This window comes from Streptomyces sp. NPDC001549 (assembly GCF_042894025.1).
Taxonomy (GTDB): Bacteria; Actinomycetota; Actinomycetes; order Streptomycetales; family Streptomycetaceae; genus Streptomyces; species Streptomyces kutzneri.
In genome coordinates, this window is sequence record NZ_JBIAVJ010000006.1 from 241,756 (window position 1) to 299,426 (window position 57,671).

At 72.1% G+C, this 57,671-nt stretch carries 46 protein-coding genes, 1 pseudogene and 1 riboswitch (1 of these 48 running past the window's edge); of the genes and pseudogenes, 13 read left to right on the forward strand and 34 right to left on the reverse strand.

Going from position 1 to position 57,671, the window contains the following annotated elements; translation table 11 throughout:
- Positions 1-254: 254 nt before the first annotated feature.
- Positions 255-1,373 carry a serine hydrolase domain-containing protein gene (locus ACFY04_RS13320; protein WP_389116357.1) on the reverse strand — a complete coding sequence of 373 codons (1,119 nt, stop codon included), beginning with the start codon at positions 1,371-1,373 and terminating at the stop codon, positions 255-257.
- A 171-nt stretch (positions 1,374-1,544) separates the two neighbouring features.
- Between ACFY04_RS13320 and ACFY04_RS13325 the strand changes: the two genes are divergently transcribed.
- Together ACFY04_RS13325 and ACFY04_RS13330 are read left to right on the forward strand one after the other, a co-directional pair.
- Entirely contained in the window at positions 1,545-2,204 is a 660-nt protein-coding gene (locus tag ACFY04_RS13325) for a TetR/AcrR family transcriptional regulator (RefSeq protein WP_389116359.1), read from the forward strand.
- Between the two features lie 387 nt (positions 2,205-2,591).
- Positions 2,592-3,329 (forward strand): NPP1 family protein, encoded by a 738-nt coding sequence (locus ACFY04_RS13330; RefSeq protein WP_389116541.1) that lies wholly within the window; start codon positions 2,592-2,594, stop codon positions 3,327-3,329.
- A gap of 106 nt (positions 3,330-3,435) precedes the next feature.
- Here ACFY04_RS13330 and ACFY04_RS13335 read toward each other — a convergent pair whose 3' ends face one another.
- The 5 genes from ACFY04_RS13335 to ACFY04_RS13355 form a co-directional block, all read right to left on the reverse strand.
- Entirely contained in the window at positions 3,436-4,614 is a 1,179-nt protein-coding gene (locus ACFY04_RS13335; RefSeq protein ID WP_389116360.1) for a substrate-binding domain-containing protein, read from the reverse strand.
- Positions 4,615-4,647: 33 nt separating this feature from the next.
- Positions 4,648-5,706 (reverse strand): ABC transporter permease, encoded by a 1,059-nt coding sequence (locus ACFY04_RS13340; protein ID WP_389116543.1) that lies wholly within the window; start codon positions 5,704-5,706, stop codon positions 4,648-4,650.
- 2 nt (positions 5,707-5,708) lie between these two features.
- Positions 5,709-7,259 (reverse strand): sugar ABC transporter ATP-binding protein, encoded by a 1,551-nt coding sequence (locus ACFY04_RS13345; protein WP_389116362.1) that lies wholly within the window; start codon positions 7,257-7,259, stop codon positions 5,709-5,711.
- Between the two features lie 131 nt (positions 7,260-7,390).
- Positions 7,391-10,258, reverse strand: a complete 2,868-nt coding sequence (locus ACFY04_RS13350) for a SpoIIE family protein phosphatase (protein WP_389116363.1) — start codon at positions 10,256-10,258, stop codon at positions 7,391-7,393.
- 107 nt (positions 10,259-10,365) lie between these two features.
- A complete protein-coding gene (locus ACFY04_RS13355; protein WP_389116364.1) occupies positions 10,366-11,337 on the reverse strand; it encodes a cyclase family protein in 972 nt (323 codons plus the stop codon).
- Positions 11,338-11,428: 91 nt separating this feature from the next.
- Between ACFY04_RS13355 and ACFY04_RS13360 the strand changes: the two genes are divergently transcribed.
- Together ACFY04_RS13360 and ACFY04_RS13365 are read left to right on the forward strand one after the other, a co-directional pair.
- The gene (locus tag ACFY04_RS13360) at positions 11,429-12,388 is read left to right on the forward strand and encodes an NAD-dependent epimerase/dehydratase family protein (RefSeq protein WP_389116366.1); all 960 of its coding nucleotides are present in this window, start codon (positions 11,429-11,431) and stop codon (positions 12,386-12,388) included.
- Positions 12,389-12,407: 19 nt separating this feature from the next.
- On the forward strand, positions 12,408-15,824 hold the full coding sequence (locus ACFY04_RS13365) for an aminotransferase class I/II-fold pyridoxal phosphate-dependent enzyme (RefSeq protein WP_389116367.1): 3,417 nt from the start codon (positions 12,408-12,410) through the stop codon (positions 15,822-15,824).
- A gap of 10 nt (positions 15,825-15,834) precedes the next feature.
- On the opposite strand, the gene ACFY04_RS13370 is transcribed toward ACFY04_RS13365, so the two are convergent.
- The 14 genes from ACFY04_RS13370 to ACFY04_RS13435 all read right to left on the reverse strand — a co-directional run bounded on the left by ACFY04_RS13370 (position 15,835) and on the right by ACFY04_RS13435 (position 32,047).
- Positions 15,835-16,413, reverse strand: coding sequence for a toxin (locus tag ACFY04_RS13370; protein WP_389116369.1), 579 nt, complete (start codon positions 16,411-16,413; stop codon positions 15,835-15,837).
- The gene (locus tag ACFY04_RS13375; RefSeq protein ID WP_389116370.1) at positions 16,410-16,868 is read right to left on the reverse strand and encodes a helix-turn-helix domain-containing protein; all 459 of its coding nucleotides are present in this window, start codon (positions 16,866-16,868) and stop codon (positions 16,410-16,412) included. Before ACFY04_RS13375 ends, ACFY04_RS13370 begins: the two co-directional genes overlap by 4 nt.
- A 299-nt stretch (positions 16,869-17,167) precedes the next feature.
- Positions 17,168-18,319 (reverse strand): MAB_1171c family putative transporter, encoded by a 1,152-nt coding sequence (locus ACFY04_RS13380; protein WP_389116371.1) that lies wholly within the window; start codon positions 18,317-18,319, stop codon positions 17,168-17,170.
- Positions 18,320-18,357: 38 nt separating this feature from the next.
- Entirely contained in the window at positions 18,358-19,089 is a 732-nt protein-coding gene (locus ACFY04_RS13385; protein ID WP_389116372.1) for a TetR-like C-terminal domain-containing protein, read from the reverse strand.
- Positions 19,090-19,216: 127 nt separating this feature from the next.
- Complete coding sequence (locus ACFY04_RS13390; protein WP_389116373.1) at positions 19,217-19,936, reverse strand: LmeA family phospholipid-binding protein; 720 nt, start codon at positions 19,934-19,936, stop codon at positions 19,217-19,219.
- Complete coding sequence (locus ACFY04_RS13395) at positions 19,933-22,206, reverse strand: MMPL family transporter (protein ID WP_389116374.1); 2,274 nt, start codon at positions 22,204-22,206, stop codon at positions 19,933-19,935. The genes ACFY04_RS13390 and ACFY04_RS13395 overlap by 4 nt, the downstream gene beginning before the upstream one ends.
- Before the next feature lie 81 nt (positions 22,207-22,287).
- On the reverse strand, positions 22,288-23,676 hold the full coding sequence (locus ACFY04_RS13400; protein WP_389116376.1) for a histidine kinase dimerization/phospho-acceptor domain-containing protein: 1,389 nt from the start codon (positions 23,674-23,676) through the stop codon (positions 22,288-22,290).
- Complete coding sequence (locus ACFY04_RS13405) at positions 23,673-24,359, reverse strand: response regulator transcription factor (RefSeq protein WP_389116378.1); 687 nt, start codon at positions 24,357-24,359, stop codon at positions 23,673-23,675. The genes ACFY04_RS13400 and ACFY04_RS13405 overlap by 4 nt, the downstream gene beginning before the upstream one ends.
- 398 nt (positions 24,360-24,757) lie before the next feature.
- Complete coding sequence (locus tag ACFY04_RS13410) at positions 24,758-25,531, reverse strand: enoyl-CoA hydratase (protein WP_389116380.1); 774 nt, start codon at positions 25,529-25,531, stop codon at positions 24,758-24,760.
- Positions 25,528-26,430, reverse strand: coding sequence for a 3-hydroxyisobutyrate dehydrogenase (gene mmsB / locus ACFY04_RS13415; protein ID WP_389116381.1), 903 nt, complete (start codon positions 26,428-26,430; stop codon positions 25,528-25,530). The genes ACFY04_RS13410 and mmsB overlap by 4 nt, the downstream gene beginning before the upstream one ends.
- Positions 26,427-27,518 carry an enoyl-CoA hydratase/isomerase family protein gene (locus ACFY04_RS13420; protein WP_389116383.1) on the reverse strand — a complete coding sequence of 364 codons (1,092 nt, stop codon included), beginning with the start codon at positions 27,516-27,518 and terminating at the stop codon, positions 26,427-26,429. Before ACFY04_RS13420 ends, mmsB begins: the two co-directional genes overlap by 4 nt.
- Positions 27,515-28,660 (reverse strand): acyl-CoA dehydrogenase family protein, encoded by a 1,146-nt coding sequence (locus tag ACFY04_RS13425; RefSeq protein WP_389116385.1) that lies wholly within the window; start codon positions 28,658-28,660, stop codon positions 27,515-27,517. The genes ACFY04_RS13420 and ACFY04_RS13425 overlap by 4 nt, the downstream gene beginning before the upstream one ends.
- Before the next feature lie 4 nt (positions 28,661-28,664).
- Entirely contained in the window at positions 28,665-30,164 is a 1,500-nt protein-coding gene (locus tag ACFY04_RS13430) for a CoA-acylating methylmalonate-semialdehyde dehydrogenase (protein ID WP_389116386.1), read from the reverse strand.
- Positions 30,165-30,374: 210 nt separating this feature from the next.
- Positions 30,375-30,560: riboswitch (cobalamin riboswitch) on the reverse strand.
- Between the two features lie 71 nt (positions 30,561-30,631).
- Positions 30,632-32,047: a short-chain fatty acyl-CoA regulator family protein gene (locus ACFY04_RS13435; RefSeq protein ID WP_389116389.1), complete on the reverse strand. Its 1,416-nt coding sequence runs from the start codon at positions 32,045-32,047 to the stop codon at positions 30,632-30,634.
- A gap of 420 nt (positions 32,048-32,467) precedes the next feature.
- On the opposite strand from ACFY04_RS13435, the gene aceA reads away from it, so the two are divergent.
- The 3 genes from aceA to ACFY04_RS13450 all read left to right on the forward strand — a co-directional run bounded on the left by aceA (position 32,468) and on the right by ACFY04_RS13450 (position 36,317).
- On the forward strand, positions 32,468-33,754 hold the full coding sequence (gene aceA / locus ACFY04_RS13440; RefSeq protein WP_389116391.1) for an isocitrate lyase: 1,287 nt from the start codon (positions 32,468-32,470) through the stop codon (positions 33,752-33,754).
- 95 nt (positions 33,755-33,849) lie between these two features.
- Positions 33,850-35,439 carry a malate synthase A gene (aceB, locus tag ACFY04_RS13445; protein ID WP_389116393.1) on the forward strand — a complete coding sequence of 530 codons (1,590 nt, stop codon included), beginning with the start codon at positions 33,850-33,852 and terminating at the stop codon, positions 35,437-35,439.
- A complete protein-coding gene (locus tag ACFY04_RS13450; protein ID WP_389116395.1) occupies positions 35,439-36,317 on the forward strand; it encodes a 3-hydroxybutyryl-CoA dehydrogenase in 879 nt (292 codons plus the stop codon). The genes aceB and ACFY04_RS13450 overlap by 1 nt, the downstream gene beginning before the upstream one ends.
- A 140-nt stretch (positions 36,318-36,457) precedes the next feature.
- Here the strand turns inward: ACFY04_RS13450 and ACFY04_RS13455 are convergent, their stop codons facing one another.
- Positions 36,458-37,390 (reverse strand): aminoglycoside phosphotransferase family protein, encoded by a 933-nt coding sequence (locus ACFY04_RS13455; RefSeq protein ID WP_389116396.1) that lies wholly within the window; start codon positions 37,388-37,390, stop codon positions 36,458-36,460.
- Positions 37,391-37,480: 90 nt separating this feature from the next.
- Between ACFY04_RS13455 and ACFY04_RS13460 the strand changes: the two genes are divergently transcribed.
- On the forward strand, positions 37,481-38,965 hold the full coding sequence (locus tag ACFY04_RS13460) for a S1 RNA-binding domain-containing protein (protein WP_389116398.1): 1,485 nt from the start codon (positions 37,481-37,483) through the stop codon (positions 38,963-38,965).
- A 22-nt stretch (positions 38,966-38,987) separates the two neighbouring features.
- Here ACFY04_RS13460 and ACFY04_RS13465 read toward each other — a convergent pair whose 3' ends face one another.
- Complete coding sequence (locus ACFY04_RS13465; protein WP_389116399.1) at positions 38,988-39,707, reverse strand: ZIP family metal transporter; 720 nt, start codon at positions 39,705-39,707, stop codon at positions 38,988-38,990.
- 181 nt (positions 39,708-39,888) lie between these two features.
- Here ACFY04_RS13465 and ACFY04_RS13470 point away from each other — a divergent pair, with 181 nt between their 5' ends.
- The 3 genes from ACFY04_RS13470 (at position 39,889) to ACFY04_RS13480 (ending at position 43,563) form a co-directional block, all read left to right on the forward strand.
- Positions 39,889-42,564: a LuxR C-terminal-related transcriptional regulator gene (locus ACFY04_RS13470; RefSeq protein ID WP_389116401.1), complete on the forward strand. Its 2,676-nt coding sequence runs from the start codon at positions 39,889-39,891 to the stop codon at positions 42,562-42,564.
- A gap of 159 nt (positions 42,565-42,723) precedes the next feature.
- A complete protein-coding gene (locus ACFY04_RS13475; protein ID WP_189744317.1) occupies positions 42,724-42,921 on the forward strand; it encodes a hypothetical protein in 198 nt (65 codons plus the stop codon).
- A gap of 183 nt (positions 42,922-43,104) precedes the next feature.
- Positions 43,105-43,563 carry a hypothetical protein gene (locus ACFY04_RS13480; protein ID WP_389116402.1) on the forward strand — a complete coding sequence of 153 codons (459 nt, stop codon included), beginning with the start codon at positions 43,105-43,107 and terminating at the stop codon, positions 43,561-43,563.
- Positions 43,564-44,024: 461 nt separating this feature from the next.
- On the opposite strand, the gene ACFY04_RS13485 is transcribed toward ACFY04_RS13480, so the two are convergent.
- The 3 genes from ACFY04_RS13485 to ACFY04_RS13495 form a co-directional block, all read right to left on the reverse strand.
- Complete coding sequence (locus ACFY04_RS13485; protein WP_389116404.1) at positions 44,025-44,750, reverse strand: class F sortase; 726 nt, start codon at positions 44,748-44,750, stop codon at positions 44,025-44,027.
- Positions 44,747-45,571 (reverse strand): hypothetical protein, encoded by an 825-nt coding sequence (locus tag ACFY04_RS13490; protein WP_389116406.1) that lies wholly within the window; start codon positions 45,569-45,571, stop codon positions 44,747-44,749. Before ACFY04_RS13490 ends, ACFY04_RS13485 begins: the two co-directional genes overlap by 4 nt.
- 733 nt (positions 45,572-46,304) lie before the next feature.
- Entirely contained in the window at positions 46,305-46,901 is a 597-nt protein-coding gene (locus ACFY04_RS13495; protein ID WP_389116408.1) for an HD domain-containing protein, read from the reverse strand.
- 69 nt (positions 46,902-46,970) lie between these two features.
- Between ACFY04_RS13495 and ACFY04_RS13500 the strand changes: the two genes are divergently transcribed.
- Both ACFY04_RS13500 and ACFY04_RS13505 read left to right on the forward strand, forming a co-directional pair.
- Entirely contained in the window at positions 46,971-47,531 is a 561-nt protein-coding gene (locus tag ACFY04_RS13500) for a hypothetical protein (RefSeq protein ID WP_389116409.1), read from the forward strand.
- A gap of 261 nt (positions 47,532-47,792) precedes the next feature.
- Positions 47,793-48,056: pseudogene (locus tag ACFY04_RS13505) on the forward strand (NAD(P)-dependent oxidoreductase); the annotation flags it as partial.
- A 19-nt stretch (positions 48,057-48,075) separates the two neighbouring features.
- Here the strand turns inward: ACFY04_RS13505 and ACFY04_RS13510 are convergent.
- The 9 genes from ACFY04_RS13510 to ACFY04_RS13550 all read right to left on the reverse strand — a co-directional run.
- Positions 48,076-49,467 carry an FAD-binding oxidoreductase gene (locus ACFY04_RS13510; protein ID WP_389116411.1) on the reverse strand — a complete coding sequence of 464 codons (1,392 nt, stop codon included), beginning with the start codon at positions 49,465-49,467 and terminating at the stop codon, positions 48,076-48,078.
- The gene (locus tag ACFY04_RS13515; RefSeq protein WP_389116413.1) at positions 49,464-49,787 is read right to left on the reverse strand and encodes a hypothetical protein; all 324 of its coding nucleotides are present in this window, start codon (positions 49,785-49,787) and stop codon (positions 49,464-49,466) included. Before ACFY04_RS13515 ends, ACFY04_RS13510 begins: the two co-directional genes overlap by 4 nt.
- Positions 49,784-50,200, reverse strand: coding sequence for a cupin domain-containing protein (locus tag ACFY04_RS13520; protein ID WP_389116415.1), 417 nt, complete (start codon positions 50,198-50,200; stop codon positions 49,784-49,786). The genes ACFY04_RS13515 and ACFY04_RS13520 overlap by 4 nt, the downstream gene beginning before the upstream one ends.
- Positions 50,201-50,341: 141 nt before the next feature.
- Entirely contained in the window at positions 50,342-51,109 is a 768-nt protein-coding gene (locus tag ACFY04_RS13525; RefSeq protein ID WP_389116416.1) for a response regulator, read from the reverse strand.
- 196 nt (positions 51,110-51,305) lie between these two features.
- On the reverse strand, positions 51,306-53,027 hold the full coding sequence (tsrT, locus tag ACFY04_RS13530; protein ID WP_389116418.1) for a tryptophan 2-C-methyltransferase: 1,722 nt from the start codon (positions 53,025-53,027) through the stop codon (positions 51,306-51,308).
- A gap of 40 nt (positions 53,028-53,067) precedes the next feature.
- Positions 53,068-54,282, reverse strand: a complete 1,215-nt coding sequence (locus tag ACFY04_RS13535; RefSeq protein ID WP_389116419.1) for an acyl-CoA dehydrogenase family protein — start codon at positions 54,280-54,282, stop codon at positions 53,068-53,070.
- Between the two features lie 21 nt (positions 54,283-54,303).
- Positions 54,304-55,518 (reverse strand): acyl-CoA dehydrogenase family protein, encoded by a 1,215-nt coding sequence (locus ACFY04_RS13540; RefSeq protein ID WP_389116421.1) that lies wholly within the window; start codon positions 55,516-55,518, stop codon positions 54,304-54,306.
- Between the two features lie 64 nt (positions 55,519-55,582).
- Positions 55,583-56,881, reverse strand: a complete 1,299-nt coding sequence (locus ACFY04_RS13545; protein WP_389116423.1) for an ATP-grasp domain-containing protein — start codon at positions 56,879-56,881, stop codon at positions 55,583-55,585.
- Positions 56,878-57,671, reverse strand: the 3' portion of a protein-coding gene (locus ACFY04_RS13550; RefSeq protein WP_389116424.1) for a lysine N(6)-hydroxylase/L-ornithine N(5)-oxygenase family protein. The gene runs 490 nt beyond the window's last position; 794 of the gene's 1,284 nt are visible here — the last part of the coding sequence; its start codon lies beyond the right edge, outside the window; its stop codon occupies positions 56,878-56,880. The genes ACFY04_RS13545 and ACFY04_RS13550 overlap by 4 nt, the downstream gene beginning before the upstream one ends.

The following is a 57,671-nucleotide window of genomic DNA, read 5'->3' on the forward strand; positions in this document are numbered from 1 at the left end:
GGCGGCGGCGGGCGCGGGGGGGCGGGCCCCCCCCCCCGCGCGCGGGGCGGCCCCCCCGGGGGGGGGGGGCGCCCCCCGCCCCCCCCCCCCCCCCCCCCCCCCCCCCCCCCCCCCCGCCCGGGTCGGGAGGTGACTCGCAGGCATGGACGAATCGCGCAGGGCCTGGTTCATGATCGGCGCCGTCATCGCCGTCATCCTCCTGGACCTCCTGGCCATCATCCTGATGAACACCCTCGGCTGATGCCCGGACCCGGTCAGCCGTACATCGCCAGGCGGTACAGCGTCGCGAGCGCGCCGTCGATGGGATGGGGCTGCGGCCTGCCGGCGGAGTCGAGCCTGTTCCACCTCTGCAGGTTCACCGCGACCGCCATCTGCCGCTTGCCGTCGGCACGGGTCATGGCCAGCGCTCCACCACCCCAGACCGTGCCGCCATGGCCCCAGAAGATGCCCTGGCCGGGACCTTCCATCGGGTGCAGGCCGAGGCCGTAGTCGATCGTCCTTCCCTCCTGGGAGACGACCGGGACCGTGCGTTGCATCTGCGCCAGCGACGACGGGCTGACGATCTCCCCGGCCAGCAGCATGCCGTAGAAACGGTTGAGGTCCGCGACGGTCGATATCAGCGAAGCCGACGGCCCCACCCATGACATGTCGTAGACGCTGTAGTCGCGCGGCGGGTCGATCATGCCGAACCACGCCTCGTAGAGCTGCGAGTGCGGCCCGCCGACGTACGGTCCGGCGGGGAGTTCGGTGTCCCGGAGCCCGGCGCGCTCGATGATGTTCCGGGTGATGTACCGCTCGGCCGTAGTGCCGGTCACCTGTTCCAGGAGTTCGACGAGGAGCAGGTAGTTGGTGTTGGAGTACACCCCCGGCCAGCCGCCCGGGGTGCCGACGGCAGGTGCGGTGACCCCCATCCCGATCAGTTCGGTGGGGTGGAACCGCGTGAACCGGTGGTCGTCCAGGCTCTGGGGTCCGGTGTCCGCGAGGGCGGGGAACGCCTTCAGGGAGGGGTAGGCGTACGGGAGGTATTCGGCGAGGCCGCTGGTGTGGTTGATCAGCATGCGGACGGTGATCGCGTCACCGCGTTCTCCGGGAACCAGCCGCGGAAGGTACCGGCCGATCGGTGTGTCGAGACCGATCCGGCCGCTCTCGACCTGTTGCAGGACCGCGGCGGCGGTGAAGGTCTTGGTGATGCTGCCGACGCGGTGGCGCATGTCGGCGGTGACGGGGAGACCGGTGTCGACATCGGCGACCCCGGTGGCGCCGCGCCAGACCTGGTCGCCGTCACGCACTTCGGCGAACAGGCCCGGCATTCCGGCGCGGTGGACGTCTTCGAGGGCTGCGTTCAGCGCCGCGGAATCCAGTGGGTTCTTCACGTCATGCGTCCTTTCGCATTCCCCGGGGTGGGCTCCGCATCGGTCGCCTGACCCGGACAACAGGGCACGAGTGGCATGCCGGCCTGCCCGGCATCCTCATGTCCTCATTATGCACGCGGTGCGTGCAACACCGAGTGCATAGGTAGGATGAGATCCGGCGAAAGGAGCAAGATGGCAGGCCGAAGGCGTTGGTCGACCGAAGAGATCCTGGATGCGGCGGCGGAGCTGCTGCGCACGAGCGACGCGGATTCGTTCAGCGTGCGCAAGCTGGCCGCGGCCCTCGGGACCGATTCCTCCAGCCTCTACCGGCACTTCCGCAGCAAGACCGAACTACTGCGTGCGGTCGCCGACCGGATTCTCCTGGCCGCGATGGACGGCTACCGCCCCGAGGGCGACTGGAAGCAGCGCATCACGTCGCTGGCCCTGCGTGCGAGAGAGGCCTTCGGGCAGCAGCCCCAGCTCGCCGCGGTCTGGGGGCGCTACGCATCAAGCGGCACCGGTTCCCGGCTGGTCATGGAAGAGGTGCTGCAGGCCCTGCGCGCGTCGGGGCTGCCCGACGAGGAGATCCCGCTGCGCTACCACCGCCTCGCGGTCCTCCTCGCCGCGCTGATCGCCTCCGAGGCCGGAGTCAGCACCGTCACCCCCGAAGAGCACGAACAGGGCATGGAGCTGTTTCGCGTCGCGGTACTCGGCGCCGACCCCGAACGCTTCCCGGCCCTGGCCCACTTCGCCCGCGACGTCCGCCCCCTCGGGGTGGAGCGCCGCGCCGCGTTCGAAGAGATCCTCGCCGCCCAACTCGCCCACATCGAGGCCGCGATCCGCCCGAGCTAGCTGCTGCCCGTAGTCGACCGCCCGGCAGAACCTCGTCCTCCGGTCTCCGGGACGGGCTGTATCACGACCATCCGGTGGAGTGTTCCGCGCCCGCGCCCGCATCACATTCCGCTGGGATTCCCTCATCGGCCTCCTGGCCGGCCCGACGGGTGGCCTGCCCTGTGACTCATCTCTGATATTCCGTCAATTTCCTTGTGTACAAGGCTTTCCTGGCCCTTCGGTACGCAAGGAACGGAGTCTGCCCGGCCTCTTGCCGTGTCGCCCCGGTTCGCGAATGATGCTCGCGGCGTGTCGGTCGGCGGTGTTCCGCCGTGACGCGTCCGCCCCCCTCGCACCCGGCCGGCCAGGAGGCCCGTTTTGCGGACGAACCGTCACATCCGGAGATCGATGGTGGTCGTCGGTGCCGCTCTCGCGGTGGTCGTCGCCGTTCCCCAGGTGGCCTTCGCGGCGCCGCCCCCGGCGCTCCCCGGCAGAGCCGAAGCGATCGAGCTGACCTACCAGCCCGCCTACGACTACGACACCGACGGCTGCTACCCGACGCCCGCCATCAGCGCGAGCGGGGTTCTGAACGGCGGTCTCAGACCCACCGGCGCCCTCAACGGCAGCTGCCGGGACGCCTCGGACCTCGACAACACCAACGGCTACTCCCGCTGGGCCTGCAACAACGGCTGGTGCGCCGTCATGTACGCGCTCTACTTCGAGAAGGACCAGGCCCTGCCCGGCATCGAGCTCGGCGGGCACCGCCACGACTGGGAGCACGTGGTCGTGTGGATCCAGGGCAACGAGGCCAAGTACGTCGCGACCTCCGCGCACGGGGACTTCAACATCCACTCGCGCGACCAGATCCGCTGGGACGGCAACCACCCCAAGATCGTTTACCACAAGGACGGCATCGGCACGCACTGCTTCCGCGCCGCGAACACCAACGACGAACCGCCCGAGAACCACCGTCGCGCCTGGCAGTTCCCCACCCTCGTCGGGTGGTCGGGCTACCCGGCGACCGTGCGGGACAAGCTCACCCAGGCCGATTTCGGCAGCGCGCACTTCGGCCTGAAGGACGGCTCCTTCGCCTCCCACCTGGCGGAGGCCAAGCCGGCGGGCATCCCGTTCGACCCGTACCAGTAACACCCGGCACCCGGCACCCGGCACCCGGCACCCGGCACCCGGCACCCGGCACGCCAAGGCCACCGGCCCCGCACCGAGCGGGGCCGGTGCCCGCCGCGCCGTGTCGTCAGCCCGCCCAGATCCTGCGGTACTCCTCGCGGTAGCCGGACGGATCCCAGGACGTGGCGCCGTCGCTGTTGTCGGCCGTGGCGATGTGCACGGGGGCGACGTAGCCGCTGGCCGGCCGGTCGGCGAAGGCGCGGTTGAACTCGTCGATGATCTGCCAGCCCTGCTGGTTCAGCGGCTCGGGCACGGTGGCGGCCTGGAACTGCTTGCTGTTGATCCGCTGGAACGCGGAGGGGTCGCCGTCGCCCGCACCGATGTTGAAGGGCGGCCCGGAGCCGGGCTTGCCGGCCGCGCGCAGGGCCGGGGCCGCGTCCGCGAAGTAGAGGTCGTTGATGGCGGCGGAGTACGTCCAGTCGTCCTGGAAGCGGGAGAGCAGCGAGGAGACCGCCTGCGGGGTGCGGCTCGCGGCGTCGGGGATGGGGATGTTCTCGTAGCTCAGGAGCCGGACGCCGGAACAGGTGGCGAGCTCCTTGCGGATCAGCTCGGCCTTGTTCTTCGCGAACGGGATCGAGTCGTCGGTGAAGAGGACGACCCCGGCATCACCCGCGGACCGGGCGATGATCCAGTCCGCGCTGATCCTCGCCACGTCCTCCACCTTGGTGGTGACGTTGGTGAACAGCTTCGGTCTCTCGCTCGGGCCGGGGGAGCCCACCGCGTGCCAGCCGATCACCGGGATGTGCGCCGCTTCGGCCCGCGCCATCTGCTGCGAGGTCAGCTGCGGATCGAAGCCGCCGATGACGATGCCCGAGGGCCGAAGGGTGATGGCCTGGCTGAGCGCCGCCTGGATGCCGGCCGGGGTGCCGTCCCCGTCGATCACCCGGACCTGCCAGCCGATGGCCTTCGCGGCCTCCTCGACGCCCTTCGCGACGCCCGCGACACCGGGGTTGGTCATGGTCTGGGCGACGTAGACGACCGACTTGCCGGGGACCGCCGCGGGGCCGGTGGTGGGGCCGTGCCAGGCGGTGTCGGCGTTCTCGGCGTTCTCGGCCCGCGCGACGGCCGCCGCGGCGCTCGCGAGGGCGTTGGGGCAGCCCGCCTTCGGCGGCGCGGCGCCGGTGGAGGGGCCGCCGCTCCCGCAGCCGGCGACGAGGGCGGCGGCCGCTGCCAGCAGGGCCGCGGTGGCCGAGCGGGTGGTCCTGCGGTGCGGGTGCGGGTGTGAGTGCGAGTCCTTCGGGTACACGGTGCTCCTGACGCGGTGCGCGTACGAACTTTTCTAGGGGGTGCGCAGCCGGCGGCGGGCGGAGTAGCCGGCCAGGCCGACGGCGATGAGCAGGGTGGCCCCGTTGAACAGCGGCGTGGCCCAGAAGTCGGCGCCGAGCTGGCCGATGCCGGCGAGGCCGATGGCGAGGACGGCGACCGCCACGACGGTGCCGAGTGCGTTGACGCGGCCGGGTTTGATCGTCGTGGACCCGAGCAGGGCGCCGACGAAGGCGGGCAGCAGGTAGTCCAGCCCGACGCTCGGGTTGCCGGTCTGCTGCTGGGCGGCGAGCAGGACCCCGGCGAGGCCGGTGACCAGCCCCGATCCGGCGAAGGCGTAGACGGAGTACCGGTGGCTGGGGATGCCGATGATGTCGGCGGTGCGCCGGCTGGAGCCGATGACGTACATGTACCGGCCGAGCGGCAGCCGTTCCAGGACCACCCAGAGCGCGGCCGCGAGGGCCAGGACGTAGTAGGCGGGCAGCGGCAGGCCGAGGAACCGGGAGTCGTAGAGGCCGGTGAAGGCGGCCGGCAGGCCGTCCGGGCCGGGGACGATCCGGGAGCCGTCGGTGATCCAGCCGGTGACGGCGTACATCATGCTGCCGGTGCCGAGCGTGGCGATGAACGAGTCGATCCGCACGTACTCGACGATGACGCCGTTGAGGACGCCGACCAGTGCCCCGCCGAGGACCACGGTGAGGCAGGCGAGCGGCCAGGGCCAGCCCGTGTTGACGATGAGCTGCAGCACCATCACATGGGCCAGGCCGAGGCCGTAGCCCATGGACAGGTCGAACTTGCCGGTGGCGATGGGGATGGTCGCGCCGAGGGCCAGGATGGCTGGGATCGACTGGTTGGACAGGATCGAGGAGACGTTGTCCCGGGTGGGGAAGGTGTCCGGCAGGACGAGGGAGAAGACCAGGAAGAGCAGGACGGCGAGGGCCAGCAGGCCGTAGGCGCCGATGTGGTGACCCCGCAGGTGGCCCAGCGGGGACCGCGGCGGAGGCGAGGACGGGGACGGGGACGGGGACGGGGACGGGGACGAGGACGGAGGCGAGGGCGAAGGGGAAGGGGGCATGGTCATCGGTCCGTCGTGGGTCCGGTGATCGCGGGCATGGCCGAGGCGGCTCGGGTGAGTTCGGCGACCGTGAGGGCCGCACCGCTCAGCTCGGTGCTCACGCTCCCGCGGACGAACACCAGAGCGCGATGGCACACGTCCGCGACCTCTTCGAAATCGGTGGAGATGAGCAGGACCGCCAGGCCCGAGGCCAGTGCGTCGTCGAGCAGCCGGTGGATGGTCGCCTTGGCCCCGACGTCCACACCGGCGGTCGGCTCCTCCAGGACGAGCAGGCGCAGGTGCCCCCGGAGCCACCGGCCGACCATGACCTTCTGCTGGTTGCCGCCGGACAGGGTGGCGATCGGCACCTCGCTGTCGCGGGGGTGCACCGAGAACCGGTCGATGAGGGCGGTGGCCTCGGCGCGCTCGCGGCGGGGGCTGATCCAGTGCGCCGCGGGGGTGCCGGCCGCGCGCGGGTTCGCCAGGAAGTTCTCCCGCACGGTCAGGTCGGCGGCGCAGCCTTCCTCCTGACGGTTGGCCGCCACGAAGCCGACGCCGGAGTCGAGTGCGGAGTGGACCGTACGCGGGTGGTACGGCCGGCCGTCGAGCAGCACCTGCCCGCCGAGGATCGGCCGGGCGCCGGCGAGGGCGCGGCCCAGCTCCATGTGGCCGGCGCCGGTCAGGCCCACCATGCCGAGGATCTCACCGCCGCGCAGGTCCAGGCCGACCTCTCCGGTGGACACGGTCCGCACCCTGGCGAGGCTCAGCAGGGGCGCGCCGGCGGCCGGGGGAGTGCCCGCCGCCCGTCCGGCCGGTGCGTGGCCCACGATCGCGTGCACCAGTCGGTCCGGGCTGTGACCGGCGAGCGGGCCCCGGTCGACCAGCCGGCCGTCCCGCAGGACGGCGAAGGTGTCGGCGACCCGGTAGACCTCGTCGAGCCGGTGGCTGACGTAGAGGATGCCGTGGCCGCGGTCGCGCAGGGTGTGGAGTACGCCGAAGAGCCGCGCGCAGTCGGCGGCGGGGAGGGTGGCGGTCGGCTCGTCGAGCACGATGAGCCCGGCCCGGGTGGCGAGGGCGCGGGCGATGGCGACGAGCGAGCGCTCGGCGGGGCCGAGGCGGGCGATCCGGGCGTCGGCGTCCAGGTGCCCGGCGACGATCCGCAGGGCCTCGTCGCAGCGCTCCCGGGTCCGCCGCCAGGAGATCAGTCCACGGCGGCGGGGGTAGCCGGTGCCCAGGGCGATGTTCTCGGCCACCGTCATCCACGGGACGAGCCCGAGGTCCTGGTGGATGAAGGACATGTTCCGGGTCGCGGCATGGCTGCCGAGGGGATGGCCGGCCACCGTGACCTCGCCCGTGTCGGCCCGGTGCACCCCGGCGAGCACCTTGATGAGGGTGGACTTTCCGGCTCCGTTGGGGCCGAGCAGGGCGAGGACGCTCCCGCGCCGGATGTCGAGGTCGACCGAGTCCAGCGCGAGGGTGCCGCCGAACCGCTTGCTCAGGCCGCGCAGGCGGACGAGTGGTGCGGCACCGGCCGGCGAGGGTGGGCTCGCCCAGGTGTCGGGAGCGTCATGCACAGACTTCTCCGGGGGTCGGCCTCCGAGTTCTTCCCGACGGTACGGGGCACTCTACGGGGATATGTGGGGTCATTTCCGGCATAGCGCTGCGCTGTCTGACCCCAATGGCCGAACGGCCGGGGGTTCGGGGGTCATGCGGCGGCCAGCGTGCACTCGGCCCAGATGACCTTGCCGTCGGTGGTGTAGCGGGTGCCCCAGGACTGGGCGAGCTGCGCGACGAGGAACAGGCCGCGGCCGCCCTCGTCGGTGGTGGCCGACAGGCGCATGCGCGGGGCGCTGCTGCTGGCGTCGTGCACCTCGCAGATCAGGTTGCGGTCGTGGATGAGACGTACCCGGATGGGCGCGGTCCCGTACCGGACGGCGTTCGTGACCAGCTCGCTGAGCAGGAGTTCCGTGGCGAACGCGGACTCCTCCAGCCCCCACCGGTTCAGCTGGCTCACGGAAGCCGCGCGGACCTCGGAGACGAGGGCCGGATCGGCGGCCAGCTCCCAGGTGGCGATCCGGTCCGCGGGTACGGCGCGGGTGCGGGCGACGAGGAGCGCGATGTCGTCGTCGGGGTGCTCGGGTGCCACGGCGTCGAGGACCGCCTGGCAGGTTTCCTCGGGAGCCCGGTCCGGATGGGCCAGCGCCCGGTTCAGGGCGTCGAGGGCCACGTCGAGGTCGCGGTGGCGGTCCTCGATGAGCCCGTCGGTGTAGAGGACGAGCTGGCTGTGCTCGGGGAGCCGGATCTCGACCGATTCGAAGGGCAGGCCGCCGAGGCCGAGCGGGGGACCGGCGGGCAGGTCGAGGAGGGACACGGCGCCGTCGGGTCGGACCAGTGCGGGCGGAGGGTGGCCGGCGCGGGCCATCGTGCACAGCTGGGAGGTGGGGTCGTAGATGGCGTACAGGCAGGTGGCGCCGACGATGCCGGTGCTGCCGGAGCCGGGGCCGTCCCCGCCCTCCTCCCGGTCGAGGCGCACCATCAGGTTGTCCAGGTGGGTGAGGAGCTCGTCGGGGGCCAGCTCCAGCTCGGCGAAGTTGCGGGCGGCGGTGCGCAGCCGGCCCATGGTGGCGGCGGCGTGCAGTCCGTGGCCGACGACATCGCCGACGAGGAGGGCGACCCGGGCCCCGGACAGGGGGATGACGTCGAACCAGTCGCCGCCGACGCCCGACTCGGCGGGCAGATAGCGGTGGGCGACCTCGACGGCGCTCTGCTCGGGGAGGTCGCGGGGGAGCAGGCTGCGCTGCAGGGACAGGGCGAGGGTGTGCTCGCGGGTGTAGCGGCGGGCGTTGTCGATGCAGAGGGAGGCGCGGGCGGCGAGCTCCTGGGCCAGCGAGCGGTCGTCGTCCCCGTAGGGGGCCGGGTTCTGCGAGCGGTAGAAGCTCGCGACGCCGAGGACGGCGCCCCGGGCGAGCAGGGGGACCGTGATCAGGGAGTGGATGTTGTGGGCGAGGAGCCGTTCGGCGTGCCGGGGGTCCTGGGCGATCCAGCCGAAGGCGGCCCGCAGATCCTGTTCGAGCACCGGCTGCCGGGTGGCGATGCAGCGCATGTGGGGCGTGGTGGGCCGCAGGCTGATCTGCGCGCCGACCGGGTAGAAGGGGCAGTCCTCGCGGATGCCGTGGACCACCGTGCGCTGCATCTCGGTGGTGGGATGGGGGGACTCCTCCCCGAGCAGTACGCCGGCCGGCAGGTCGATGGTGACGAAATCGGCCAACCTCGGGACGGCCGTCTCGGCGAGCTCCCAGGCGGTGCGGCTCACGTCCAGCGTGGTGCCGATGCGGTTGCTGGCCTCGGCCAGCAACTCCAGGCGCCGGCGTGCCGCGACGGCGTACTTGCCCACCTCGGGCTCACCCACCAGCACCAGCCCTCTGACCCGGCCCGGGGCGGGGCCGGCGGCGGGCGCCGCCACGGCCTCACCGGCGGCCTCACGGGTGGCCTCACGGGTGGCCTCACCGGCGGCCTTACCGGCGGGGCCTTCGGCGCCCGGTGCGCCGCGTGCGCGGACCGTCGCCGGTTCCGGACCGGGGGTGACGCGGGGACGGAGCGCGGGCGGCACCGCGGCGGGGGCGTGCGGCTGGGGGTGGGTGGGGGCGGGGGCGTGCCGCTCCGAGTCCTCGGGGAGCAGTGCCTCGACGACGACCCCCTCCACCCCGGCGGCGCTCATCACGGGGCGGCTGACCAGTGTGACCCACCGGCCGCGGGACAGGGGCACTTCGGCGGCGGCCCGCCGGTCCCCGGACATCAGCTCCGTGGCCTTCTCCTTGAGGGTCGCCTGGTCGCTCTGCTCCAGCTCGCTCTGGAGGAAGTCGGCCATCGCGACCGGGTGCCCGTCGAGGCCGTGCTCGCCGCTCAGGGCCAGGCTCGCGGTGTCGAGATAGGCCTGCAGCAGACCGTGCTCGCGCGCCGAACTCTGGTCCATCAGCCGTCGTTCGATGGCTTCGGCCGCCTTGCGCACCACGGGGATCAGCGCCGGGTCCGCGTCGGTGTAGGGATAGCCGAGGCACAGGACGCCCTGGATGTGCCCGCTGAGCTGGTCGCGCAGGGGGATCGCGGTGCAGGCGCTCGCCTGGGACCGCTCGGCGAAGTGCTCGGCGCCGTAGACCTGGCACAGCCGCCTCTCCGCGAGGGTGAGGCCGATGCCGTTCGTACCGGCCACCTGCTCGGCGAACACGAACCCGGGGAGGATCTGGATCGGGGCGAGCTGCCTGAGCATGGATTTCTCGCCGAAGCGGCGGGCGAGCACCATGCCGTGACCGTCGGCGAGGCAGATGTTGGTCCGGCTGCCCGCGAAAATGCTCTGGAGCCGGTCGAGTACGGGCTCGGCGGCGCGCAGCAGCGGGCCGTCCGGGTCGACGCCCTCCTGGAACGGGAGCTCGGACTGCTCCGGCGACAGCCCCAGCAGCCGGCTGCGCTGCCACGAGCTCAGGATCGGACTTCTCACGCTCCCCTCGACCGACTCGCCCTGCAGGAATCGGTCACGGAATCGCACGGGGCCGATACGGTCTCCGACGACCCCCATGTGCATCACTTCCCCTCACCGGAGCACCCTCGATCGCCAGGTTTGAGTATATTCCTCACATTTCGGCAATGAGGTATGGGAGCGAAGCGATCAGGCGGGTGCCCGCGTCACAGGATCGCGACCGGATTGACGGGTGAGCCCGTTCCGCCGGGGACGTTCAGCGGTGCCACGACGAGCAGGAACGCGTAACGGCCCGCTTCGGCGCACGCGGCCGAGAGCGGTTCGAGGTCGAGGTTGTCCAGCAGCGGCACCCCCATCGCCGTGACGGCGAGCGTGTGGACGGGGGAGTGCAGCCCCTCGACCGGCGAAGGCCGTACGTCGCTGTCCCCGTCGCCGCCCAGCAGCGCGACGGCGCGCTCGGCCAGAAACGCGACGGCGTGCACGTGCCAGCCCGCGCTCGCCGCGTCGGGGTTCCAGGGCCCGAGCTCCCGGCGCCGGCGCAGGGCCCCGGAGCGCAGCAGCACCGCGTCGCCGTCCCCGATGGTCACCCCGAGCGCCTCCTCCGCGGCAACGATGTCCCGCGCGTGCACCGCACGGCCCGGTTCGAGCCATTCGACCCCGAGGACGGCGGGCAGGTCGACCAGGACGCCCCGCGTGACCAGGGGGCCGAGCGCCGACACCGCGCCGAAGCGGGCACCCGCCGCATCGACGTACTCACGCGCCGCGCGCCCGTCGTACAGTTGCCCTCGGTAGGCGACGTGTGACAGTGCGTCGAGGTGTGTCACGCTCTTGCCGTGGTAGTCCGCGGCCAGGAAGTCCTTGTGGACGGACGGCTCCGGGGCCTGCACGTCGCCGAGGTCGGACATGTAGTGCAGCGCGGGCTTCGCGTTGTCCGGGCCGGGGCGGGTGTCCCAGGGGCGTGCCATCGGGACGGCCGTCCCGTCCCGGACCGTGGCGGTGGCTCTGCGCGCGTGTTCCGCCGTCACCCGGTTCCAGGCCCCGCGGTCGGCCGCCGCCCACCGGCCCCACGTACGGACCGACGCGAACAGCGCGTCGAACTCCTGGCGGGAGACGGCGGGCCCGTTCGCGGGGACCTCGGCGGGGGCGCCGGTGGGGTTGCCGGTGGGGTTGCCGCTCATGTCCCCAGTGTCCGGCGGTTCGCTCCCCGGCGCTGGCCGGGAGACGTTCTCCGCGCAAGGGAGCGCCGGTCGCTCGCGCTAGGGTGCGCGCGTGAGCTTTCATGTCGTCATAGGTTTTGGACCCGCCGGCGCCGCCACCGCCCGGCTCCTCGCCGAACAGGGCCGTACCGTAAGGGTCGTCACCAGATCGGGCCGAAGCCCGGAACCCGGGATCGAACACGTCGCGCTGGACGCGACGGACACCCAGCGTCTGACCGAAGCCGCGCGGGGCGCGGCGGCGATCCACAGCTGCGCCGCACCCCCCTACCACCGCTGGGCGGACGACTGGCCGCCGCTGGCCTCGTCGCTCTGCGCCGCGGCCGAGGCGACCGGGGCCGTACTGGTCGTGCTGGGCAACCTCTACGGCTACGGCCCGGTCGACGGCCCCATGACCGAGGAACTGCCGCTCGCGGCCACCGGCACCAAGGGGCGGGTCCGCGTCGCCGTCTGGGAACAGGCGCGGAAACTGCACGAGCAGGGCCGGATCAGGGCGGTCGAGGTACGCGCCTCGGACTTCTTCGGACCCGGCGTCACCGACGGCGGCCACCTGGCCGCACGGGTCGTGCCACCGCTGCTGCGCGGCAGGCCGGTCACCACACTGGGAGACCCGGACGCCCCGCACAGCTGGACCTATCTCCCCGATGTCGCGCGGACGCTGGCCGAGGTCGCGGACGAGGAGCGCGCCTGGGGCCGCGCCTGGCACGTCCCGACCCAGCCGGCGCTGTCCGTACGGGAGATGGTCGGGCGGCTCTGCGCCCAGGCGGGAACGGGACCGGTCGCCGTGCGCGGCCTCCCGTCGGCCGTGGTCGGCGTGGCATCGCTCTTCTCCCCGCTGATCCGCGAACTCAAGGAGATCCGCTACCAGTTCGACCGTCCGTTCGTCGTAAATTCGAGCGCCTACGAGGCGGCGTTCGCGGTACGGTCCACCCCCGTCGACGAGCAGGTCAAGGCGACCTTGGAATGGTGGCGCGAACGACTCGCGACCAGCGACCGACAGGGCCGACAGGGGTGACAGGGGTGACAGGACAGGGATGGACCACATGGAGGACGCCAGGAGAGCGCGGCGGGAGGACATCGCCGTCGTGGGGATGGCGTGCCGGTTCCCGGGAGCACGCAATCTGAACCGGTACTGGCGGCTGCTGACGGCCCCGCAGGCACAGTTCGGGGCGATCCCGGACGCGCGGTGGCGCACCGCGGCCTTCACAAGCGACAACTTCCGCGACACCTCGTCGGCGTACACGGACACCATGGCGCTGCTGCCGGACGTGGGCCACTTCGACGCGGCCCACTACGGCATCCCGCCGCGCCGGGCCCGGGCGATGGACCCGCAGGCCCGGCTGCTGATCGACCTCGCCCGCGAGGCCATCCAGGACGCGGGGTGGGAGGCCGACGGCTTCGACCGCGAGGAGACCTCGGTGATCACGGCGCTCACCGAGGGCGGCTACCGCGAACTCAGCACCCTGCAGATCCGGATGCGCCAGCTGGCCGGTGGCGAGTTCGGAGCGAGGCTCGGCCACCCCCGCCTGCTGGAGACGGTCCGGGCCGTCGACGGACTCAACGGCACCTCCGTGGCCGGACTCCTGCTCAACATGGGCCCCAACACCATCAGCTCGGTCTTCGACCTGCACGGCGAGAGCTACGCCCTGGACTCCGCCTGCTCGGGCGGACTCATGGCCGTGGCCAACGCCGTGCACGCACTGCGCGCGGGCCGCTCCCGCATCGCCCTCGCGGGCGGCGCCCAACTGATACTCACCCCCGACCTGCTGGTCGGGCTGTGCCGGATCGGCGCCATCTCGCGCAGCGGCCGCTGCCTGCCCTTCGGCGCGCAGGCCGACGGCTTCGTCCTGGGCGAGGGAGCCGGGGTCCTGGTGCTGCGGCCCCTGACCGACGCGCTGGCGGCGGGCGACCGGGTCTACGCCGTGATCCGCGGCGTGGGAACGGCCAACGACGGGACCGTGCAGGGCGGTATGCACCCCCAGGCGGCCGGTCAGCTCCGCACACTGCGCCGGGCCTACCGGGACGCGGGACTCGCCCCGGACGCGGTGGGCTACCTGGAGGCGCACGGCACCGGAACCACGGTCGGCGACCCCGTCGAGCTCGGTGTCCTGCGCGAACTGCGCGGTGAGCACGCCGCACCCGCCTACCTCGGCGCCGTGAAGGCGGTGGTCGGTCACTCGCTGAACTCCGCCGGGATCGCCGGGCTCATCAAGTCGGTCCTGGCCGTGCAGCGGGGCGTGATACCCCCGCAGCCGGAGTGCGACCTGGCCGACCGCTCCGGGCTCGACGCCGCTCGGCTGACCGTGGCGACGGCCCCGACGCCGTGGCCGGACCGCGCCGGTCCGCGCCGGGCGGGGGTGAGCGCCTTCGGCTTCGGCGGCACCGGCGTCCACCTGGTGGTGGAGGAATGCACCACGGCGCCGGCCGGCCCGGCAGTGCCCGCGCCGCCGGACGACGGACCGTACATACTGGCCCTCAGCGCGCGCGACCGGGACGGACTGGCCCGCTACGCCCGGGAGCTCGCGGACAACCTCACCGACGACCGGCCCCCGCTGGCCGCGGTGGCGGACACCCTCGCCCGCCGCACACCCCTCACGCAGCACCTCACCCTGGTGGCCGAAGACGCCGCCGACGCCACCGCCCAGCTGGTGGCGGCGGCCGCCGCCGTCGCGGCGGGCCGTACGGACGAGCTCGCCGGACACACGGCCACCGGCACCGTGCCCCGGCCGCCCGCGACGGTCCGGACACCCCCGTGCACCCTGCCGCCGAGCCCGCTGGCCCCGCGCCGCCACTGGGTCGTGGACGACGCTGCGCGCGAGGTCCCGGATCCCGCCGAGGCGGCACCCGCGATACCCGCGGCACCCGCCGTGCCGCGCCCCGACGGTGACGCGTCCGCCACAGCCGTCGTGCGGGCCGCGTCCGCCGCCTCCCTCGTCCTCGAAGAGGTCTCGCGGACCGGTGTCTTCCCGCTCTCCGAGCTGAGCGGGCACCTGACCCTGGTGACCGATCTCGGATTCGACTCCCTGATGCTTCAGGAGCTCGGAATCAACATCGCCAAGCGGATACCGGGCTTCCGGTCCGAGGAGCTGTTCTCGCCCGGACTCACCGTCGGCCGGCTGATCGAACTCGCGGATCCGGACACGGATCCGCACACCGCCGCGGACCGCACGCGGACGGCGGCCCCCGCCGGACCGGCCCCCGCCGGACCGGCCCCGCCGCAGGAAGCCGTATGGGATGCCAGGACGGCCGTCATCGACGCGTTCCCGGAGGTGGGCGAGTTCGAGCAGCGCCTCGGCCGGATCACCGACAGCGGCGCAGCCAACCCGTACTTCCGGGTCCATGAGGGCAACATCCGCGACACGACCGTCATCGGGGGCCGCACCCTGCTGTCCTTCGGCAGCTACAACTACCTCGGGCTCTCCGGCCATCCGGCGGTCGACGAAGCCGTGCACCGGGCGGTGGACCGGTACGGCACCTCGGTCTCCGCGAGCCGCGTGCTCTCCGGCGAACGGGACCTGACCGTACGGCTGGAGCGGGCGCTGACCGACTTCCTCGGCGTCGGCGACTGCCTGACCCTGGTGAGCGGCCACGCCACGAACGTCACCGCGATAGGGCACCTCGTCGGCCCCGAGGACCTCGTGGTGCACGACGCGCTCGCCCACGACAGCATCCTCCAGGGCTGCACCCTGTCCGGGGCGGCGCGACGCCCCTTCGCCCACAACGACATGGGGCGGCTGGAGCACATGCTGCGGCTCAACAGGTCCCGGTTCCGGCGGGTGCTGATCGCCGTCGAGGGTGCCTACAGCATGGACGGCGACCTCGTCGACCTGCCCGCCGTGATCGAGCTGAAGAAGCGCTACGGCGCCCTGCTCATGGTCGACGAGGCCCACAGCATCGGCACCGTCGGCGAACACGGCAGGGGAGTGGGCGAGTTCTACGGAGTCGACCGGTCCGACGTGGACCTGTGGATGGGCACCCTCTCCAAGTCCTTCGCCAGTTGCGGCGGTTACCTCGCAGGCTCGGCCCGGATGGTGCGCTGGCTGCGCCACACGCTCCCCGGTTTCGTCTACAGCGTCGGCCTGACTCCGGCCAACGCGGCCGCGGCGCTGGCCGCCACCGAGCTGCTCACCGCGCAGCCGCAGCGGGTGCGTGCCCTCAGACGGAACTCCGAGCTCTTCCTCCGGCTCGCCGCCGAGGCCGGTCTGGCGACGGGCTCCAGCGCCGGCACCCCCATCGTGCCGTGCATCCTCGGCGACTCGGCGAGAACCCTGCGCGTCGCGGACGGGCTGTTCGACCGGGGCGTCGTCGCGGACCCGATCTTCCACCCCGCCGTGGAGGAGGGGCTGTCGAGACTGCGGTTCTTCATCACCAGCGAACACCGGACGGAGGACATCAGGCGGGCGGTGTCGATCCTGGCCGAAGAGGTGGCGGCAGCGGCCGCCGGGCGATAAGTGGTCCATCTCAGATCAGGGTGCGTTCGATGCGGCTGAGCGTGGCGCTCTTCGCGGGATTGCCGTCCTCGCCCGCCGCCGAGGCCGGGGCCGCGGTGTGCCGCTGATCGGCGTCGCCGATCCGCTGGGACAGGAGGTAGGCGATGATCTCCGCCTCCTGCTCCTGGACGTCGTCGTAGGTCGCCCGCAGGAGCATGTCGCGTACGAGTTCGGGGTCGAGGTTGGGGAAGAGGAGGCGCGCGGCCGCCTCGTCCAGCCCGCCTGCACCGCGATGGCAGCAGATGATGTGGCCCAGCTCGTGCAAGATGATGTGCTCCTGATGCGCGCCGGTGGTGTTGGCGTCGTAGAAGATGAGGTCCTCGTCGCGCGCGGCCACCCACATGCCGCACGGATGCGACGAGGGCATCTGCATCGGGACCAGCGTGATCGGACGGTCGCGCACCTCGCCGAGATGGCGGCACAGTTCGGCCACGTCGGCCGCCGCCGGCAGATCGAGTGCGGCGATCCGCTGCGCGCCGGCCTTCCGGAGCTTCTTGAGCCGGCTGCGGCGTTCGTGGTCGGCCGCCCGCTCCTTGCGGGCGCCCCTCATGGCGACTCGGAGGGGTCTGCGACGGGCGGCAGGCCCTGCATCTGCCGGTACTGGTCCATGATGGCCGTGATGGCCTGGAGGTTCTCCTTCTTCATCCCGGCCGCCCGCATCGCCACGGCGCGCACCCCGGACTGGCGCAGCGCCTCGATGGCGGCGAGCTCGCCGAGCACGGACTCGGCGACCTTGTCGTCGAAGAAGTAGGCGACCGAGACCCCGAAGAAACGGGCCAGGGCGGACAGCAGGTCGGGTGACGGGTTGGAGCGCTTCCCCGTGCGCAGCTGCGACAGGTACACACCCCCGACCTTGAGTTCGGGGTTGACCCGCTTCAGCTCGTCCGCGACCTCGGCGTTGGTCCAGTGCTTGCCCTTGGGGCGGACCGTCCGGAACAGGTCGTCGAGGCGCTTCGCGAGCAGGGGGCGTTCCTCACTCCCGTTCTCGGTGTCGTTCTCGGTCATGGTGAACCATCCTCCCGCCGCCTCCTCGGTATAGCCCTCAGCTATACGACAGTTTCACAGATTAGCGGTCAGTTGACAATTGACCAGGACTCGGCGAACGTGGGGTCCGGCCGATAGCTGGCAGCTAACTTGCGCTCACGGGGGACGCGATGTTGGCCGCCGGTGACATCGGACTGGCCCGGCCCTCGGGGGATGGGCCGGGCCAGTCCGGGCGGGAGCCACCCGTCCGGCCGCCAGAACAGCGGGGGAAACGGGATACCCGCCCGGTTTGACGGGGGATGCAAACCGGGCGGGAGTCCTCAACTCGCCTTGTCGAGCTTACTGTAGGCGGCTGCCACTTGGGTGAGCCATGCCAGCTCTGCCGCGAAGTTGTTCGTATCGCGGTCGTCGAAGTCGCCCGCGTCCTTGTTGTTCCGGGGCACCGTGTGGGTCAGTTTTGCCTGCAAGGCGCGCTTGATCTGTGCAGCTTCGGTGAAGGCTTGCCGTGACTCCGCGCTCCCCTCCTTGGCCGGATCGTGACCCTCGCCCGCGGTGCGGTCGATGTACGGACGCAAGTCCCGCCACCCGTCGCGTATTTCGACGACCCGGCGGTGCAGGCGGTAGTCGAGGTCGGACACCGAGGCGCCGGGCGGCTCCAGGGCGATGTCCGGGGAGGACTCGTACAGGTCCCGCCACAACGGGTAGAGCGCCCGGTACGAGCGGTACGTGCGGGCCCACTCCAGGAGCCGGGTCGCCGCCGGGCCCCAGGAGGAGTTGGTCAGGCTGAGCGAGAGCATGACGATGCCCGCGGCGCTGAACACCGAGGCGGCGACCTTCCAGGCGCCGATGTCGACCCCGCCCGCCGCCGTGAGGATGTTGACCGTCCTGGCCAGGCAGTAGAGGAACAGGACCACCGCGGTGACCGAGAGCAGCCGCAGGGCCTGGCGCAGCGAGGCGTTGTCGGTCATCCGGGCGTACGGCCCGCACTGAAGGTAGATCGTGACGCACGGAATCGCCTGGGAGACGATGAACGCCAGGAGATAGGTGAGCAGCAGCGGCTCGCCGGTGCCGTCGAAGTCCGAGGCCGGCCGGCCGGTGCCGTCGGCGAGGAAGAAGAGGGCCGCCAGCAGCACGTCGAGGGCGATGCCGGTGATCACCCAGTAGCGGGTCTTGCGTGCGGCCTCCTCGTCCGCCGCGGCCCACCGCAGCAGGATGATCTGCGCGCTGACGCAGAAGGCGACCGCCGACAGGTGCATGAGGAGGACGGCGAGGTTGCCGACTCCCAGGAGGGGCCCGCCCCCCATGGCCAGGGCTCCCATGGTGAAGGTGAGGCACTGGAGGAGCAGAGTGGCGATCAGCGTGCGGTACGCGCCGTCCTTCCAGCTGCGCCGGGCCTGGCACAGCCGGTAGACGAGCGCCGCGTACGACGAGAGCGCCGCGATGACGAAGCAGAGGGTTCTGGTGGTGTTCACGTCCTGGTTTTCTGCCGGTGCCGCGGGCGGCGGGCGGGTCAGTCGGTGTTCTCGGCCAGGGGGACCACGAGGCCGATGCTCTCGGCGGCCACGGCGATGGCGTAGTCGAAGAACGCGGCCTCGTCCCGGACACTGTCGTGGGTACGGCTGAAGACCTGGAACACCAGGAGGCCGATCAGATTGCTCCATAGGACGATGCCGCGCTCGATGACGTCCGAGAACGGGGCTTCGGGAGTGCCGCCGAAGAGCTGCACGGCCTCCGGAAGGAGCAGCGGCGGGCCGGGCACCGGCCGCCGGGGCGGGGTGAGTTCACCGGCCTCCAGTGCGGAGCGCACGATGCCGGCGAGGACCGCGGGCGTGCGCGAGGCCGACGGGACCGTGTCCTGCGGTGCGTGGTAGCCGGGCACGGGCGAGCCGTAGATCAGGGTGAACTCGGCGGGGTGGTCGAAGGACCACTGCCGCAGCGCGCGGGTGACCGCGAGGAGCCGGGCGCCCCCGGACGCGCCGGCCGCCGTGGCGGCGCCGTCGGCCTGTTCCATCGCCTCGCCGGACGCGTCGTAGGCGTCGATGACGAGTGCGGTCAGCAGATCGTCGCGGTGCGGGAACGCGGCTTCGACCTCGGCGACGGGAAGGCCGCTGTCGCGCGCCACGGCATCCAGGGACAGCCCGGCGGCGCCCAGCTTCACCAGCTGCTGACGCGCGATGTCCTTGATCACCACCGCCGGGGTGATGTCGTCGTCCTCGGTCGAACTGATTTCTGAAACATCCATGCCGGAACCGTACCCGCCGGCAACTGCAGCCGTGCGTACGGTCTTTCGGACGCCCTGGTCATGCGGTGTGATCCGGCCACCGGGCGGGTACGGAACGTTCCGGGCGAATGCGGTCGAGCGGTGGGCGTCAGATGCCGGACAGGGTGCTGGGGCCGCCCGTCAGGGAGACGTGCAGGCCGTCCGGCCGGATCTCGGCGGAGGTGGCCGCCAGCCCGAGCGGGTACTCCTTCGGCGTGCCCGCCTGCGGGCCGAAGCCGCTGGCACCGATTCCGAGCCGGTCGGTGGGGACGGAGCGGCCGAACAGGGTGAGCCCGTCGACGGCGAGGGTGACCTTGCCGTCCGCGAGGACCGGACGCAGCGTCAACTGCCCCAGCCCGCCCGGACCGACGTCCGCGAGGACCGTCCCCTTCGCAGGGTCGGTGGTGACCGCCGCCACCGCCACGGACGGTACGGCTTCGCGGATCGCGGCGGCGAGGGACTGCGTGGAGACCGTCACGTCCGCGTGGGTGCCGCCGACCGTGGTCGTTCCGCCGAGGCGGACGTCGTCCAGCCGGGCCCGGACGCGGACCTGGGAGAGCCGCCCGACCCGGGCGTCGTCGCTGCTGATGTCGAGCCGGGGGATGCTCTCGTGCGCCAGGTCCCACAGCGCCCAGCCGCCGGCGACACCGACCGCCACGTCGTCGCCGAGGCCCGGAGCCGCTTTCGCGACACGGTTGTGGATGTGGTGGCGGACCGTGTACTCGGCCGCGCCGGTGGCGACGACGGCCGGCAGGACCACGGCGACCGTGATCGTGAGGGCGGTACGGCGGCGCAGGGCGGCCCGGGTCCTCGTCAGGGGGCGCTTCATCGCCGTTCTCCTCGGGCGGGTGCGAGACCGGGTGTGGTGGCGGGATCCGGTGCGGGATCCGGTGCGGGATCCGATCCGGCCAGGGGCTCCGGCCCGGCGGGGGGCCCTTCCGGGTCGAGGTGCGGCAGGAGCCGGTCCAGCCAGCCGGGGAGCCACCAGTTGGCGCGCCCGAAGAGGTACATGGACGCGGGCACCAGGAGCAGGCGGACCACGGTGGCGTCGATGATGACGCTGACGCCGAGGCCCAGCGCGAGCATCTTGACGGCGACGTTCGTCGAGAGCAGGAAGGCCAGGAACACGCTGGTCATGATCAGCGCCGCGCAGGTGATGACGCGGGCGGTGGCGGCGAGGCCGGTGGCGACGGCCAGGTGGTTGTCCTCGTGCTGCAGCCAGATCTCGCGGATCCGGGAAAGCAGGAAGACCTCGTAGTCCATGGAGAGCCCGAAGACGATCGCGAACATCATCATCGGTACGTAGGACTCGACGGGCACCTTCTCGGTGACGCCGAACAGCGCCCCGCCCCAGCCCCATTGGAAGACAGCGACGACCACACCGTAGGCGGCGGCGATCGAGAAGAGATTGAGCACGGCGGCCTTGAGCGCCACCAGCGGGCTGCGGAAGACGGTGAGCAGCAGCAGGAACGCGGCGGCGACGACCACGGCGATGATCAGGGGCAGTTTGGCGGTGAGGGTGTCGGTGAAGGTCTGGGCGGCGGTGGCCGTGCCCGTGAGGTAGCCGGTGGCCCCGGTGCCCGACAGCGTCCACGGCACCGTCTCGTCCTGCAAGGTGTGGATCAGATCCGCGGTGGCCGCGTCCTGCGGGCCGGTGGTGGGCACGACCGTGGTGATGAGCAGGGCGTGGTCGGGGCTGGGCACCGGGGGAGTGACGGAGGCGACGCCCGGTACGGCGGCCAGCTCGCGCCGGAGCGAGGCCGCGAGGTCCTGGCGCAGGCTCTCGCTCTCGACATGGCGGCTGTCGAGGTGGGTGACGACGGTGAGCGGGCCGTTGGCGCCGGGGCCGAAGCCTTCGGTGATCAGATCGTAGGCGCGGCGGTCGGTCCTGCTGGTGGACTGGGCTCCGGCGTCGACGTGGCCGAGCTGCATGGACGCGACGGGGACCGCGAGTACGCCGAGCACGAGCAGGCCGCCGACCAGGAAGAGCCACGGGCGGCGGCTCACCCTGACGGCCCAGCGGTGCCAGACGTCCGCCTCGCCGGTGGGTTCCGCGACGGGCTCGCGGACGTGGAAGCGGTCGATGCGGCGGCCGAGCAGACCCAGCAGGGCGGGAGTCAGGGTCACGGACGCGGCGGCGGCCACGAGGACGCTGAGTCCGGCGGCGACACCGAGGGCGCCGATGAAGCCCACGCCGGAGGCGCACAGCCCGCCCAGGGCCATGGCCACCGTGGCGGCGGCGACCAGCACGGCCCGGCCGCTGGTGGCGACCGTACGGCCGACCGCCTCGTCGGGTCCGGATCCGGCGTGCAGCAGGGCCCGGTAGCGGGTGGCGAGGAAGAGCGCGTAGTCGACGCCGACGCCGAGGCCCATCATCGCGGCCAGGGTCGGGGCGGCCTGGGCGAAGCTGAAGTGCCCGGCGAGCAGTCCGAGCCCGGCCAGGCTCACGGACAGGCCGGTCACTGCCGTCACCAGGGGCAGGCCGGTGGCGGCGACGCTGCCGAAGCCGATCAGCAGCACGAGCACGGCGACGGCCAGACCGATCGCCTCCGAGGCACGGTCGGCGGACCTGGGGGTGGCCAGCTGGCCGAGCGGGGCCCCGTACTCGACGGTGACGTCGTCGGCGCGCAGCGGCTCGACGGCGGTGTCCACCCCGGCGAGGTAGGCGGGGTCGAAGCTCGCCGGGTTGCCGTCGAAGCGGACGGTCACCTGGGCGGTCCCGCCGTCCGCCGAGACGGCCCCGGGGGTGGTGAGCGGGTCGGCCACCGACAGGACCTCGGGGAGCCGGCCCAGGTGGGCGACGGCCGCCTCGATCGCCGCCCGGTGATCGGTGACCACGCCCTCGTCGGAGGTGATCACGATGGCGGAGGCCGTGCCGCCGGACCCGGTGGTGTGGGCCGTCAGCAGGTCGGCACCGGTCTGGGTGCCGGTGCCGGGGAGGGAGAAGCTGTCCGCGTAGGTGCCGCCCCAGGTGTGGTTGGCGAGCCCGAGGCCGACCAGTGCCAGTACCCACAGGGCGACGACCCGCCAGGCGTGCCGGGCGCACCAGCGCCCGCTCCGGTGGAGGAGCCCCGGCCCCTCGGCCGATTCAGTGTTCATGGGGCCACTGTGCGCGGTGTGTGTAAGGGGGGCGTGGGCGCATTGTCCGGGGAATGTAAGGGAGCCGCCGCACCCGGGTGCTCAGGCGGCGGGCGCCGGCGGGAGGGTGACGGTGAAGCAGGCGCCGCCTTCCGGACCGTGCCCCTCGACGCGGATGCCGGCGCCGAGACGGCCGGTCAGACGGTGGGCGATGGCCAGCCCCAGCCCGCTGCCGACCGGGCGGGTGTCCCGGTAGCGCTCGTGGAGGGCGCCGTGGTCGAAGGCGATGCGTACGTCGTCGTCGGTGAGGCCGGGCCCGCCGTCGCGGACCTGCAGCTCGGCCCCGCCGCCCGCGGCGGCCGGGCGGACGGCGAGGACCAGGGGCGCGCCCCCGGGCGTGACGCGCAGCGCGTTCTGCACCAGGCCGTCGATCAGCTGCCGGACCCGGAAGGCATCCGTCGCGACGACGACGGGCAGGTCCGGCCGTTCGAGCCGGAGGTCGACGCCGTGGCGTGCGCACAGGCCGGTCCAGAACGCGGCGGCCTCGGAGACCAGCGCGCGGAGGTCGGCCGGGGCCACGTCCAGGCGGAAGTCGTCGGCCTCCAGCCGGGCCAGGTCCAGCAGGTCCCCGAGGAACCGGTCCAGGCGCCGGGTCTCGTCGGCCAGGATGCCGCCGACCTCGGGCACCCGCTCCGGCTCGATCAGGCCGTCCGCGAGCGCTTCGGCGTAGCCCTGCAGCGCGGTCAGCGGGGTGCGCAGATCGTGGGAGACGGAGAGCAGGAACTCCCGCTGCCGGTTCTCGCTGTGGGCCAGCGCCTCGTCCAGGACATTGAGGGCGCGCCCGATGTCCGCGGTCTCCCGGGAGCCGTCGACCGGGGCTGGTACACCGCGTTCGCCGTCGGCGAGCCGGTGCGCGATCTGCGCGGCCGTCACGAGCGGACGGGCGATCCGGCGGGCGAGGAGCGCTCCGGCCAGGGCCGCGCCGAGCATGCCGAAGGCCAGCGGGACGATCACGTTGCGGCGGATCTGGTTCGTGTTCTCGGTGACGACCGTGTACGGCTCGGTCAGCACCACGGCGCCGCCGCGTACGCCGGGCTGCCCCACCAGCAGTACCTCCTGGCCACCGAGGATGCCGGTGGTGGAGACCGGATCCCCTGCCAGCAGGGCCGATTTGGACGTCCGGTCGACGGCCGGGCCGGCGGTTCCGCTCACGGTGCCGTCCCGGGCGATGACCGCGAGCTGCACCCCGTTCGGCCCCGCCAGGGCCTGGGCACCGGTGAAGAGCGCCTCGGACAGGACCGGCAGCCGGCTGAGCACCGTCGCCTGACGGGTCAGCTGGTCGCGTTCACGCTGTTCGGCGCCGTGCGCGGCGGTCTGCCAGGCGATCAGTCCGGTCAGGGCCACCGCGAGCGCCGCCACCACGGTGGTCAGCACCACGATCTTGCGGGCGAGGGAGCCGCGGCGCGGACCCGTGCGGGGGTGGCTGTTCACGGGCCGGGCGCCGTCGCGCTGTACCCGACGCCGCGGACCGTACGGATCGGGCTCGCGTCGCCGAGCTTGGCGCGTACCTGCGAGACGAAGACGTCGACCATGCGGGTGTCGCGGTAGCCCGGGTACCCCCACACCTGGGCGAGCAGCTGCTCGCGGGTGAAGACCTGGCCCACGTGCTGGAGGAGGTGGGAGAGCAGATTGAACTCGGTGGCGGTGAGTTCGACCGGCTCGCCGTCGCGGCGCACGGTGCGGCTGACCGGGTCCACGCTGAGCCGGCCGGTGCTCCCGGGCGGCGGTCCGGGCGGGCCCGCCGCCCGGCGCAGTACGGTCTTGACCCGGGCGACCAGCTCACGGGGCGAGAACGGCTTGGTCAGGTAGTCGTCCGCGCCGAGTTCGAGGCCGAGGATCCGGTCGGCCTCCTCACCGCGGGCGGTGACCAGCAGGACCGGTGTCCAGTCGCCGGCGTCCCGCAGGGCGCGGCAGAAGGCGATGCCGTCCATGCCGGGCAGGCCGATGTCCAGGACGATCGCCACCGGGTGCATGCGCCGCGCGGCCGCGAGCCCGGCGGCCCCGTCGGCCTCGACGTGGACCCCGAAGCCTTCGCGGGTCAGGTAGAGGCGTTGCACGTCGGAGATGTGGCGCTCGTCCTCGACGATCAGTACGAGGCCCCTGGACTCCGTCATCACTGCCTTTCAGCCGCGGTTGGCAGCATCGATGCTAACCGCGCCGCTCCGCCCTTCCGGTGGGCGCGCCGCCATCCGTACATTCCCCGAACAATGCGCCGGCCGCGCTCGGCCGCGGTCACGCTCGCCGGACCCGTCGGCTTCGTCGGCATGTGCGCCCCCGCCCTCGTCCGCCCGCTCGCCCACAGGTTCCGCGGGTTCACCCGCAACCGCGCGAGCATGCCGGTCGCGGGGCGCACCGGCCCAGCTCGGCGCCGGCCTGATGACCGCGGTGATCGGCACTCCGTACTTCCTCCACCTGCCCGTACGCAGCCGCCGCTAGCGGGCACCTGTCGTCGCAGGCCGAAGGCCGGGTACGGCGCAGTCCTGCGCACCGTACCCGGCCTTCGCGCGGTGCCTCAGCCGTGGCTGAAGCGGGGCGGGCGCTTGTCCACGAAGGCGGACATGCCCTCCTTCTGGTCGGCCGTGGCGAAGACCGCGTGGAACAGCCGGCGTTCGAAGCGGACGCCCTCGGTGAGGGTGGTCTCGAAGCTCCGGTTCACGGCCTCCTTGGCCATCATCGCGACCGGCTTCGACATCCCGGCGACGGTCCCGGCGACCGTGAGAGCCTCGGACAGCAGCTCGTCCGCCGGGACGATCCGGGAGACCAGGCCGGCCCGTTCGGCCTCGACCGCGCCCATGGTGCGGCCCGTCAGACACAGTTCCATGGCCTTGGCCTTGCCGACGGCCCGGGTGAGCCGCTGGGATCCGCCGATCCCCGGGATCACCCCGAGCTTGATCTCGGGCTGCCCGAACTTCGCGGTGTCCGCGGCGAGCAGGATGTCGCACATCATGGCGAGCTCGCAGCCGCCGCCCAGGGCGTAGCCGGACACCGCCGCGAGGGTGGGCGTACGGACCTGGCCGAGCCGGTCCCACGCCGTGAACCAGTCCGACAGGTACATGTCCATATAGCTGCGCGGCCGCATCTCCTTGATGTCGGCGCCGGCCGCGAAGGCCTTCGCGGAGCCGGTCAGGACGATGCAGCCGACCTCCGGGTCCCGGTCCAGTTCCTCCGCTGCGGCCACCACCTCGGTCATGACCTGGAGGTTCAGGGCGTTGAGGGCCTCCGGCCGGTCGAGGGTGAGGACGGCCACCCGCCCCTTGCGCTCCAGCAGGATGGTTTCGTAGGTCATGCGGGGGTTCCGTTCCGGGGTCGCAGCGTGTGGACGATCGCCGAGAAGTCGAGGCCGGCGCCCTCGCCCGCGGCGAAGTCGGCGTACAGCTCGGCGGCTTTCAGGCCCAGCGGCGCCTCCACCCCGCCGGCCCGCAGGGCGTTCGCCGCCAGGGCGAGGTCCTTGGCCATGAGGGGGGCGGCGAAGCCGGGAAGGTAGTCACGGTTGGCGGGGCTGCCCGGAACCGGTCCGGGCACGGGGCAGTTGACGGTGAGGGCCCAGCACTGGCCGGAGGCGGTGGAGGCCACGTCGTACAGGGCCTGGTGGTCCAGGCCGAGGCTCTCGGCGAGGACGAAGGCCTCGCTCACCCCGATCATCGAGACGGCGAGGATCATGTTGTTGCAGATCTTCGCGGCCTGTCCGGCGCCCGCCGTCCCGCAGTGCACGGCCTTCTTGCCCATCGCGCCGAGCAGCGGCCCGGCCGCCGCGAACTCCTCGGCGCCGCCGCCCGCCATGAAGGTGAGGCTCGCCGCCTGCGCGCCGACCACCCCGCCCGAGACGGGCGCGTCGAGGGACCGATGACCGGCCGCCGCAGCGGCCTCGTGGGCCGCCCGCGCGTCGGCCACGTCGATGGTGGAGCAGTCGACGAACAGGGTGCCGGGCCGTGCGGCGGCCAGCAGCCCGCCGTCCCCGTACAGGGCGAGGACGTGCCCGCCCGCCGGCAGCATGGTGATCACCACATCGGCCTCGGCGGCCGCCGCGGCGGCCGACACCGCCGGCTCCACCCCCGTCACGGCGGCGGTGGCCAGCAGCTCCGGCACCAGGTCGAAGCCGAGGACACGGTGTCCGGCCTCCACCAGGTTGGCCGCCATCGGACCACCCATGCGGCCCAGTCCGACGAACGCCACGGTCCTGCTCACCAGGGCACCTCCTGAGTCGAATCCGTCCGGGTCAGCTGCAGTTCGCGCGCGCCGAGCGGGGCGAAGAACCGTTCCACGTCCGCAGGAAGGACCTCCGCCAGGGAGGGCGGTGACCACCGCGGGCTGCGGTCCTTGTCGATCACCTGCGCGCGGATCCCCTCCACCAGGTCGGGGGAGGACAGCGCCGCGCAGGAGATCCGGTACTCCTGCTCCAGAGCCCGCTCCAGCGGGCCGAGTTCGCGCACCCGGCGCAGGGCGGCCAGGGTCACCTTGAGGGCCGTGGGCGACTTGGCCGCAAGGGTGGCCGCGGCCTCCTTCGCCGCCGGGACACCGCTGCCGCGCAGGCGCTCCACGATGTCCTCCACCGTGTCCGCCGCGTAGCAGTGGTCGATCCACTCGCGGTCACCGTCGAGCGCGCCGCCGGGCGCCGGACCGACGTACCGTTCCAGCACCTCGTGTACGGAGGTCCGTGCCAGGTCCGCGGCCAGCCGCGGCAGCAGCTCCGAGGGCACGAAATGATCGGCGAGCCCGCAGAGCAGCGCGTCCGCCGCCCCGGCCGGCGCCCCCGTCAGGGCCAGGTGGGTGCCCAGTTCTCCGGGCGCCAGCGCCAGCAGGTACGTGCCGCCGACGTCGGGGACGAAGCCGATGCCGGTCTCGGGCATGGCGACGCGGGAGCGTTCGGTGACGATCCGCACGGTGCCGTGGGCCGAGATCCCGACGCCGCCGCCCATGACGATGCCGTCCATGAGGGCGACGTACGGCTTGGGATAGCGGGCGATGCGGGCGTTGAGCCGGTACTCGTCGCGCCAGAAGCCGGCCGAGGCCGTGCCGCCCGTGCGGGCGTCCTCGTGGATCGCGCGGATGTCACCGCCCGCGCACAGGCCGCGTTCACCGGCGCCCTCGATGACGACGGCCGCGACGTCCGGGTCGTGCTGCCATTCGGCGAGCGCCTCGTCGATGCGCAGCACCATCGAGTGGGTGAGGGCGTTGAGTGCCCCGGGGCGGTTGAGGGTGATGTAGGCGGTGTGGCCCTCGGTCCGCAGGAGCACGTGGTCCTGGGCGTGGCCCCCGGGGGGTACGTGGTTCATCGCAGGGCCTCCGTGAGCCCGCGGGCGACGATGATGCGCATGACCTCGTTGGTGCCTTCCAGGATCTGGTGGACCCGAAGGTCGCGGACGATCTTCTCGATGCCGTACTCGCTCAAGTAGCCGTAACCTCCGTGGAGTTGGAGTGCCCGGTCGGCGACCGAGTAGCCGGTGTCCGTGGCGAACCGCTTGGCCATCGCGCACAGCTGCGGGGCCAGCGGGTCGCCCCGGTCCAGCGCGTCGGCGGCCTGGCGGACCAGGGCGCGGGCCGCGGCCAGCTCGGTGGCCATGTCCGCGAGCCGGAACTGCAGGGCCTGGGCGTCCAGCAGCCGGGCCCCGAAGGCCTCCCGGTCGGCCAGGTACGCGAGGCTGCGGTCCAGCGCGCTCTGCGCACCGCCCAGCGAGCAGGCGGCGATGCCGAGACGGCCGCCGTTGAGGCCGTTCATGGCGATGCGGAAGCCGTCGCCCTCGGCGCCGAGCCGCCGGTCGGCGGGGACGCGGACCCCGTCGAGGATCACCTGGCGGGTGGGCTGGGCGTTCCAGCCCATCTTGCGCTCGTCCGGGCCGAAGGAGACCCCGGCATCTCCGCGTTCGACGACGAACGCCGAGATGCCGCCCGGGCCCTCCCCGCCGGTGCGCGCCATGACGATGTAGACCTCGGAGGCGCCGGCGCCGGAGATGAACTGCTTGACCCCGGTCAGCACATAGCCGTCGTCCGTGCGCTCGGCCCGGGTGCGCAGCCTGGCCGCGTCGGATCCGGCGCCGGGCTCGGTCAGGCAGTAGCTGCCCAGCGACCGGGCGGAGCACAGGTCGGGGAGCCAGCGGGCCCGCTGGTCCGCGTCCCCGTACCGGTCGATCATCCAGGCGACCATGTTGTGGATGGAGAGGTATCCGGCGATGGAGGGGCAACCGGTGGCGAGGGTCTCGAAGACGAGGACGCCGTCGCTGCGGCTGAGGCCGGAACCGCCGTGCTCCTCGCGGACGTAGACGCCGCCGAGCCCGAGGTCCGCCGCCTTGCGGATCACGTCCAGCGGGAAGTGCTTGTCCTGGTCCCAGGTGACGGCGTACGGGCCGAGCTGCTCCTGGGCGAAGTCGAGGGTGACCTCGGCGAGGGCCAGCTGATCGGGGCTGAGGGTGATGGTCACCGGCTCATCCCATCGTCGGGATGGTGAAGCTCGCGCTCTCCTTGGCCCCGGAGGGCCAGCGCGAGGTGACGGTCTTGGTACGGGTGTAGAAGCGGATCGAGTCGGGGCCGTGCTGGTTCAGGTCGCCGAAGCCGGACCGCTTCCAGCCGCCGAAGGTGTGGTACGCCACGGGGACGGGGATCGGCACGTTGACGCCGACCATGCCGGCGCCCACCCGGCGGGTGAAGTCGCGCGCCGTGTCTCCGTCACGGGTGAAGATCGCGACGCCGTTGCCGTACGGGTGCTCGGTGGGCAGGCGCAGGGCCTCCTCGTAGTCGGCGGCCCGTACGACGGAGAGCACCGGGCCGAAGATCTCCTCGCGGTAGATCCGCATCTGCGGGGTCACGCGGTCGAAGAGGGTCGCTCCGGCGAAGAAGCCGTCCTCGTGTCCGGGCAGGGTGAACCCGCGCCCGTCCACGACGAGTTCGGCGCCCTCGGTGGCTCCGATGCCGACGTAGCGGTTCACCCGGTCGAGGGCTTCCTGGCTGACCAGCGGCCCGAAGTCGGCCTCGGGGTCGTCCGAGCGGCCCACGCGCAGGGTGGCGATGCGCTCCGTCAGCCTGGCCACGAGGGCGTTCGCGGTCTCCTCGCCGACGGGGACGGCGACGGCGATGGCCATGCAGCGCTCGCCCGCGGAGCCGTAGCCGGCGCCGATGAGGGCCTCCACGGCCTGGTCGAGGTCGGCGTCGGGCATCACGATCATGTGGTTCTTGGCGCCGCCGAAGCACTGGGCGCGCTTGCCGTGGGCCGCGGCGGTGGCGTAGATGTGCGCGGCGATCGGGGTGGAGCCGACGAAGCCGAGGGCCTGCACGCGCGGGTCTTCGAGGAGGGTGTCGACGGCCTCCTTGCCGCCGTTGACCACATTGAGCACGCCGGGCGGCAGACCGGCCTCCAGGAACAGCTCGGCGAGGCGCAGCGGTACGGAGGGGTCGCGCTCGGAGGGCTTCAGGATGAAGGAGTTACCGCAGGCCAGGGCGGGTGCGGCCTGCCACAGGGGGATCATCGCGGGGAAGTTGAAGGGGGTGATCCCGGCGACCACGCCGAGCGGTGAGCGCAGGGAATGCACATCGATGCCGGTGCCCGCGTTGTCGGTGAACTCGCCCTTGAGCAGGTGCGGGACACCTGCGGCGAACTCGACCACCTCCAGGCCGCGTTGCAGGTCCCCGTGGGCGTCGGCGACGGTCTTGCCGTGCTCGGAGGACAACAGCCGGGCGAGGGAGTCCCGTTCGCCCTCGACCAGCTGGAGGAAACGCAGCAGAACGCGCGAGCGGCGCTGCGGGTTCCACTGCCCCCAGTCGGCCTGCGCCTCCTCGGCGTTCGCGAGGGCGGCCTCGGTGTCGGCCCGCCCCGCGAGCGGGACCCGGGCCTGGACGGTGCCGGTGTTGGGGTCGTACACGTCGGTGAAGAGACCGGAGGATCCGGTGGTGTGCTTGCCGCCGATGAAATGGGTGAGTTCACGGACCATGGGTGCCTGCTCTCGTCAGGTTGGATCCGGGGATGGCACGGCCGACCGGCGGACGGCACCCGGTCGGGTGCGCCGCTGGGGAAGGCCGTGGGACCAGGTCGTCTCCGACAGGGACGACCTATGAGCGCGCGAACGTGTGCGTGCGCTCCGCCGGATCACCAGGGTCGTGGGTACAAACCGGTGCCATGCGTGTCTGCTCCATCCTCGTGGACAACACGGAACATCCGCGGCCGGTATCCTGACTCCCGGATCCCCGCGTGCCGCCCGCCTTCCCGACAGACCTCGTCAGTGGCGTGTGGATGGCAGCACACTCCCCGGTCACAGTGGCGGGACCGTGCCGGTTTCTCACCGGCTTCCCTGCACCGCGGACCTTGTGCCACGAACATATAGTTGGACGTCCTAGTAAGTCCAGGGCCGCCGCCGCGCGCCTTCGCCATCCGGCCGCGCCGCCCGGGCCTGACGCCCGCTCAGTCCCGAGCCGGGACCGGGTTCCTGGTCACCGGGTACGGGATGAAGGTGCTGCTGTTCTCGTCGACGGCCAGCGCCCGTCCGAGCGGCGGCACGGCCCGCTGCGGGCAGTCGAGGCGTTCGCAGAGGCGGCAGCCCATGCCGATGGGGGTGGCGGCCGCCGTGTTGTCGAGGTCGAGCCCGTCGGCGTACACGAGCCGCGAGGCGTGCCGGATCTCGCAGCCGAGCCCGATCGCGAAGGTCTTGCCGGGCTCGCCCCAGCCGCCGCGGTGGCGGGTGACGGCCCGGGCGGTCCACAGGTACCGCTGACCGTCGGGCATGGCGGCCACCTGGACGTGGATGCGGCCGGGCGCGGCGAAGGCCTCGTACACGTTCCACAGCGGGCAGGTGCCGCCCGCGCGGGAGAAGTGGAATCCGGTTGCCGACTGCCGCTTGGACATGTTCCCGGCCCGGTCCACCCGGACGAAGGAGAAGGGCACCCCGCGCAGCCTGGGCCGCTGCAGGGTGCTCAGCCGGTGGCAGACCGTCTCGTAGCCGATCCCGAAGTGGTCGGTGAGCCGCTCGATGTCGTAGCGGAACTCCTCGGCGGCTGCGTGGAAGGCGCGGTACGGGAGGATGAGCGCGCCCGCGAAGTGGTTGGCGATGCCGATCCGCGCGAGGGCGTGGACGGGGGAGCCGGGCGGGAAGTCCTCGGCGGCCAGCCGGTCCAGCTCGTCCCCGTACTCGATCAGCGCCAGCTGCGTGGCCATCCGGAACGCCTGCTGTCCGGGGCGGAGCCGGTTCGACAGGTGCAGCACCCGGGCGGCGGGGTCGTAGTGGTGCAGCCGGTCGGAGTCCGTGGCCGTCCGGATGCCGTGCCGGTCGGCGAGCCGGCGGGTCAGCGCGCGGATGACGTCCCCCGGGCGGATGCCGATCTCGGCGGCGAGGCCTTCGGCGGCGAGATCGGTGTCGTGGAGGTAGTTCTGCCGCCGGTAGAAGAACTCGCGGATCTCCTCGTGGGGCGAGCGCGGGCTGTCGGCGGCCAGGTCCCGGCCGTCGGCGGCGTCGGCGAGCCGCTCGGCCAGGAGCTGGCCGCGCCGCCCCAGGTCCAGCAGCACCGAGGCGACCGCGGGCATACGGGTGGCCAGTTCGGCCAGGTCGGAGGGGGAGACGCGGGCCTGCGCCACCTCGTTCGCGAGCGCCTCGCGCAGGTCGGCGACCAGCCGGCTGGTGTCGCGCTCGGAGAAGAACCCCGGATCCACACCGAAGGCCTCGGTGAGCCGCAGCAGGACCGGAACGGTGAGCGGCCGGGAGTCGTGCTCCATCTGGTTGAGGTAGCTGGGGGAGATGGCGAGCACCCGGGCCAGGTCGGCCTGGGTCATCCGGCGCTCCTCGCGCAGCCGCCGCAGCCGCGCTCCCGCGTACGTCTTGCTCACCGCACTCCCTCGCCGTCTTCCGGGCCGGACACGCCGGACACGCGCCGTACACGCCGCCGTACACGCGCCGTCAGGATACGGGGATCTTCGCAGCCGGAAGGCTTCGCAACCTTGGCAATTCCGGCACCGAAGATTCGCAGAGCTTGGCAGATGTACCTCCTTGATGGCACTCGGTGTCAGTGCCAGAGTCGGTGCTGCGGCCCGCCGGACACGGTGGCCGGGAAGAGCCGACTGGCCCGATTCACGCCCTGATTTCGGCCATCCAGACAGTTCGCCCCGGCGGTTCGGCAGCATTGCTCAGCTTCGGCCCAGGGTCGGGTTCGGCGGCCGCATCTCATTGACAGGCACAGAGTGCCAATGCATCGGGACCACGGCCCGGCTCATTGGCAAGACAAGCGACGGATGGAAACGGTGACGGTCATGGCAGAGGCGAACACGACGGCGGCGGCCGAGCAGCTCAAGCAGCGGTGGGCCGACGACCCTCGCTGGGCGGGCATCGAGCGCACCTACACGGCCGAGGACGTGGTGCGGCTCTCGGGCAGCGTCCGCGAGGAGCACACCCTGGCCCGGCGCGGCGCCGAGCGGCTGTGGCGACAGCTCCACGAGCAGGACTACATCCACGCCCTCGGCGCGCTCACCGGCGGCCAGGCGGTCCAGCAGGTGCGGGCCGGACTCCAGGCGATCTACCTCTCCGGCTGGCAGGTGGCCGCCGACGCCAACCAGGCCGGGCACACCTACCCGGACCAGAGCCTGTACCCGGTCAACTCGGTCCCGCAGGTGGTGCGCAGGATCAACAACGCGCTGCTGCGCGCCGACCAGATCGCCACCGCCGAGGGCGGCACCGACACGACGGACTGGCTCGCGCCGATCGTCGCGGACGCCGAGGCCGGCTTCGGCGGCCCCCTGAACGCCTTCGAGCTCACCAAGGCGATGATCGCTGCGGGTGCGGCCGGCATCCACTACGAGGACCAGCTGGCCTCCGAGAAGAAGTGCGGCCACCTCGGCGGCAAGGTCCTCGTCCCGACCGCGCAGCACGTCCGCACCCTCAACGCGGCCCGCCTGGCGGCCGACATCGCCGACACCCCGACCCTGATCATCGCCCGTACGGACGCCCTCGCCGCCACCCTCCTGACCAGCGACGTCGACGAGCGCGACGCGGAGTTCTGCACGGGCGAGCGCACCGCCGAAGGCTTCTACCACGTGCGCAACGGCATGGCCCCGGTCATCGCCCGCGGCCTCGCCTACGCCCCGTACGCCGACCTGATCTGGGTGGAGACCGGCACCCCGGACCTGGCGCAGGCCCGCGAGTTCGCCGAGGCGATCCACGCCCGGTACCCCGACCAGATGCTGGCCTACAACTGCTCGCCGTCCTTCAACTGGAAGGCGGCGCTGGACGACGACCAGATCGCCAAGTTCCAGCGGGAGCTGGGCGCGATGGGCTACCGCTTCCAGTTCATCACCCTGGCCGGTTTCCACTCCCTCAACCACGGCATGTTCGACCTCGCCCGCGGCTACGCCGAGCACGGCATGACCGCCTACGTCGACCTCCAGGAGCGCGAGTTCGCCGCCCAGGCCCAGGGGTTCACCGCCGTCAAGCACCAGCGCGAGGTCGGCACCGGATACTTCGACCTCGTCTCCACCGCCGTCAACCCGGCCTCCTCCACCACCGCGCTCTCGGGTTCCACCGAGGAAGAGCAGTTCCACTAGGGGGCTGTCCTGCCGAGTCCTGCCGAGTCCTTCCGACGGGTGCCCGAGGGACCTCCCCCGGGCACCCGCCCACCGCCCCCGCTGAGGAGAACCGCATGCCCCTCTCGCCTCTGACCAGCAGCGTCCAGGTCCTCGGTGCGCCGGGTGAGCGCCACGAGGAGATCCTGACCCCCGAGGCCCTGGAGTTCATCGGCCGGCTCGACACCGCGTTCGCCGACCGCCGCCTGGAGGTCCTCAAGGAGCGCCACCGCCGCGCCGGCCACCTGGCCGGCGGCACCCCGCTCGACTTCCCGCTCGCCACCCGCGCCCTCCGCGAGGACCCGCACTGGCGCGTCGCGCCGCCCGCGCCCGGTCTCACCGACCGCCGCGTCGAGATCACCGGCCCGCCCGAGCGGCGGATGGCCGTCAACGCCCTGAACTCCGGAGCCAAGGTATGGATGGCCGACTTCGAGGACGCCACCGCCCCGACCTGGACCAACATCGTCGGCGGCCAGCTGACCCTGCTCGACGCCATCGAGCGGCGCATCGACTTCACCACCCCGGAGGGCAAGGAGTACCGTCTCGGCGAGCAGCTCGCGACCATCATGGTCCGGCCGCGCGGCTGGCACCTCCTCGAAGAGCACCTGGAGATCGACGGCCGGCCCCTGTCCGCGTCCCTCGTCGACTTCGGCCTGTACTTCTTCCACTGCGCCCAGCGGCAGATCGACGCGGGCCACGGCCCGTACTTCTACCTGCCCAAGCTGGAGAACCGGTACGAAGCACGCCTGTGGAACGACGTCTTCCTCCTCGCCCAGGAACTCCTCGGCATCCCCCGCGGCACCGTCCGCGCCACCGTCCTCATCGAGACGATCACCGCCGCCTTCGAGATGGAGGAGATCCTCCACGAGCTGCGCGAGCACAGCGCGGGACTGAACGCGGGCCGCTGGGACTACCTCTTCAGCCTGATCAAGACCTTCGGCCACCGCACCGACTTCCAGCTGCCCGACCGGGCCAAGGTCACCATGACCGCCCCCTTCATGCGGGCCTACACCGAACTGCTGGTCCGCACCTGCCACCGGCGCGGCGCCCAGGCCATCGGCGGGATGGCCGCCCACGTCCCCAGCCGGGACGCGGAGGCGAACGCCGCCGCCCTCGCCAAGGTCCGCCTCGACAAGGAGCGGGAGGCCGAGGACGGCTTCGACGGCTCCTGGGTGGCCCACCCCGGACTGGTCCCCGTCTGCCGCGAGGTCTTCGACGGCGTCCTGGGGGAGCGGCCGAACCAGCTGGACCGGACCCGGGAGGACGTCGAGATCACGGCCGCCGACCTGCTGTCCGTGCGCCGGATCGCCGCGCCCCCCACCCGGGAGGGCATCCGCTCGAACGTCGCCGTGGCCCTGCGCTACTTCGACGCCTGGCTGCGCGGCAGCGGCGCCGTGGCCCTGTACGGCCTGATGGAGGACGCCGCGACCGCCGAGATCGCCCGCGTCCAGATCTGGCAGTGGCTGCGCCACGACCAGGCCGACCGGTCGGTGGTCCTCGACCTCCTCGACGCCGAATGCGCGGCACTGGACGAGGAGAACCCGCGGGCCCGGGTCGCCGAGGCCCGGGAGGTCTTCGTGAACACCGCGCTCACGCCCAGCCTGCCCGCCTTCTTCACCCCCGAGGCCTACACCCGTCACCTCGTCCGCCGGACGGAGAACCGCTGATGACCACGTCGATCGCGACAATCCACCGGGTCGGCATCGTCGGCGGCGGCCAGATGGGCGCCGGTATCGCCGAGGTGTGCGCCCGCGCCGGCCTCGACACCGTCGTCGCCGAGTCGGACGCCACCGCCGCCCGGGCCGCCCGGGAACGCGTCGCCGTCTCCCTCGAACGGGCCGTGCAGCGCGGGAAACTGGACCGGATCTCCGCCGAGGACGCCCTGGCCCGGCTGGTCTTCACCGGTGACCTGGAGGACCTCGCCGACCGGCAGCTCGTCATCGAGGCCGTCACCGAGAACCCCGAAGCCAAGATCGAGGTCTTCGCCGGCCTCGACAAGATCGTGGCGGACCCGGAAGCGATCCTCGCCACGAACACCTCGGCCATCCCGATCATGCGCCTGGGCATGGCCACCGGCCGCGCCGACCGGGTCGTGGGCCTGCACTTCTTCAACCCCGTCCCCGTCCTGCCGCTCGTGGAGGTCGTCTCCTCCCTCCACACCTCACGCGACACCCTCGACGCCGTGGAGGCCTTCGCCCGCGACGCCCTGGGCAAGACCACCGTCCGCTCCCAGGACCGGGCCGGCTTCGTGGTCAACGCGCTGCTGATCCCGTACCTCCTCGCGGCCATCCGCATGGCCGAATCCGGGTTCGCCGCCCCCGAGGACGTGGACGCCGGAATGGAACTGGGCTGCGCCCACCCGATGGGCCCGCTCAAACTCGCCGACCTGATCGGCCTGGACACCGTCGCGGCCATCGCGGAATCCCTCTACGAGGAGTTCAAGGAGCCCCTGTACGCGCCGCCCCCGCTGCTCCAGCGGATGGTGCAGGCGGGTCTGCTCGGCCGCAAGAGCGGCCGCGGGTTCCACACATACGGCCGGGGCTGAGGGGCCCCGGCGGGTCTCCAGGGCAGAGGGTGCGCCGGAGACGCACGGGAACGGCGCGGGTGGGGCGAGTGGTGTCGCCGCACCCGCGCCGCACCGCGTACGGGAGCAAGGGCACGGGGCGAGGTGCTCGGCGGCCGAGATCAGGCGGGCCGCGTCAGCAACTGCGCGAGGTGGTCGGCGAATTCCGTGATCCAGTCGAGCAGCGGGCCACTGCGGGCGACCCGGAAGCCGTGCCGGCGGCCCCAGAACGCCGCCTGAACGGCATGGAGTTGAGCCCAGCGCCGGACGCGTTCGCGATCGAGTTCCGCGGCCTCGACGAAGAGGTCCAGCGTGCGGTGGACCGCCTTGCCGAGGTCCTCGGCTCCGATGAGGGACAGCGCACGGGTCTTGAGCAGCGTGCCGCCGTCGTAGGCGGGGTCTCCCACGTGGCCCTTGGGGTCGACCGCGAGCCACGGCTCGCGGTCCGCCCGCAGGATGTTCCGGGCGTGTAGGTCGCCGTGGATCAGGACGTCCGGCTGGGTGCGCCCCAGCTCGCGGACGGTCGCCACCGCCGCGTCCACCACGTACCGCGGCATGGCGTGCGTCAACTCCTTCTGGTCCCGGCGTAGTTGATCCTCCCAGGAGTCGGCCTGCTCCCGCAGCCGGGGCAGGCCGGCCGGCGCCGGGACGGCCAGCCGGCGGCTGAGCCGCCCCGCCACCGTCACCACCTCGTCGCCGTCCTCGACCCCCTCCAGCGTCGACGTCCGGACCCGCTCCAGCAGCATCGCGAAACGCTCGTCGTCGCGCTCGTGCAGCAGGACGGCGCCACGCCCGCCCCACGCCTCGAACGCGTCCGGCTCGTGGACGTTGCCGGGATGGGGGAAGGAGACCTTCAGCACGGCCGGCTCCGCGTCCCGCCGCAGCACCGGAACGATGATCCCGACACCCCCGTGCATGACCTCGCCGTCCGGTACGCACTCCCAGCGCGACTGTAACTCGTCCACGATTCCCGGTAGTTCGGCGAGCCATGCGGCTCCGGCCGCTCCCTCGCGCTCGACGGTGCAGTGCGTGAACGCCTCTGGTGTCTCGATCATCCCGGTACCTTACGCTGGGCCACATGATCCATCTTTCTGTCCGTCCGCGACCGGCCCTCAGGGCGACTCCGAGCTACCGGGGGCGCTGAGTTGCCGCCCTTCACCTACCGGCTCACCCCGGCCGGGGCCGTCCCCTTCGCCGTCCGGGAACAGGTGGCCGAGGCCTTTGTCGCCGCCGCACGCCGCTTCGCTCGGGAGGCCGGCGCCGACCGGCTGACGATCGACAACCCGATGGCGCGCGGGTTCTTCTCCTTCCGATCCCGTTCGGCCCCGAGCGCCCCGGAGCCGGCGGGGCTGTTCCCCACCGACCGGCCCGGCTCGACCGGCCCGCTCCCACCGTCCGGTTACCACGACGGCGCGCACGTACCGCTCGACACCGGCCTGGAACTGCTGCGGGCCATGCTGCTGCGCGAGGGCCCCTGGTGCCGGCTGCACACCGACGGAGGCTTCTTCCTCCACGCCGGGGAACGGCACGACGTCTACATCGGGGGTGCGGGGCCGTACGCGGAGGCCGCGGCGCACGCCCGCCGATCGGGGCTGACCGCCGAACCGGTCGAACGCTCCCCGTACGACCCCGCCCTCGACGAGACCGACCCCCAGCCGCCCGCGGACGCAGCCTTCTGGACGGCGGTCCACCGCCTGGTCGCCGAGCGCGGCGGGGTACTGGTCGAGGAGCGGTACGTCGCCGGCGCCCATCGCTGGCACCGGCCGACCACAGCCGCCGAGATCACCCGGGTACGGGAGCTGCTGACCCCGCGGGCCCGGCTGGCGGTGTGGCCGGACCTGACCGACGACACCGAGGCGGTCCGCGCCGCCGTCCTGTGCTCGGAACGGCTCGAACTCCTGGTCCAGCAGCATCCCGACGGGATCCCCTGGGCGCGCCTCGCCGAGCCGTGGATGGGCCGCACCGACATCGCCTACTGGAGGATCGGAAGTGGTCCGGGGCACCGGGCCGGCCTGGTCCCGCTGGCACCGGCCGATCGCCGCCCCCTGCTCGCCGGAGTGCTGCCCGACGCCGACGGCGTCGTACGGGCACGCTGGCGTACCAACCCCACCCCGGCCGACGAGCGGCGCACCCTGCTCGGTGCGCTGCGGACCGGGGACGTGGTGACCGGCACCGTCGCGAGCGGCCTGGACGACGTCGGCGTACACGTGCACCTGGACCTGGAACACGAGCGGGGATGGCCCCTGGGCTTCCTGCGCGTCCCCGAAATGTCCTGGGAGTACTTCGAGGACCTGGACGAGGTGGCCCCGATCGGACGGCGGATCCGCGCCGAGGTCCTCCACGTCGACCTGGAGCGGGAGCGCGTGGGCCTGTCCGCCAAAGCACTGCGCCCGGACCCCTGGCGCCCCTTCGCCGAAGCCCTCCGGGTCGGCGACACCTTCCCCGGCACCGTCACCAAGATCATTCCGTTCGGTGTGTTCGTGCGCATCGCACCGGGTGTCGAGGGCCTGGTCCACGAGACCGAGCTCTCCGGCAGGACCTTCGAGGCAGGGGACGACGTACGCGTCACCCTGCTCGCCGTGGACCTGGAGCGGCGCCGGATCAGCCTTTCCCCGGCCCCCGAGGCCTGAGCGAGCGGCCGCCGACGGTGCGTCACTCCAGGAGGGAGAGCGCACCGGCGGCGGCGAAGCCGAGCACGGTCGACAGGCCCGCGAGCCTGCCGCCCAGCTCGAAGGCCTCCGGCATCATCGAGTTCGCGAGCATGGTCAGCACCGCCCCGGCCGCGAACGCCTGCACCAGCCGGCCCTCGGTGCCGGGAACGAACCCCACCACCCCGTACCCCAGCGCGGCGCACGCGCCCGAGATCGCGGTGATGCCCCACCAGATCCGGTACACCACACCCGGCTGCCGTCCCTCCTCCCGCATGCCCGCGGTGGCGCCGAGGCTCTCCGGGAGGTTCGAGAGGAACACCGCCGCCAGGAAGGGGACGCTGATCGAGCCGCCGGCGGCCAGGCCCATTCCCAGGACCAGGGACTCGGGTATCCCGTCGAGCAGGGCACCGAGCACGATGGAGCGGTTCGCGTTGTGCGCGCTCCCGGCCGACCGCTGCGCCGTGGACTTCTGCGCGAGGGCTCCGTCGAGGAGGAAGAAGGTCAGGGCGCCGACGCCGACCGCCAGGAAGTCCCACGCGCTCTCGAAGCGCTCCCTGGGCACGAGCTCGTACGCCACGGCCGCGATCAGCGCTCCCGCGCCGAACCCCAGGACCAGTCCCGTCACCCTCGGCGACGGACGGTAGCGCAGCGCCAGCCAGGCGCCGATGACCAGGGAGAATGCCGCCAGAGCGCCCCATCCGGCCGCCGCGAGAGCGTTCATCGGACCTCCTGGACGGCCGTCCCGCGTGGGGAAGGCGACCGGTGCCCATGCTGCGGGCCGCCGTGCGCCCCGACATCCCCCGGACCAGGTGACACAACTGGTGATCACCACCGATCACCGGTTCAGTGGTGACCGTGGGCCGATCACAGTCCGTACCGCCGCGGGACCCCCGGTGACCTCCATGGACCACCGCGCCCCGACCGGCGACCCCATGCTCACGGCCAGGTTCGCGCCTCCGGCCGTGCCGAAGCTGCTGGTCCACCGGCCCGGGCTGCTGGGGCGGCTGTCGGCCGGGGCGCAGGGGCCGCTCACCCTCATCAACGGCCCGGCCGGATCGGGCAAGACGGTGCTCACCGCCCACTGGGCGGCCGACGGAAGCGCGCCGCGTCCCCCCGTGTGGCTCACCGTCGAACCCGACGACGCCCCCGGTGCCTTCTGGGCGTACGTCCTGGAGGCCCTCCACCGGGGCGGGGTGGCGCTGCCGGACGCGGTGGGCAGGCCCACCCGCGCCGAAGGGGTGACCCGGTCGTTCCTGGTGCGCCTGGCGGACGGGCTGGCCGCGTCCGCACAGCCCGCGGTCCTCGTACTCGACCAGTTCGACACCGCCCAGCCGCCCGCGACGACCGAGGGACTGGACTTCGTACTCCGGAACGCGGCCGGCGGCCTGCGCATCGTGCTCACCAGCCGGTCGGACTCCCTGCTGCCCCTGCACCGCTACCGGGCGGCCGGCGAGATCACGGAGATCCGGCACGCCGACCTCAGATTCACCGACGCGGACGCCGAGGCGCTGCTGAGCGAGCACCGGCTGGACATCTCACCCGCCGGCATCCGCCTGCTGATGGAGCGGACCGAGGGATGGGCGGCCGGGGTGCGCCTGTGCGCCCTGGCGATGCAGCGCAGCACCGACCCGGAGGCGTTCCTGCGCCAGTTCGCGGCCGACCGCACCACGATCGCCGACTACCTCCTCACCGAGGTGCTCGACGCACAGCCGCCGCCCACCCAGGACCTGCTGCTGCGCGTCTGCGTCACGGACCGCGTCCACCCGGATCTCGCGGACGCGCTGACCGGCCGGGACGACGGCGCACGGACCCTGGCGGGGCTGGCCCGCGACAACGCGTTCCTGGAGCAGATCGACGCCTCGGCCTGGTACCGGCTGCACCCGCTGTTCGCCGAGGTCCTGCGCGCACACCTGCGGCAGCGCTGCCCCGGGCTGGAACCCCGACTGCACGGGCTGGCGGCGCGCTGGCTCGCCCGGACCGGGCGGCTCACGGAGGCGGTGCTCCAGGGCGCCGCCGCCGGGGACTGGCAGTTCGCGGCGGCGCAGCTGGTCGACAACCTGGCGATCGGCCGCCTCCTGACGGGCCTGGAGGCGGATCAGCTGGGCCGGGCCTTCGCCGGGATGCCGGCCGGGACGACCGGGGTGGCGCCCGCACTGGTCGGCGCAGCCTGCCGGCTGGCCGAACAGGACCTGCCCGGATGCGAGGCCGGACTGCGGCGGGCGGACGCCGTCCTGGCGGACGCATCCCCTGCGGACGCCGCCCTCGCGGACTCCTGCGGTCCGGCGGCGCGGTTCGGCCGCGCCTTCCTCGGCGTACTCGCCGGACGGCCGGCCGATGACGTGACGGCCACCGAACGGGCCGCCGCCGACGCCGACCGGCTGCTGCGGGAGCTGCCGCCGCACCTGCTCGCCGAGCGCCCCGAGCTCCGCGCCCTGCTGCTGGCGCACCTCGGCGCCGTCGAGCTGGGAGCGGGACGCCTGGACCGGGCCGAATCCACCCTCACGGCCGCCGTCACCGCGTGCGGGCCGCCGGGCACCGAGTCCCCGCTCTGCGGCGCGCTCGGCTCACTGGCCCTGACCGAACTGCTGCGCGGCCGGTTGCGGCAGGCGGCCGAACACGCCCGCGCCTCGCTCGCCGTCGCCGAGCGGTCCGCCCTGCCGCCCGAGCGCCGGGCCGGGACCGACCACCTCGTCCTGGCGGGCGTGGCCGTCGAGCAGGACGACCTGTCGGCCGCACGCCGCCACCTCGACCTGGCGACCGCGGCGCCGGGGCCGCGCCCGGATCCCGCGACCGCCACCCGGGCCGCCGTCATCACGGCCCGGATCGCGGCGGCCGAGGGCGACGGGGACGCCGCGCTCGCCGTCCTGCGCGCGGTGGACCCGGAGGGACTGCCCGCCTGGGCGGCGGACGAGCTGGCCGTGGCCGAATCGGGCGTCCACCTCGTACGCGACGACGCCGACGCGGCCCTGCGGGTCCTGGACGCGGTGGAGGCCCCGGACGGCGACCGGCCGGAGCACGCGGTGGCCCGGGCCCGCGCCCTGCTGGCCGCCGGCCGCGGCGCGTGCGCGGCGGGGGCGCTGGCGGACATGCCGGGAGACGACGCGGTCGCCACCCCGGTACGGGCCCACGCGTGCCTGCTCCACGCGCAGATCGCCGCGGCGGACGGCGACTCCCAGGAGGCGCACCGGCGCCTCGGCGAGGCGCTGACGCTCGCCCGCCCCGAGGAACTGCGCCGGATGTTCGCCGAGAGCGGCCCATGGGTGCGCCGGACCCTGCGCCGGGACCCGCGGCTGGCGCGGTCGAACGGCTGGCTGACCCCCCGCGCCCCGGCCCGTACGGCCCGTACGGCGCGCGCGGTGCAGGGCGACGGGCAGCCGCCGGTGGTGGAGCCGTTGAGCGCGCGGGAGACCGAGGTGCTGCGCAAGGCCGCGGAGCTGCTGTCCACCGAGGAGATCGCGGCCGAGCTGTACGTGTCGGCCAACACGGTCAAGACCCACCTGAAGAGCATCTACCGCAAGCTCTGCGTCACCCGGCGCAGCGAGGCCGTCCACCGGGCGCGGGACCTCGGGATGCTCTGAGCCCCGAGCGGGCCGCCGTGGACACCTTTCTCGCCCGCACCGGGCGATGCCGAGCGCGGGGCCGGGGGCCGACGATGGCGGGTGAAGGCCGGAAGCGGCCCGGGCCCCCGCACCGGCCCGGGCCCCGAAGCCTTCGTTCCGAGAGGAGTGAGTGCTCTCATGCGCTACGAATTCCGTATCTCGGGGGTCGTACCGGACACGCTCGCCGCGAGCTTTCCCGAGCTCGACCGGATCCCCGTACCGGAGCAGACGCTCCTGTTCGGCAGCGTGGCGGACGAGGCCCACCTGTACGGGCTCCTCACCCGCTTCCAGTCCCTGGGCCTGCGGGTGCTCGAAATGCGCCGGCTGCCCGCATGAGCCGGAGCCGCAGGGCGTGCCGCGGGGCGTGCCGCGGGGCGTGCCCGGATGAAGACCACCCGCTTCGGGTGATCACAGGAACCGGACCGCCGGACGACACTGCGATGTGGGCACCGAAGCCTGTGACCGACGAGCCGGAGCAGGACGGTCCTGCGCTGTACCGCCAACTGTGAGGTGAATTCCATGGGCCAGCCGACACCGACCGGGGGAAACTGGAACACCGGCCCTGCGCCGGGCACTACGCCGTTCCCAAGCGGCGACAGCCAGGGCGCGGGGAACGCGGGCACGTTGTTCGCCGCGGTCCTCCTCCTGGTCACCGGTTGTCTCGCGGTGTTCCAGGGCATCGCGGCCATCGCCAACGACGACGTCTACGCGCGCGTCGGAAGCTACGTCTTCGAATTCGACCTCACGGCGTGGGGCTGGATCCATCTCATCGTCGGGATCATCGTCATCCTCACCGGGGTGGGCCTGTTCGCGGGCTCGAACCTGGCCAGGGGCGCCGGTATCGCACTGGCCGGCATCAGCGTGATCCTCAACTTCATGTGGCTGCCGTACCAGCCCTGGTGGTCGATCATCATCATCGCGATCGACGTGTTCATCATCTGGGCCCTGTGCACGAGCTGGACGCACGCCACCGACTGAGGCGAGCCACGTGCGGCACCCGATCCGGCGACGGGTCGGGTGCCGCCGTACGCGGGGCTCGTCTAGCCGTTCGGATCGAGGAAGAAGGCGGGCTTCCGTACGGTGAGGGACTGGGCCAGGGCGACCGTGACCCGGGCACCGCGGGCTTCCCGGTCGGCGGCGCTGGTCTCCACCGGCCTGGGCGGCAGGGCAGTGCACCCACACCGGCAGGCCGGGCCAACGGGCCGAGCTCCGCCCGGGCGCTGTGCGCCCTTCCGCCGCAGCTCGCGCCGCGTTCCTCCACGGTCGCACCCATGCCTGTCGTCCCCCGCGATGAAGATCCGTTCCGGTGCTCCATCGAGGCTTCGTAGTCATGCTCACGGCATGAGTACGGATACTCATCCGGCCGGGCGGTGACCGGGCCCGTCAGCCGCAGTGGGGCCCTGCGGCCGACGGGCGTGTTCCCGGATCCGTCGTTCTGGCTACGCGGCGCCCGTCATGCGGGCGAACACCACCACGTTGCTGTCGTAATAGTGCTTGTTGGGGTCGAAGTTGCCGCCGCAGGTGACCAGGCGCAGGCCCGCGTGGTCGATGTTCTTGTAGACCTCCAGCGTGGGGAACTCGGCCTTCGGGTATTCCGCGACCTTGTCCACGGTGAACGTGACCGTCTTGCCGTCCTGCCGGGTCACCTTGATGGTGTCACCGCCCTTCATCGTCTTCAGCTTCTCGAACACCGCGGATGCTCCGTTCCACGTGACGTGCCCGGCGATCACGGCCGGTCCCTGGGAGCCGGGGGTCGGCCCCGGCTCGTACCAGCCCGCGAGCGCGGGGTCCTTCGGGGTCTGCATCGTGCCGTCCGGGTTCTGTTGCAGCGTCTCCAGGGAGCTGGACAGGCTGAGGGACGGGATCGTGATCTTCTGCGGCGCTGACCGGGCCAGGGCCTGCTCGGCCCGGCCCGCACCCGCATCCGTACTCGCGCCGCCCTTCGATCCCCCCGCGGGCGCCTTCCCGGTGGGGGAGGCCTCGGCGCCGGCGTCGGCGCTGGCGCCGGCGCCAGCCGGTGCCCCGCCCGGGAGGTTCTGCCCCGCCGGGGCGGGGGGCTGTGCCGCGTTCTGGCCGCCGCACCCCGCGAGGAGGAGTCCGGCGAGGACGGCGGCCGCCAGCGGGCCCGCGGTCCGGCGGCGGAGCCGCGTCGGGGCCGGCTTCACGCGCCGCCCCCGGTGGTCTCCCTGCGGACGGGGCCGACACCGGCCCGCTTCCGCCCGATGATCACCGCACCCGCCACCACCGCGAGTACGGTGATCGCCACACCGTCGCGCACCGTCACCGGTATCGCCGTGTGCTCCTCGGCGCCGCCGCCGGTCTCGATGCCTCCGACGGGGATCGACCCCACGGCCGCGCCCTTGACCTCTCCGCAGTTGGTCGGAGCCGTGGCCTCCTGGGGCAGCTTCGGGTCGAGTTCGCTCTTGCCGGCCCCCTCGAAGTCGTACTTCTTGTTCTTGTTGCGGTCGATGCCGTGCTGTACGACGTGCAGGTCCTTGATGTGGTCGACCACGTCCTGGCCGACTTCGATCGTCCGCTTGTAGCGGATCGTGCCCTGCGCATCGGCGACGGGCATGCGCAGCACGTCGAGGCCGCTGGTGGGCTTAGTGTCCCCGCCCGTCGTGAGCGAGATGTTGATGTCGCCGTAGTCGTGCGTGGCCTCGGTGTTGCTGAGGACCCCGTCGCCGTCCTTGTCGTCGGTCGCGTCCGGGCAGTGGAAGTCGTGCCCCTTGGTCGAGCCGTGCAGGTGCTGGGCCGACGGCTGCCCGGGCACCATGCCCTTGGACTCGATCTGCACGGTGAGCTGCTTGCCCTTGAGAGTGAGCATGACCGTACCGCTGGAGCCCGAGTTGTTCAGCTGCGCCAGGTCGATCTGGTACGCCTTTCCGCCCTCCGCGAGGGCTGGTCCGGAAAGGCCGAGGGTCAGGACCACGGCTGCGGGTATGGCGGCGAGAGCCACGTGGCGACCGGCGCGCTTGACTATCACATTCGCTCCTGTTCCGTGGATCCCCAGGACGGGAATCGCAGATCGTACGGGATGTGAACGAGGCCCTGGAAAGGCTCTCGTTCCTCCTTCGGTGCCCCAACGCCTGCGGATGGGTGCCCATATGAAAAAGTTTCAGGTGAGTTTGTTCGGATGCGTTCGACTACTGCGACCGCGTGACGTCACGTCGGCAAGGGCGCGGAAACAAGGCAGCCTCGCAGGGCCTTTCGGGAACCGGCGCAATTCCGTGTGCGGTGCACGTCGGAACGCGGCCACGCCGCAGCCGGACCATCGCGTCGGCCAGGAGGTGGCCCGCGATGGGATCCCCGAACGCCGCACGTCGGCGGCCCGCATCAGGCCGCAGCGGCGCCTGCGCCGAGCGGCCGGGAATTCGTGAAGGAAACGCACGGCCGCATACGCAGGGAGGAGGTCGGGGAATCCCTCCTCCCTGCGCCCAGGTCAGCCCTGCACCCGCCTATCGGCACAGGCTGCGGCGGGGCCGACCGCGTCAGGTGAAGGAGTCGGAACTCGGTCTCTCCGGAAGTAATCTGACCGCTGTCAATTCGATTCTGCCGCATCTACGCACGCGCATCCACCGCCTTAGACGTCATTCCGGTCGTCGACGGGGGCATCATCCCCGTCGCCGGTCCGGTCCGGTTCGGTCCCGACCTTTCTAGTCGTCCTGGCGGCGACCGGACGAATAGTTGACCTCTGATGCTAAGAAATGCCGTCAGGGCTACGCGCGCACCGGGAAGGACGCCTGGAAGGCGAGCCGGCCGTCGGCCCCGTCACCGATGCGCGTGAGCAGATCGTCGAACGCGAGGTACTCCTCCCACTGCTGACCGCCCGTCGCCTGCGCCAGGCGCGCGACCACGAGGTCTTCGAGTTCCGGGAGACGTTTGTTCTTCCAGACCTTGTCGGCCGTGCTCACCAGCAGGTCTTCCAGCGTCGTACCGGGAGCCGTCCACGAGGCGTGGGTTCCGGCGAAGCGGGCCAGCTCAGGGCCGAACCCGTGGGCCGACAGCAGCTCGCGGCCCGCCTCTTCGTGCGCGGAGCCCGGCTCGGACAGTTCGGCCGGGTGCACGGTCTTGCCGATGTCGTGGGTCGCCGCCCCGAAGAGCACGGCCGCGCCGTCGACGGCGATCCGCGGATGGCGATGGTCCATCCATGCGACCAGCTGGACCGCAACGTCGTGGACGGCGCGCAGATGGGCGGCCAGCCGCGGCGGCGCGTCGAGGGACCGGAGCAGGTCCGCCACGGGGGACGGGAGCGGCCGGAGCGGCGGATCGGAAGGAGCATGCAGGGCCTGGGACAACACGTCTGAGAGGGACACCGGTTCAGGCTACTGACGGGGTCAGGGGCATCCAGCCGGCCGCCGGGACAGCCCTTAGCATCACCACTCATGATCACATGGGTCGTCACCATCGTCCTGGCGTTCGTCGGCTATACCGTCACCTACCTCAACGGCCTGCGCCTGGCACAGCGACAAGAGCGGCTCTCGCGCGTCAACCGGCAGCTCAGTGAGCTCTACGGACCGCTGTTCGCCCTCACGGAGGCCAACAGCCGTATCTTCGGAGCGTTCATGGAGCGCAACGCCCGTCCCGACGGCCGGTCGCCCTTCGCCCATGAGCTGCCGCCCACCGAGGAGGAACTCGCCGAGTGGCGGCTGTGGGTCAGGACCGTCTTCCTTCCCGGCATCCAGCGGATGCGCGACCTCGTCATCAAGCACGCCGACCTCCTGAGCGAACCGGAGATGCCACCGATCCTGCTTCAGCTCTGCGCCCATGTCTCCGGCTACGAGATCACGGTCGCCCGGTGGGAGCAGGGGAACTACGGCGAGCACCAGTCCGTGGTGCCGTTCCCCAGCGAGGAGATAGCCGCATACGCGCGGCGCGGGTTCGCCGGACTGAAGCGGGAACAAGGCAGGCTCCTCGGGCGACGGCGGAACAGCGGTGGATCTTGACGGCCGGGACGCGGCTTCGAAGGGTCGGCGCGGCCGCACACAGCCGCAAGGAGGAGCACCCCGATGTCCCTTCGCCGCCCGCGCACGCTGCTCGCGATGACCCCCGAGCTCCGGCCCCGCCTGCTGGACGGGGCAGCCGCCCGCCGGCTCCGGGACATGGCCGAGGTCGACACGGAGTCCGTCGTCGACGACTTCGCCCGGCCCGGCGCGGCCGCGGCGCTGGCGGAGACGGAGGTCCTGCTCACCTGCTGGGGCGCGCCCACCGTCGACGCCCGGGTGCTCGCCGCCGCGCCCCGCCTGCGGGCGGTCGTGCCGGTCATCGACGTCACCGAGCCGGAGATCCTTCCCGCCGACTCCCCGCTGTACGACCTGCCGAACGTGCTGCTCACCCCGCACATCGCGGGCTCCCTCGGCAACGAGCTCCACCGCATGGCCGACTCCGCGATCCAGGAGATCGGCCGTTACGCCGCCGGCCGGCCGTTCGCGCATCCGGTGCGCCGCGAGGATCTCGACCGCACCGCCTGACCGGCGCCGGACCGTCCCCTCAGGTTCCGATGGCCTGCCCGAAGGTGAAGAAGCCGTCCGGGTCCACCCGCTTCTTGATCTCGACGAGCCGCGGGTAGTTGGCTCCGTAGTACGCCGTGCGCCAGTCCGGCAGGTCCGGGTCGATGAAGTTCTGGTACGCCCCCTCGCCCACGTACGGCGCCATCGCCTCCCGCAGCCCGGCCAGCCAGCGGAGGTTCGCCTCCACGGTGGCCGGACCGTCCTGCTCGGACCAGGAGGTGTCCATGGTGACCAGGCTCAGCGCGTCCCGGTGGACGAACGCGGTGTCGGCCGGGGCCACCCGGTTGATCGCGCCGCCCCAGGTGTACAGGGCCAGGCCGCAGCCGTCCGGATTGCCGCTGCCGGGCCGGCGTTCGAGCCGGGAGAGAACGGTGCTGAGGGCCTGCGCGGGCAACGGCTCGGCGGCGAAGTTCGTCCGTACCGCGAACGCCCCGGCCGAGGTCTCGTGCAGCAGATGGTCCTGGGCCTCCCAGAAGGTGCGGTCCGCGATGTCCTGGCGGACCGGGCGGGTCGCCGTGAGGGCCGGGGCGAGGAGTTCGCGCAGCTCGCTCGCGGGGCCCAGGTGCAGAGCGACGGCCGACACCGTGGCCCCGGGGCCGCCGGCGGCGCTGACGCCCAGCCTGAGGGAGAAGGCGTCCGGTGCCTTCCGTGCGATCTCCTGCATCACCGTGAAGACCTCGGGCGCGTCCGCCCCGTCCCACAGCAGCAGGCAGGTGGAGACGTCGGAGACCGGGCTCGCCCGGAAGGTGAAGGACAGGTTGATGCCGAAGTTGCCGCCGCCGCCCCCGCGGCAGGCCCAGTACAGGTCGGGGTTCTCCTGGGCGTCACAGGTCAGCAGTCGGCCGTCGGCGGTCATCAGCGTGGTGCGTACGAGTGCGTCCGCCGTGAGGCCGAGCGTGCGCGAGGTGGAGGAGGAGCCCCCGCCGAGGGTCAGGCCGGCGATGCCGACCGATGCGCCGTTGCCCAGGGCGAACGCCATCTCGTGGGGCTGGACCGCGGCGCGGACGTCGGACATCAGGGCCCCGCCCGCCGCTGTGACCAGCCCGGTGGAGCCGTCGGCGGTCACGGTGTTCAGCGCGCCGAGGTCGAGGACCAGGCCGGCGGCGGCCGAGTATCCCGCGTAGCTGTGCCCGCCGCCGCGCGCGACGAGGCCGATGCCGGTCTCGCGGGCCCATGCGAGGGCGCGGCGCACGTCGCCGGTGTTCGCCGCGGACAGGACGCCGCTCGGCGCGGTCGTCGCGTACCGCTTGTTGAACGGGGCGCTCGACGAGCGGAAACCGGCTGCTCCGGGGCGCAGTACGCGGCCCGCCACGGTCCGCTCCAGTCGCCGCCAGGCGGACTCGGACGCGCCGTGCGCCGCGTTCGCGCTCACCGGACCTCCTCGATGTAGGAGATCCCGGTCGCGGCGTGCGGGCCGTAGCGCTCCCATGCCTCGCGCAGCCGCAGGCGGCCGTCCTCGGCCACCTCGGGTGTGTTGACCGTGCGTCCGCAGACGACCTCACCGGTCGCGAAGACGATGGTGTAGCCCATGGAGAGGGTTCCGTCGGGCTCGCACGTGCCCACCGTCCACCCGCGCCGCACCTCGCCGCCGGCGACCTCGCCCCACACCAGGTCGCCCTGCTGGTGGTAGACGGCGACGGTCCGGCTGTCGCCTTTCGGCTTGCGGAACTTCCGCCCGTCGTAGTTGATCACCGCGCGGACCCCGGCTCAGGTGCCGGTGCCGGCTCCGGCTGCACGGCGAGGAAGCCGGCAGACATGTCCGGGCCCCACCAGATCGCGTAGTAGGAGAAGTCCTCGTCGTGCTCGTTGACGATGTGGTGCTCCGCTCCGGCCCGCATCACCGCGAGGTCCCCGGCAGCGAGCACGTGCCGCCGCTCCCCGCAGACGACCTCGGCCCGGCCGGACATGACGATGAACAACTCGCGTTCGTGATGGGCGTGCGTATCCGTCACATCACCGGGGCGCAGGACGCACCAGGCTCCGCGAAATGGAGTTTCCAGCCCGGGCCACGGATGGAGGAGTCCGAGATCCAGTCCGTGGGCCCGGGTCAGGTTTTCCGGCTCTCTTCTGCGGATGATCACGTCGGGCTTTTCCTGGTCGGTCAACGTCCCACTCCGATCGACGTCCTCATTTTCCGGCGGCGCGCGACGTCGTTCAGGCTAGAAGCCTACTGCTCCCTTTCGACAGGGGAATTGTTCCCTTGTCTGGAGGGAATCGGTGGTACGGGATGATCGTGGACCGACGGATCAGCCGTGCCCGAGACCGGCGTCCCGGGCCAGCACGATGGCCTGCGAGCGATCGGCCACGCCGAGCTTGCCGAATATCACGGAAACGCGGTTGCTGACGGTCTTCGAGGCGAGTACGAGCTCACGGGCGATGAGGGTATTCGACTTGCCCGCGGCGATGCGTTCCAGAACGTCCCTTTCCCGGTTGGTCAGTTGCGGGAAAGGGTAGTAATACTGCTGCCCGGAGGTGGCGCGCATGAGGGCGCCGAGCCGCCCGGCGATCGATTTGTCGATGATCGCCTCACCGGCCGCCACGGCCTGGATCCCGCGCAGGATCTGGTCCGCGTCGGCCCGCTTGAACAGGTAGCCGCGTGCGCCCGCCTGGAGTGCCGAGGTGATGGCCTGGTCGTCGTCCACCGCGCTGAAGACCAGGATGCCCGTATCGGGCCATGACCTCAGAACCTCAGGAATGACCCGCGTTCCCGCCGATCCGTCCATCAGCGGGTCGAGTACGAGGACACCGGGTCGGCAGCGGCACATTTCCTCGATCACCTCGTCCGCCGTGGCGGCCTCGCCGACGACCGAAATACCCCCGGACCGTTCAAGAACAGAACGGACACCATGGCGAATTGCGGGCTGGGTGTCGGCGAGGACGACGGTAACCGAGGTGGGGACTCGGCGTGCGGCCGGGAGGTCTTCGTCGGGCCGAAGAACCACCCCGTCTCTTCGTGGATCATTATGTGACGCGAGTGGCCAGAGTAATCTCATGGTGTCGGTTTTCTGGTTCATTCGTACCTTCCCCCCACTCGATCGTGCAAGGCGGTCCATGCTGACCGGCCGGTTCCCAGAATGGTCCAGAGGTCCGGCCCACCGCAACGGTGAGGAGCGTGAGAAGAAACGCGATAGTTATGCCGGCGGAGGCATCACTATTCGCACCTTATTCCGCGGCCTTCGCATATGCACCGACAATTGAAATCGGGCAATGTCACGCGCCCACCGACCCGACCACTCCGACGTCCTGCGCGCGGCGCAGGATCGCTTCCCGATCACGCCAGTGCGCCCAGAATGCGCCGGTGTATCCGAGCCCGCCCAGACTCGTCAGGAACGGATTGTCCGCGTAGTTGTTGTCGTGCTCGCTGGATCCGGCCAGCGTCGGCAGCATCACCCGGTGGTAGTCCGAGGGGTCGACGAGCTCCCACAGGAGATCCACGGACCGGCTCCAGCGCCCGGAGGGATCGGTGACCGTATCGGTGTCCTCCAGCAGATCCGGGGAGAAATAGCAGACCAGACGGAAGTTGCCCGATTCGTCGAACATGAATTGCCGCTCGTACTCCACCGGCCCGGAGCACTTGGACAGGGGTTTCAGCACGATCGGCTCGGTGGCCGTGTTGGACTGCAGTCCCGCCACCGTCCGGACACCGTCGCAGCGCTCGGCCATAGCGATGCCCAGGGGCGTGTGGGGGAAGAGCCGCAGCCCCAGCGAGAAGCCGGTCACCGTGGCGTCCAGCGCCATGAACGCGTCTACGCATTCGCGCATGCTCTGCGGTGTCTCGCCCGGCATTCCGAACAGTGCCTCGACCATGGTCAGCATGCCGTTGGCATGGCAGAGCCGGACCAGGCGCTCGGTGTCGGCGAAGGTGTAGTACGTGGTGCCCTTCTCCGTGATCTTCCAGCCGCTCAGCATCTCGGCACGCACATGGTCCGAGCCGACGTTCACCCCGCGACAGCCCGCCGCGGCCAGCAGCCCGGCGAACTCCTCGTCGAACGGCGAGGGCTGGCAGTAGACCCACAGCCGCAGCTCGTTCAGCGGATTGCCGGGGTCGGCGTGCTTGCGGCGGACGATCTCGCGCAGCAGGTTCTTGGCGTGGGATATGGACAGGTTGAACTCGCTGTCGGTGGTGTGCTGGTCGAGGATCCCCTGCGCGGCCAGGGACTGCATCTCGTCGACCACGGCCGCGACATCGCGCCGGCCCGTCCGGATGCCCTTGGCGTCCGGCTCCACACAGTGCGAACAGCGGTAGGTGCAGCCGTTCTTGGTGAGGATGCCGGCCAGCCCGCCGCGCTGGTAGTACAGCAGGTTGTCCACCTTGTGCGGTGCGCCGGAGCGGCGGACGTACGTCCCGGAGCGGTCCACCTGCCAGGTCCGGTCCTCGAACTGCCCGGCGGGCAGCGCCGCCGCCGTCCGGCGGCCCGACAGGGTGAGCGCCGGCGGCGGCACCCGGGTCACCCCTTCCGGGGTGTTGCGGATGAGCCCGCTGACCGTGTCCGTGCCGCGCCCGGTGACCAGCGCGTCGGCGAGGTCGCAGATGATCTCCTCGCCCGGCCCCTTGACCCCGAAATCGATGCCGAAGTAGTCGACCAGCGCGAAGGGCATGGAGGAGAAACCGATGCCGCCGCCGACGATCGGCGCGTCGGTCAGCCGCCTGATCTCGGTGATGATCTCCTTGTGCTCACCGACGAAAGGGCGCTGCTCGAATGCGTAGACGGTGTCGGTGTTGCGGATGGTGACACCGACGAGGACCGGACTGCGAGCCCCGAAGTAATCGGAGAGGCAGGACTTCCAGTCCTCCCGGTGGAACGTGAGGTCGACCACCTCGACCTCGAAGTCGGCGGCCTCCAACGAGGTCGTGAGCACATCGAGCGCATAGGGCGCGATCGGTGGGTGCACCTTGTTGGGATTGACCAAAAGCACCAGGCCTCGGCCCATCGGACGTTCTCCCCCCTGGCCTGCACGCAGGCGAATCGGGTTATCTGACGATGCCGAGGCAGATCCCGAACTCGGGCTTCCCGCCCAGCAGATAGGCGCCGGCCGACTGGAGGATGCGGTCCTGTGCGGTGGCGTGCTGGCACATGGTGGTGGTGTCGCGCATCCAGCGGTCCATCGGCGACGACTGGTGGATCGACCAGGTCTGGAGCAGGTCGCAGAGCCGGCTGACGATCGACCGCGAGGTACGGAAGGCGTGCACCCAGGCGATCGGCGACGCGGCGCGCTCCTCGGGAGTGAGGTCGTCCAGGGTGCCCCCGGCGGCCAGCACCTCCCACTGGCGCCGCTGGCTCCCGTACACCCCGTTCCGCGTGGCGAGGAAGTCCGCCTCGCACTCGGCGAGCGTGACCTGCGCCCGGAAGTGGTCCTTCCACGCCACCCCGGTCATCCGGTCGACCCGGGTCCGGGCGATCTCCCGCGCGTGGTCCAGGGCGGCCCGGGCCACCCCCAGCGCCACGCCGCACATACTGCGGGTGAAGGCGTCCGGCTGGGCCAGCGGGCCGGGCCGGCCGCGTACCCTGCCGAAGCTGTACGTGTGCTCCCCGGGTACGAAGACATCGGCCATCGTGTAGTCGCAACTGCCGGTGCCGCGCATGCCCATGGTGTGCCAGTTGTCGATGACCTCCACCTGCTCCCGGGGCACCAGGAACTGCTTCGACTCGTGCGGATTGCTGCCGTCCGGGCTCGCGTACGGCTTGCCGTCCTCGTAGACGAACGCACCCGAGGTCACCCAGTCGCAATGGGTGATCCCGCTGCCGAACGACCAGCGGCCGGAGAGCCGGAAACCGCCGGGCACCCGCTCGGCGTGCCCCGTGGGCTGCAGCAGCCCGGCCATGATCGTGTCCGGGGTGGGGAAGATCTCCTTGGCCACCGTCTCGTCGAGGAAGGCGCTGAAGATCCCGCTGCTCGCGCCCATCACCGCACACCAGGCCGCGGAGGCGTCCCCGTGCGCCAGCGTCTCGGCGACCTCGGTCTGCTCCATCGTGGTCAGCGCCAGGCCGCCCAGCTCACGGCCGAAGGCCATCCGGAACACCCCGGCGCCGCGCAGCAGGTCCACCACGTCCGCCGGCAGCCGCCGAGCCTCCTCGATCTCCGCCGACCGCTCCCGCAGCAGCGGCGCCAGCCCCCTCGCACGGGCGAGGAGCTCCGCCGCGGTGGTGGCGGGCACCTCGGCCCCCGGGGTCCGGGTCATGGTCATGTGATCGCCCTTCACTTGGCCCTACTTGACGATGCCGAGGCTCATCCGGAACTTGGGCGGCCGGCCCAGCAGGTAGGCACCGCCCGATTCGAGGATCAGATCCGAGGCGGCGACGTGCTGGCACATGGTCGCGGTGTCGCGCATCCAGCGGTCCATCGGCGAGGACCGGTTGATCGACCAGGCCTGCAGCAGGTCGTAGAGCCGGTTCACGATCGCCCGCGAGGTGCGGAAGGCATGCACCCAGGCCAGCGAGGACGCGGCCCGCTCGGTGGCGCTCAGATCGTCCAGCGTGCCGCCGCCGGCCAGTACGTCCCAGTGCCGCTGCGAGCTGCTGTGGACACCGCTGCGCGCGGCGTTGAACTCCGCCTCGCACTCCGCGAGGGTGACCTGTACGCGGAAGGTGTCCGCCCACACCGTGTCGGTCATCTTGTCCACCCGGGTGAGCGCGGTCTCCCGGGCGTGGTCCAGGGCGGCCCTGGCCACTCCGAGCGGCACCGCGCACAGGCTGCGCATGAAGGAGTCCGGCTGGGCGATCGGGGTGTCCGTGCGGCCCCGTACCTTGTAGAAGGTGTAGGTGTGCTCCTCGGGCACGAACACGTCGGTGATCGTGTAGTCGCTGCTCCCGCTGCCGCACAGGCCGGTGGTGTCCCAGTTCCCGACGACCCCCACCTCGTGGGCCGGCACCAGGAACTGGCGCGACGCGTGCGCGTTGCTGCCGTCCGGGCTCGCCCACGGCTTGCCGTCCTGATAGATGAACGCACCGGAGGTCACCCAGTCGGCATGGGTGATCCCGCTGCCGAACGACCACCGGCCGGTGAGCCGGAAGCCGCCGGGAACGCGCTCGGCGTGCCCGGCCGGCGCGATCAGCCCGGCGGTGATCATGTCCAGGCTCGGGAACACCTCCTTGACCACGGCCGGGTCCAGGAAGTTGCTGATCGCCCCGGTCATCGCGCCGATCGCCGCACACCAGCCGGCCGAGGCGTCCCCGTAGGCCAGTGTCTCCACCACTTCGGCCTGCTGCATCGACGTCAGCTCGGGACCGCCCCACTCGGGGCCGAAGCACATCCGGAACACTCCGGTGGCGCGCAGCATGTCCACCACGTCCGCCGGGAGCTGCCGGGCCTGTTCGATCTCCGCCGACCGTTCCCGCAGGCGCGGCGCCAGGGCCTTGGCGCGCGCGAGGATCTCTTCGGCGGTCGTTGGTGCTTCGGTGCCCGGGTTCCGGGTCGTGCTCATGCGTTCCCCCTCGGGTGATGGTGTGCTGCGGTCGCCGCGGGCCGGTCCGTCTCCGCGGTGGTGGTCATGCGTCCACGTCGAGCAGTCCGGCCGGCATCTCGAACGGAGCGCCGGGATCCGGCGGGCCGATCGGTACGGCGTCCAGCTCGACCAGTGCTTCGGCCGTGTCCAGCCGGTCGAGGCAGGTCCGGGTGTCGTCGGCCTCGCACACCACGAAGGAGTGGCGTGCCAGGTAGCCGCCCGGCGGCAGCCGCAGGGTGGTGCCCGGTTCGGCCATCGGTGCGGCCGTGACCAGGCCGGGTGCCTCGGCCGGTACGCGCACCGAACGCAGGAGACAGTCCCGCTCCGGGTAGCCGAACCGGATACCGGCCACCGCCCGGCGGGTGGGCCGGGTGTCGGGGCGCTGCCCGGTGGCCACGTCGAACAGCACGTCACCGGGCTCGATACCGGTCGCGGTCCTGCCGAGGAAGGGGATCAGGTCCCCGCCGAGGCGGCCGTTGATCTCGATGACGAGAGGCCCGCGTCCGGTCAGGCGCAGCTCGCTGTGGGTGATGCCGTCCTCGATGCCGAGCGCCCGGTGGGCCCGGGCCAGGGTGCTCATCAGCTCCTGGTCCGCCATCAGCGGGTCGCCCGCGTCGACCAGGTGCCCCACCTCCTCGAAGTACGGCTGGTCGCTGCTGTGCTTACGGGCCAGGAACATCGGCAGGTACTCGCCCTTGTGGACGGCGCCGTCGACGCTGATCTCCGGGCCGGGCGCGTACCCCTCGACCATGGCGCTCGCGCGGTAGGGCCCCGGATCGACCTCGCTCGCGGCCAGGGCGATCCGGAACGCCGCTTCCACCTCGGCCGCGCCGGCCGCGAACACGACCCCGATGCTCGCCCCCATCGCCCGGGGCTTGATCACGACCGGATAGCCGATCCGGTCGGCCGCCGCCCTGGCCTGCTCGACCGTGGTGGTCAGCTCGAAGCCCGGCTGGTAGAGGCCCGCCGCGGTGAGTTCGGCCCGGGTGCGCCGCTTGTCGCGGCAGCCGCGCACGCCCGGTACGGACAGACCCGGCACGCCGAACTCGGCGGCGAGCAGTCCGGCGTCCAGGACAAGCGGCTCGTCCCAGCACATCAGGCCGGCGATCCGGCGCCGGGAAGCCACTTCCCGGGCCGCCGCCCCCATCGCCTCGGAGTCGAAGACGTTGGCGACGATGATCTCGTCGAAGTAGTCACGCTGCCACGTGGGCCTCAGATTGTTGAGCAGCACCATGTCCAGACCCGCCGCCCGGGCGCGGCGGCGGATCGGCGCGATCAGGTACTCCCGGTACACCTTCAGGCCGCTGCCGATGACCAGCAGCGTGCCCCGGCCGGCGCTCATCGGGCGCTCCCGGTTCCGGTGGCGGCGCGGCGGGCGAGGAGGTCGGTGAGGATGTCGTGGGAGCGGTGGGCGAGGACGCTGATGAGGGAGTCGGCGATGCCGTGGGTCTCCTCGTTGACGCCCTGGAGGTAGACGGCGCCCCAGGCGGACGCGCCGAGGTCGACCCTGTAGTTCCGGCCGACGGTGACCTCGTCCAGGCCCACCCGCGCGGCCAGCTCCCGTACGAGCGCGGGCTTGCGCGGGTCGAAGCCGGTCCCCAGCACCACCAGGTCGCAGCGCAGCGGCTCGATCTTGCCGCTCAACCGGTCCCGCAGATCGAGCACCACCTCCCCGCCCTCGGTCCGCGCACCCGCGACCTCGGTCATCGCACGCACCTCGGAGCGCTGCGGCCCCACCGTCTTCTGCCGGTAGAGCATCGTGTAGAGCTCGTCGAGGAACGGCGGCGCGAGCCCCGCGTAGTTCGTGAACCGCATCTCGTCCAGGAGCTGCGCACGGACCTCGGCCGGGGCGTCGTAGAACTCGTCCACGAAGGACGGGAAGAACAGCTCGTTGACGAACTTGCTGGACTGGTAGTTCTGCAGCCCGATCGAACGCACCACCATGGTGATCCGACTGGCCGGCAGGTTCTCGTGCAGCGCGAAGAACATCTCCGCGGCGCTCTGCGCCCCGCCGACGACCACGACCCGGACGGGCTGGTCCTTCGGTATCTGCGTGATCCTGGTCCGGTACTGGGCACTGTGGATCAGCCGGTCCCCGGGGAGACCGGCGAACACCTCGGGGACGCGGGGGT

Excerpts from the sequence above, each read along its gene's own strand:
- ACFY04_RS13350 (WP_389116363.1), bottom strand. The coding sequence starts at position 10,258 with ATGGGGGTCGTCGGAGACCGTATCGGCCCCGTGCGATTCCGTGACCGA.
- ACFY04_RS13450 (WP_389116395.1), top strand. The coding sequence starts at position 35,439 with ATGACCACGTCGATCGCGACAATCCACCGGGTCGGCATCGTCGGCGGC.
- ACFY04_RS13385 (WP_389116372.1), bottom strand. The coding sequence starts at position 19,089 with ATGGATGTTTCAGAAATCAGTTCGACCGAGGACGACGACATCACCCCG.
- ACFY04_RS13370 (WP_389116369.1), bottom strand. The coding sequence starts at position 16,413 with ATGAGGGGCGCCCGCAAGGAGCGGGCGGCCGACCACGAACGCCGCAGC.
- ACFY04_RS13375 (WP_389116370.1), bottom strand. The coding sequence starts at position 16,868 with ATGACCGAGAACGACACCGAGAACGGGAGTGAGGAACGCCCCCTGCTC.
- ACFY04_RS13330 (WP_389116541.1), top strand. The coding sequence starts at position 2,592 with ATGGTGGTCGTCGGTGCCGCTCTCGCGGTGGTCGTCGCCGTTCCCCAG.
- tsrT (WP_389116418.1), bottom strand. The coding sequence starts at position 53,027 with ATGGGCCGAGGCCTGGTGCTTTTGGTCAATCCCAACAAGGTGCACCCA.
- ACFY04_RS13325 (WP_389116359.1), top strand. The coding sequence starts at position 1,545 with ATGGCAGGCCGAAGGCGTTGGTCGACCGAAGAGATCCTGGATGCGGCG.
- ACFY04_RS13475 (WP_189744317.1), top strand. The coding sequence starts at position 42,724 with ATGCGCTACGAATTCCGTATCTCGGGGGTCGTACCGGACACGCTCGCC.
- ACFY04_RS13355 (WP_389116364.1), bottom strand. The coding sequence starts at position 11,337 with ATGAGCGGCAACCCCACCGGCAACCCCACCGGCGCCCCCGCCGAGGTC.
- ACFY04_RS13455 (WP_389116396.1), bottom strand. The coding sequence starts at position 37,390 with ATGATCGAGACACCAGAGGCGTTCACGCACTGCACCGTCGAGCGCGAG.
- ACFY04_RS13525 (WP_389116416.1), bottom strand. The coding sequence starts at position 51,109 with ATGAACCAGAAAACCGACACCATGAGATTACTCTGGCCACTCGCGTCA.
- aceB (WP_389116393.1), top strand. The coding sequence starts at position 33,850 with ATGCCCCTCTCGCCTCTGACCAGCAGCGTCCAGGTCCTCGGTGCGCCG.
- aceA (WP_389116391.1), top strand. The coding sequence starts at position 32,468 with ATGGCAGAGGCGAACACGACGGCGGCGGCCGAGCAGCTCAAGCAGCGG.
- ACFY04_RS13405 (WP_389116378.1), bottom strand. The coding sequence starts at position 24,359 with ATGACGGAGTCCAGGGGCCTCGTACTGATCGTCGAGGACGAGCGCCAC.
- ACFY04_RS13420 (WP_389116383.1), bottom strand. The coding sequence starts at position 27,518 with ATGAACCACGTACCCCCCGGGGGCCACGCCCAGGACCACGTGCTCCTG.
- ACFY04_RS13470 (WP_389116401.1), top strand. The coding sequence starts at position 39,889 with ATGGACCACCGCGCCCCGACCGGCGACCCCATGCTCACGGCCAGGTTC.
- ACFY04_RS13410 (WP_389116380.1), bottom strand. The coding sequence starts at position 25,531 with ATGACCTACGAAACCATCCTGCTGGAGCGCAAGGGGCGGGTGGCCGTC.
- ACFY04_RS13430 (WP_389116386.1), bottom strand. The coding sequence starts at position 30,164 with ATGGTCCGTGAACTCACCCATTTCATCGGCGGCAAGCACACCACCGGA.
- ACFY04_RS13540 (WP_389116421.1), bottom strand. The coding sequence starts at position 55,518 with ATGAGCACGACCCGGAACCCGGGCACCGAAGCACCAACGACCGCCGAA.
- ACFY04_RS13545 (WP_389116423.1), bottom strand. The coding sequence starts at position 56,881 with ATGAGCGCCGGCCGGGGCACGCTGCTGGTCATCGGCAGCGGCCTGAAG.
- ACFY04_RS13480 (WP_389116402.1), top strand. The coding sequence starts at position 43,105 with ATGGGCCAGCCGACACCGACCGGGGGAAACTGGAACACCGGCCCTGCG.
- ACFY04_RS13465 (WP_389116399.1), bottom strand. The coding sequence starts at position 39,707 with ATGAACGCTCTCGCGGCGGCCGGATGGGGCGCTCTGGCGGCATTCTCC.
- ACFY04_RS13500 (WP_389116409.1), top strand. The coding sequence starts at position 46,971 with ATGATCACATGGGTCGTCACCATCGTCCTGGCGTTCGTCGGCTATACC.
- ACFY04_RS13535 (WP_389116419.1), bottom strand. The coding sequence starts at position 54,282 with ATGACCATGACCCGGACCCCGGGGGCCGAGGTGCCCGCCACCACCGCG.
- ACFY04_RS13395 (WP_389116374.1), bottom strand. The coding sequence starts at position 22,206 with ATGAACACTGAATCGGCCGAGGGGCCGGGGCTCCTCCACCGGAGCGGG.
- ACFY04_RS13365 (WP_389116367.1), top strand. The coding sequence starts at position 12,408 with ATGGACCACATGGAGGACGCCAGGAGAGCGCGGCGGGAGGACATCGCC.
- ACFY04_RS13390 (WP_389116373.1), bottom strand. The coding sequence starts at position 19,936 with ATGAAGCGCCCCCTGACGAGGACCCGGGCCGCCCTGCGCCGCCGTACC.
- ACFY04_RS13340 (WP_389116543.1), bottom strand. The coding sequence starts at position 5,706 with ATGCCCCCTTCCCCTTCGCCCTCGCCTCCGTCCTCGTCCCCGTCCCCG.